At 69.1% G+C, this 50,928-nt stretch carries 83 protein-coding genes and 1 tRNA gene (1 of these 84 cut by a window edge); 54 read left to right on the forward strand and 30 right to left on the reverse strand.

The features are described from left to right. Positions 1-260: 260 nt before the first annotated feature. The 24 genes from ABZK10_RS10250 to ABZK10_RS10365 form a co-directional block, all read right to left on the reverse strand. Entirely contained in the window at positions 261-785 is a 525-nt protein-coding gene (locus ABZK10_RS10250; protein WP_353809090.1) for a hypothetical protein, read from the reverse strand. Position 786: 1 nt separating this feature from the next. Beyond that, complete coding sequence (locus tag ABZK10_RS10255; RefSeq protein WP_353809091.1) at positions 787-1,476, reverse strand: DUF7341 domain-containing protein; 690 nt, start codon at positions 1,474-1,476, stop codon at positions 787-789. Then, entirely contained in the window at positions 1,469-1,792 is a 324-nt protein-coding gene (locus ABZK10_RS10260; RefSeq protein WP_353809092.1) for a hypothetical protein, read from the reverse strand. The genes ABZK10_RS10255 and ABZK10_RS10260 overlap by 8 nt, the downstream gene beginning before the upstream one ends. Then, positions 1,789-2,049 (reverse strand): hypothetical protein, encoded by a 261-nt coding sequence (locus tag ABZK10_RS10265; RefSeq protein ID WP_353809093.1) that lies wholly within the window; start codon positions 2,047-2,049, stop codon positions 1,789-1,791. Before ABZK10_RS10265 ends, ABZK10_RS10260 begins: the two co-directional genes overlap by 4 nt. Continuing rightward, positions 2,046-2,315, reverse strand: coding sequence for a hypothetical protein (locus ABZK10_RS10270; RefSeq protein WP_353809094.1), 270 nt, complete (start codon positions 2,313-2,315; stop codon positions 2,046-2,048). Before ABZK10_RS10270 ends, ABZK10_RS10265 begins: the two co-directional genes overlap by 4 nt. Further along, complete coding sequence (locus ABZK10_RS10275) at positions 2,312-2,638, reverse strand: hypothetical protein (protein ID WP_353809095.1); 327 nt, start codon at positions 2,636-2,638, stop codon at positions 2,312-2,314. The genes ABZK10_RS10270 and ABZK10_RS10275 overlap by 4 nt, the downstream gene beginning before the upstream one ends. 168 nt (positions 2,639-2,806) lie before the next feature. Then, the gene (locus tag ABZK10_RS10280) at positions 2,807-3,091 is read right to left on the reverse strand and encodes a hypothetical protein (protein ID WP_353809096.1); all 285 of its coding nucleotides are present in this window, start codon (positions 3,089-3,091) and stop codon (positions 2,807-2,809) included. 327 nt (positions 3,092-3,418) lie between these two features. Next, entirely contained in the window at positions 3,419-3,571 is a 153-nt protein-coding gene (locus ABZK10_RS10285; RefSeq protein WP_353809097.1) for a hypothetical protein, read from the reverse strand. A gap of 29 nt (positions 3,572-3,600) precedes the next feature. After that, complete coding sequence (locus ABZK10_RS10290; protein ID WP_353809098.1) at positions 3,601-4,317, reverse strand: hypothetical protein; 717 nt, start codon at positions 4,315-4,317, stop codon at positions 3,601-3,603. 13 nt (positions 4,318-4,330) lie between these two features. Further along, positions 4,331-4,555 carry a hypothetical protein gene (locus ABZK10_RS10295; protein ID WP_353809099.1) on the reverse strand — a complete coding sequence of 75 codons (225 nt, stop codon included), beginning with the start codon at positions 4,553-4,555 and terminating at the stop codon, positions 4,331-4,333. Continuing rightward, entirely contained in the window at positions 4,555-4,968 is a 414-nt protein-coding gene (locus ABZK10_RS10300; protein ID WP_353809100.1) for an HNH endonuclease, read from the reverse strand. Before ABZK10_RS10300 ends, ABZK10_RS10295 begins: the two co-directional genes overlap by 1 nt. Beyond that, positions 4,965-5,267 carry a hypothetical protein gene (locus ABZK10_RS10305; RefSeq protein WP_353809102.1) on the reverse strand — a complete coding sequence of 101 codons (303 nt, stop codon included), beginning with the start codon at positions 5,265-5,267 and terminating at the stop codon, positions 4,965-4,967. The genes ABZK10_RS10300 and ABZK10_RS10305 overlap by 4 nt, the downstream gene beginning before the upstream one ends. Beyond that, positions 5,264-6,979 (reverse strand): DNA cytosine methyltransferase, encoded by a 1,716-nt coding sequence (locus ABZK10_RS10310; RefSeq protein WP_353809103.1) that lies wholly within the window; start codon positions 6,977-6,979, stop codon positions 5,264-5,266. Before ABZK10_RS10310 ends, ABZK10_RS10305 begins: the two co-directional genes overlap by 4 nt. Then, the gene (locus ABZK10_RS10315; RefSeq protein WP_353809104.1) at positions 6,979-7,401 is read right to left on the reverse strand and encodes an HNH endonuclease signature motif containing protein; all 423 of its coding nucleotides are present in this window, start codon (positions 7,399-7,401) and stop codon (positions 6,979-6,981) included. The genes ABZK10_RS10310 and ABZK10_RS10315 overlap by 1 nt, the downstream gene beginning before the upstream one ends. Next, the gene (locus ABZK10_RS10320) at positions 7,398-8,192 is read right to left on the reverse strand and encodes a recombinase RecT (RefSeq protein ID WP_353809105.1); all 795 of its coding nucleotides are present in this window, start codon (positions 8,190-8,192) and stop codon (positions 7,398-7,400) included. Before ABZK10_RS10320 ends, ABZK10_RS10315 begins: the two co-directional genes overlap by 4 nt. Next, positions 8,189-9,082, reverse strand: coding sequence for a hypothetical protein (locus ABZK10_RS10325; protein ID WP_353809106.1), 894 nt, complete (start codon positions 9,080-9,082; stop codon positions 8,189-8,191). The genes ABZK10_RS10320 and ABZK10_RS10325 overlap by 4 nt, the downstream gene beginning before the upstream one ends. Continuing rightward, positions 9,079-9,885 (reverse strand): PD-(D/E)XK nuclease-like domain-containing protein, encoded by an 807-nt coding sequence (locus ABZK10_RS10330; protein WP_353809108.1) that lies wholly within the window; start codon positions 9,883-9,885, stop codon positions 9,079-9,081. Before ABZK10_RS10330 ends, ABZK10_RS10325 begins: the two co-directional genes overlap by 4 nt. Next, entirely contained in the window at positions 9,882-10,307 is a 426-nt protein-coding gene (locus tag ABZK10_RS10335) for a hypothetical protein (protein ID WP_353809109.1), read from the reverse strand. The genes ABZK10_RS10330 and ABZK10_RS10335 overlap by 4 nt, the downstream gene beginning before the upstream one ends. Then, positions 10,304-10,528, reverse strand: a complete 225-nt coding sequence (locus tag ABZK10_RS10340) for a hypothetical protein (RefSeq protein ID WP_353809110.1) — start codon at positions 10,526-10,528, stop codon at positions 10,304-10,306. The genes ABZK10_RS10335 and ABZK10_RS10340 overlap by 4 nt, the downstream gene beginning before the upstream one ends. Positions 10,529-10,834: 306 nt before the next feature. Continuing rightward, a complete protein-coding gene (locus ABZK10_RS10345; protein ID WP_353809111.1) occupies positions 10,835-11,254 on the reverse strand; it encodes a hypothetical protein in 420 nt (139 codons plus the stop codon). Further along, positions 11,251-11,463 (reverse strand): hypothetical protein, encoded by a 213-nt coding sequence (locus ABZK10_RS10350; RefSeq protein WP_353809112.1) that lies wholly within the window; start codon positions 11,461-11,463, stop codon positions 11,251-11,253. Before ABZK10_RS10350 ends, ABZK10_RS10345 begins: the two co-directional genes overlap by 4 nt. After that, positions 11,460-11,888, reverse strand: a complete 429-nt coding sequence (locus tag ABZK10_RS10355; protein ID WP_353809113.1) for a hypothetical protein — start codon at positions 11,886-11,888, stop codon at positions 11,460-11,462. The genes ABZK10_RS10350 and ABZK10_RS10355 overlap by 4 nt, the downstream gene beginning before the upstream one ends. Beyond that, positions 11,858-12,064: a helix-turn-helix domain-containing protein gene (locus ABZK10_RS10360; RefSeq protein WP_353809114.1), complete on the reverse strand. Its 207-nt coding sequence runs from the start codon at positions 12,062-12,064 to the stop codon at positions 11,858-11,860. The genes ABZK10_RS10355 and ABZK10_RS10360 overlap by 31 nt, the downstream gene beginning before the upstream one ends. After that, positions 12,061-12,309 (reverse strand): helix-turn-helix domain-containing protein, encoded by a 249-nt coding sequence (locus tag ABZK10_RS10365; protein WP_353809115.1) that lies wholly within the window; start codon positions 12,307-12,309, stop codon positions 12,061-12,063. The genes ABZK10_RS10360 and ABZK10_RS10365 overlap by 4 nt, the downstream gene beginning before the upstream one ends. Before the next feature lie 95 nt (positions 12,310-12,404). On the opposite strand from ABZK10_RS10365, the gene ABZK10_RS10370 reads away from it, so the two are divergent. Both ABZK10_RS10370 and ABZK10_RS10375 read left to right on the forward strand, forming a co-directional pair. After that, on the forward strand, positions 12,405-12,653 hold the full coding sequence (locus ABZK10_RS10370) for a helix-turn-helix domain-containing protein (protein WP_353809116.1): 249 nt from the start codon (positions 12,405-12,407) through the stop codon (positions 12,651-12,653). A 431-nt stretch (positions 12,654-13,084) separates the two neighbouring features. Beyond that, positions 13,085-13,228, forward strand: coding sequence for a hypothetical protein (locus tag ABZK10_RS10375; RefSeq protein WP_353809117.1), 144 nt, complete (start codon positions 13,085-13,087; stop codon positions 13,226-13,228). Here the strand turns inward: ABZK10_RS10375 and ABZK10_RS10380 are convergent. Together ABZK10_RS10380 and ABZK10_RS10385 are read right to left on the reverse strand one after the other, a co-directional pair. Then, complete coding sequence (locus tag ABZK10_RS10380) at positions 13,225-14,481, reverse strand: tyrosine-type recombinase/integrase (RefSeq protein ID WP_353809118.1); 1,257 nt, start codon at positions 14,479-14,481, stop codon at positions 13,225-13,227. The two genes, ABZK10_RS10375 and ABZK10_RS10380, sit on opposite strands and share 4 nt — an antisense overlap. Before the next feature lie 9 nt (positions 14,482-14,490). Further along, entirely contained in the window at positions 14,491-14,691 is a 201-nt protein-coding gene (locus tag ABZK10_RS10385; RefSeq protein WP_353809119.1) for a hypothetical protein, read from the reverse strand. Positions 14,692-14,844: 153 nt separating this feature from the next. Here ABZK10_RS10385 and ABZK10_RS10390 point away from each other — a divergent pair. Then, positions 14,845-14,917 (forward strand) — tRNA-Thr (locus ABZK10_RS10390). On the opposite strand, the gene ABZK10_RS10395 is transcribed toward ABZK10_RS10390, so the two are convergent. Beyond that, positions 14,876-15,190 carry a helix-turn-helix domain-containing protein gene (locus tag ABZK10_RS10395; protein ID WP_353809653.1) on the reverse strand — a complete coding sequence of 105 codons (315 nt, stop codon included), beginning with the start codon at positions 15,188-15,190 and terminating at the stop codon, positions 14,876-14,878. The two genes, ABZK10_RS10390 and ABZK10_RS10395, sit on opposite strands and share 42 nt — an antisense overlap. 144 nt (positions 15,191-15,334) lie before the next feature. Here ABZK10_RS10395 and ABZK10_RS10400 point away from each other — a divergent pair, with 144 nt between their 5' ends. From ABZK10_RS10400 to ABZK10_RS10500, 21 genes are all read left to right on the forward strand, one after another. Further along, the gene (locus tag ABZK10_RS10400) at positions 15,335-15,547 is read left to right on the forward strand and encodes a helix-turn-helix domain-containing protein (RefSeq protein ID WP_353809120.1); all 213 of its coding nucleotides are present in this window, start codon (positions 15,335-15,337) and stop codon (positions 15,545-15,547) included. A 5-nt stretch (positions 15,548-15,552) separates the two neighbouring features. Beyond that, complete coding sequence (locus ABZK10_RS10405; protein WP_353809121.1) at positions 15,553-16,326, forward strand: phage antirepressor KilAC domain-containing protein; 774 nt, start codon at positions 15,553-15,555, stop codon at positions 16,324-16,326. Further along, a complete protein-coding gene (locus tag ABZK10_RS10410) occupies positions 16,323-16,454 on the forward strand; it encodes a hypothetical protein (protein ID WP_353809122.1) in 132 nt (43 codons plus the stop codon). The genes ABZK10_RS10405 and ABZK10_RS10410 overlap by 4 nt, the downstream gene beginning before the upstream one ends. After that, the gene (locus ABZK10_RS10415) at positions 16,454-16,705 is read left to right on the forward strand and encodes a hypothetical protein (RefSeq protein ID WP_353809123.1); all 252 of its coding nucleotides are present in this window, start codon (positions 16,454-16,456) and stop codon (positions 16,703-16,705) included. Before ABZK10_RS10410 ends, ABZK10_RS10415 begins: the two co-directional genes overlap by 1 nt. After that, a complete protein-coding gene (locus tag ABZK10_RS10420; protein WP_353809124.1) occupies positions 16,702-16,923 on the forward strand; it encodes a hypothetical protein in 222 nt (73 codons plus the stop codon). The genes ABZK10_RS10415 and ABZK10_RS10420 overlap by 4 nt, the downstream gene beginning before the upstream one ends. Before the next feature lie 9 nt (positions 16,924-16,932). Further along, complete coding sequence (locus tag ABZK10_RS10425; RefSeq protein WP_353809125.1) at positions 16,933-17,688, forward strand: hypothetical protein; 756 nt, start codon at positions 16,933-16,935, stop codon at positions 17,686-17,688. Beyond that, a complete protein-coding gene (locus ABZK10_RS10430; protein WP_353809126.1) occupies positions 17,685-18,008 on the forward strand; it encodes a hypothetical protein in 324 nt (107 codons plus the stop codon). Before ABZK10_RS10425 ends, ABZK10_RS10430 begins: the two co-directional genes overlap by 4 nt. Next, complete coding sequence (locus ABZK10_RS10435) at positions 18,008-18,382, forward strand: hypothetical protein (RefSeq protein ID WP_353809127.1); 375 nt, start codon at positions 18,008-18,010, stop codon at positions 18,380-18,382. The genes ABZK10_RS10430 and ABZK10_RS10435 overlap by 1 nt, the downstream gene beginning before the upstream one ends. Then, positions 18,382-19,215 carry a hypothetical protein gene (locus tag ABZK10_RS10440; protein WP_353809128.1) on the forward strand — a complete coding sequence of 278 codons (834 nt, stop codon included), beginning with the start codon at positions 18,382-18,384 and terminating at the stop codon, positions 19,213-19,215. Before ABZK10_RS10435 ends, ABZK10_RS10440 begins: the two co-directional genes overlap by 1 nt. Further along, on the forward strand, positions 19,215-19,460 hold the full coding sequence (locus ABZK10_RS10445) for a hypothetical protein (protein ID WP_353809129.1): 246 nt from the start codon (positions 19,215-19,217) through the stop codon (positions 19,458-19,460). Before ABZK10_RS10440 ends, ABZK10_RS10445 begins: the two co-directional genes overlap by 1 nt. Beyond that, positions 19,457-20,041 (forward strand): RusA family crossover junction endodeoxyribonuclease, encoded by a 585-nt coding sequence (locus ABZK10_RS10450; RefSeq protein WP_353809130.1) that lies wholly within the window; start codon positions 19,457-19,459, stop codon positions 20,039-20,041. Before ABZK10_RS10445 ends, ABZK10_RS10450 begins: the two co-directional genes overlap by 4 nt. Beyond that, complete coding sequence (locus ABZK10_RS10455; protein WP_353809131.1) at positions 20,038-20,400, forward strand: hypothetical protein; 363 nt, start codon at positions 20,038-20,040, stop codon at positions 20,398-20,400. Before ABZK10_RS10450 ends, ABZK10_RS10455 begins: the two co-directional genes overlap by 4 nt. Before the next feature lie 2 nt (positions 20,401-20,402). Further along, the gene (locus ABZK10_RS10460) at positions 20,403-20,645 is read left to right on the forward strand and encodes a DUF3263 domain-containing protein (RefSeq protein WP_353809132.1); all 243 of its coding nucleotides are present in this window, start codon (positions 20,403-20,405) and stop codon (positions 20,643-20,645) included. Continuing rightward, positions 20,642-22,084, forward strand: a complete 1,443-nt coding sequence (locus ABZK10_RS10465; RefSeq protein ID WP_353809133.1) for a ParB/RepB/Spo0J family partition protein — start codon at positions 20,642-20,644, stop codon at positions 22,082-22,084. The genes ABZK10_RS10460 and ABZK10_RS10465 overlap by 4 nt, the downstream gene beginning before the upstream one ends. 2 nt (positions 22,085-22,086) lie before the next feature. Further along, positions 22,087-22,743 (forward strand): helix-turn-helix domain-containing protein, encoded by a 657-nt coding sequence (locus ABZK10_RS10470; RefSeq protein WP_353809134.1) that lies wholly within the window; start codon positions 22,087-22,089, stop codon positions 22,741-22,743. Continuing rightward, entirely contained in the window at positions 22,743-23,114 is a 372-nt protein-coding gene (locus ABZK10_RS10475; RefSeq protein ID WP_353809135.1) for a hypothetical protein, read from the forward strand. The genes ABZK10_RS10470 and ABZK10_RS10475 overlap by 1 nt, the downstream gene beginning before the upstream one ends. Beyond that, positions 23,111-23,380, forward strand: a complete 270-nt coding sequence (locus ABZK10_RS10480) for a hypothetical protein (protein WP_353809136.1) — start codon at positions 23,111-23,113, stop codon at positions 23,378-23,380. The genes ABZK10_RS10475 and ABZK10_RS10480 overlap by 4 nt, the downstream gene beginning before the upstream one ends. After that, the gene (locus tag ABZK10_RS10485; protein ID WP_353809137.1) at positions 23,377-24,135 is read left to right on the forward strand and encodes a hypothetical protein; all 759 of its coding nucleotides are present in this window, start codon (positions 23,377-23,379) and stop codon (positions 24,133-24,135) included. The genes ABZK10_RS10480 and ABZK10_RS10485 overlap by 4 nt, the downstream gene beginning before the upstream one ends. Continuing rightward, complete coding sequence (locus ABZK10_RS10490; protein ID WP_353809138.1) at positions 24,132-24,335, forward strand: hypothetical protein; 204 nt, start codon at positions 24,132-24,134, stop codon at positions 24,333-24,335. Before ABZK10_RS10485 ends, ABZK10_RS10490 begins: the two co-directional genes overlap by 4 nt. Beyond that, positions 24,332-24,673 (forward strand): hypothetical protein, encoded by a 342-nt coding sequence (locus ABZK10_RS10495; RefSeq protein WP_353809139.1) that lies wholly within the window; start codon positions 24,332-24,334, stop codon positions 24,671-24,673. Before ABZK10_RS10490 ends, ABZK10_RS10495 begins: the two co-directional genes overlap by 4 nt. A gap of 591 nt (positions 24,674-25,264) precedes the next feature. Further along, a complete protein-coding gene (locus ABZK10_RS10500) occupies positions 25,265-25,726 on the forward strand; it encodes a hypothetical protein (RefSeq protein WP_353809140.1) in 462 nt (153 codons plus the stop codon). Here ABZK10_RS10500 and ABZK10_RS10505 read toward each other — a convergent pair. After that, positions 25,700-26,290 carry a hypothetical protein gene (locus ABZK10_RS10505; RefSeq protein ID WP_353809142.1) on the reverse strand — a complete coding sequence of 197 codons (591 nt, stop codon included), beginning with the start codon at positions 26,288-26,290 and terminating at the stop codon, positions 25,700-25,702. The two genes, ABZK10_RS10500 and ABZK10_RS10505, sit on opposite strands and share 27 nt — an antisense overlap. A gap of 656 nt (positions 26,291-26,946) precedes the next feature. On the opposite strand from ABZK10_RS10505, the gene ABZK10_RS10510 reads away from it, so the two are divergent. From ABZK10_RS10510 to ABZK10_RS10520, 3 genes are read left to right on the forward strand one after another with little or no spacing between them, the layout of a single operon-like run. After that, positions 26,947-27,126: a hypothetical protein gene (locus ABZK10_RS10510; protein WP_353809143.1), complete on the forward strand. Its 180-nt coding sequence runs from the start codon at positions 26,947-26,949 to the stop codon at positions 27,124-27,126. 11 nt (positions 27,127-27,137) lie between these two features. Continuing rightward, positions 27,138-27,536: a hypothetical protein gene (locus ABZK10_RS10515; RefSeq protein WP_353809144.1), complete on the forward strand. Its 399-nt coding sequence runs from the start codon at positions 27,138-27,140 to the stop codon at positions 27,534-27,536. After that, positions 27,533-27,796, forward strand: a complete 264-nt coding sequence (locus ABZK10_RS10520) for a hypothetical protein (protein WP_353809145.1) — start codon at positions 27,533-27,535, stop codon at positions 27,794-27,796. The genes ABZK10_RS10515 and ABZK10_RS10520 overlap by 4 nt, the downstream gene beginning before the upstream one ends. On the opposite strand, the gene ABZK10_RS10525 is transcribed toward ABZK10_RS10520, so the two are convergent. Continuing rightward, positions 27,784-28,023, reverse strand: a complete 240-nt coding sequence (locus ABZK10_RS10525; protein WP_353809146.1) for a hypothetical protein — start codon at positions 28,021-28,023, stop codon at positions 27,784-27,786. The genes ABZK10_RS10520 and ABZK10_RS10525 overlap by 13 nt on opposite strands. A 165-nt stretch (positions 28,024-28,188) precedes the next feature. On the opposite strand from ABZK10_RS10525, the gene ABZK10_RS10530 reads away from it, so the two are divergent. From ABZK10_RS10530 to ABZK10_RS10660, 27 genes are all read left to right on the forward strand, one after another. Further along, positions 28,189-28,689 carry a hypothetical protein gene (locus tag ABZK10_RS10530; RefSeq protein WP_353809147.1) on the forward strand — a complete coding sequence of 167 codons (501 nt, stop codon included), beginning with the start codon at positions 28,189-28,191 and terminating at the stop codon, positions 28,687-28,689. An 85-nt stretch (positions 28,690-28,774) separates the two neighbouring features. Continuing rightward, a complete protein-coding gene (locus ABZK10_RS10535; RefSeq protein WP_353809148.1) occupies positions 28,775-30,148 on the forward strand; it encodes a terminase large subunit domain-containing protein in 1,374 nt (457 codons plus the stop codon). Between the two features lie 9 nt (positions 30,149-30,157). Next, positions 30,158-30,340, forward strand: coding sequence for a hypothetical protein (locus ABZK10_RS10540; protein WP_353809149.1), 183 nt, complete (start codon positions 30,158-30,160; stop codon positions 30,338-30,340). Next, positions 30,337-31,512, forward strand: coding sequence for a phage portal protein (locus ABZK10_RS10545; protein WP_353809150.1), 1,176 nt, complete (start codon positions 30,337-30,339; stop codon positions 31,510-31,512). The genes ABZK10_RS10540 and ABZK10_RS10545 overlap by 4 nt, the downstream gene beginning before the upstream one ends. Continuing rightward, entirely contained in the window at positions 31,509-32,216 is a 708-nt protein-coding gene (locus ABZK10_RS10550; RefSeq protein ID WP_353809151.1) for an HK97 family phage prohead protease, read from the forward strand. The genes ABZK10_RS10545 and ABZK10_RS10550 overlap by 4 nt, the downstream gene beginning before the upstream one ends. Before the next feature lie 136 nt (positions 32,217-32,352). After that, positions 32,353-33,765 (forward strand): hypothetical protein, encoded by a 1,413-nt coding sequence (locus ABZK10_RS10555; protein ID WP_353809152.1) that lies wholly within the window; start codon positions 32,353-32,355, stop codon positions 33,763-33,765. 78 nt (positions 33,766-33,843) lie between these two features. Further along, a complete protein-coding gene (locus ABZK10_RS10560; protein WP_353809153.1) occupies positions 33,844-34,284 on the forward strand; it encodes a hypothetical protein in 441 nt (146 codons plus the stop codon). An 18-nt stretch (positions 34,285-34,302) separates the two neighbouring features. After that, complete coding sequence (locus ABZK10_RS10565) at positions 34,303-34,860, forward strand: head-tail connector protein (RefSeq protein WP_353809154.1); 558 nt, start codon at positions 34,303-34,305, stop codon at positions 34,858-34,860. Next, positions 34,857-35,339: a hypothetical protein gene (locus ABZK10_RS10570; protein ID WP_353809156.1), complete on the forward strand. Its 483-nt coding sequence runs from the start codon at positions 34,857-34,859 to the stop codon at positions 35,337-35,339. Before ABZK10_RS10565 ends, ABZK10_RS10570 begins: the two co-directional genes overlap by 4 nt. Beyond that, positions 35,336-35,701, forward strand: a complete 366-nt coding sequence (locus tag ABZK10_RS10575; RefSeq protein ID WP_353809158.1) for a hypothetical protein — start codon at positions 35,336-35,338, stop codon at positions 35,699-35,701. The genes ABZK10_RS10570 and ABZK10_RS10575 overlap by 4 nt, the downstream gene beginning before the upstream one ends. Next, positions 35,698-36,723 (forward strand): phage tail tube protein, encoded by a 1,026-nt coding sequence (locus tag ABZK10_RS10580; RefSeq protein ID WP_353809159.1) that lies wholly within the window; start codon positions 35,698-35,700, stop codon positions 36,721-36,723. Before ABZK10_RS10575 ends, ABZK10_RS10580 begins: the two co-directional genes overlap by 4 nt. Before the next feature lie 18 nt (positions 36,724-36,741). After that, entirely contained in the window at positions 36,742-37,263 is a 522-nt protein-coding gene (locus ABZK10_RS10585) for a hypothetical protein (protein WP_353809160.1), read from the forward strand. After that, the gene (locus ABZK10_RS10590) at positions 37,260-37,664 is read left to right on the forward strand and encodes a hypothetical protein (protein ID WP_353809161.1); all 405 of its coding nucleotides are present in this window, start codon (positions 37,260-37,262) and stop codon (positions 37,662-37,664) included. Before ABZK10_RS10585 ends, ABZK10_RS10590 begins: the two co-directional genes overlap by 4 nt. An 8-nt stretch (positions 37,665-37,672) precedes the next feature. Then, a complete protein-coding gene (locus tag ABZK10_RS10595) occupies positions 37,673-37,825 on the forward strand; it encodes a hypothetical protein (protein WP_353809162.1) in 153 nt (50 codons plus the stop codon). Between the two features lie 7 nt (positions 37,826-37,832). Continuing rightward, complete coding sequence (locus tag ABZK10_RS10600) at positions 37,833-40,475, forward strand: phage tail tape measure protein (RefSeq protein ID WP_353809163.1); 2,643 nt, start codon at positions 37,833-37,835, stop codon at positions 40,473-40,475. After that, complete coding sequence (locus ABZK10_RS10605; RefSeq protein WP_353809164.1) at positions 40,475-41,299, forward strand: hypothetical protein; 825 nt, start codon at positions 40,475-40,477, stop codon at positions 41,297-41,299. The genes ABZK10_RS10600 and ABZK10_RS10605 overlap by 1 nt, the downstream gene beginning before the upstream one ends. Positions 41,300-41,325: 26 nt before the next feature. Beyond that, a complete protein-coding gene (locus ABZK10_RS10610) occupies positions 41,326-42,561 on the forward strand; it encodes a hypothetical protein (protein ID WP_353809165.1) in 1,236 nt (411 codons plus the stop codon). Continuing rightward, positions 42,561-43,442 (forward strand): hypothetical protein, encoded by an 882-nt coding sequence (locus ABZK10_RS10615; protein WP_353809166.1) that lies wholly within the window; start codon positions 42,561-42,563, stop codon positions 43,440-43,442. Before ABZK10_RS10610 ends, ABZK10_RS10615 begins: the two co-directional genes overlap by 1 nt. A 43-nt stretch (positions 43,443-43,485) precedes the next feature. Next, entirely contained in the window at positions 43,486-44,133 is a 648-nt protein-coding gene (locus tag ABZK10_RS10620) for a hypothetical protein (RefSeq protein WP_353809167.1), read from the forward strand. Positions 44,134-44,146: 13 nt separating this feature from the next. After that, on the forward strand, positions 44,147-45,013 hold the full coding sequence (locus ABZK10_RS10625; protein WP_353809168.1) for a M23 family metallopeptidase: 867 nt from the start codon (positions 44,147-44,149) through the stop codon (positions 45,011-45,013). After that, entirely contained in the window at positions 45,010-45,426 is a 417-nt protein-coding gene (locus tag ABZK10_RS10630) for a hypothetical protein (protein ID WP_353809169.1), read from the forward strand. Before ABZK10_RS10625 ends, ABZK10_RS10630 begins: the two co-directional genes overlap by 4 nt. Positions 45,427-45,431: 5 nt before the next feature. Then, entirely contained in the window at positions 45,432-45,710 is a 279-nt protein-coding gene (locus ABZK10_RS10635; protein ID WP_353809170.1) for a hypothetical protein, read from the forward strand. A 6-nt stretch (positions 45,711-45,716) separates the two neighbouring features. Further along, the gene (locus ABZK10_RS10640) at positions 45,717-46,085 is read left to right on the forward strand and encodes a hypothetical protein (RefSeq protein WP_353809171.1); all 369 of its coding nucleotides are present in this window, start codon (positions 45,717-45,719) and stop codon (positions 46,083-46,085) included. Positions 46,086-46,228: 143 nt separating this feature from the next. Further along, positions 46,229-47,041: a hypothetical protein gene (locus tag ABZK10_RS10645; RefSeq protein WP_353809172.1), complete on the forward strand. Its 813-nt coding sequence runs from the start codon at positions 46,229-46,231 to the stop codon at positions 47,039-47,041. After that, positions 47,038-47,757: a LamG domain-containing protein gene (locus tag ABZK10_RS10650; RefSeq protein ID WP_353809173.1), complete on the forward strand. Its 720-nt coding sequence runs from the start codon at positions 47,038-47,040 to the stop codon at positions 47,755-47,757. Before ABZK10_RS10645 ends, ABZK10_RS10650 begins: the two co-directional genes overlap by 4 nt. Beyond that, positions 47,757-48,434, forward strand: a complete 678-nt coding sequence (locus tag ABZK10_RS10655) for a hypothetical protein (protein ID WP_353809174.1) — start codon at positions 47,757-47,759, stop codon at positions 48,432-48,434. Before ABZK10_RS10650 ends, ABZK10_RS10655 begins: the two co-directional genes overlap by 1 nt. A gap of 207 nt (positions 48,435-48,641) precedes the next feature. Continuing rightward, entirely contained in the window at positions 48,642-50,672 is a 2,031-nt protein-coding gene (locus tag ABZK10_RS10660; RefSeq protein ID WP_353809175.1) for an acyltransferase family protein, read from the forward strand. Between the two features lie 70 nt (positions 50,673-50,742). Here ABZK10_RS10660 and ABZK10_RS10665 read toward each other — a convergent pair whose 3' ends face one another. After that, positions 50,743-50,928: the 3' end of a helix-turn-helix transcriptional regulator gene (locus ABZK10_RS10665; protein WP_353809176.1), read on the reverse strand. 276 nt of this gene lie beyond the right edge of the window; only the last 186 of its 462 coding nucleotides appear in the window; its start codon lies beyond the right edge, outside the window; the stop codon is at positions 50,743-50,745.

A 50,928-nucleotide genomic window follows, 5' to 3' on the forward strand; every position in this document is an offset into this window, starting at 1 on the left:
GTTGCACTCGTGCATCGCCGTGCTCCGTTCGTCCCGGCCGGGGTTCGCAGGTTCCGTCTGGCCCTCGAAAGGTGTTAGGGCGTGATGGGCGGCCTTCGGGCGCACATGAGATTCCCGTTGACGAGCCCCGTGGCCGGGACGTGCCCCGCCTGAACGAGTTGGACGCCCCGCAACCGGTCATGGTCGGGGGCGTCCTGCGGGGGAGTTGCATCGGACCCGGTTCTAGACAGACTCCGGCGCTGCACCCTTATCCTACCCGATCAGAGCCCGGAAAGTGCCGATTGGGTCTCTGAGGGTTCCGTGTGAGCGTCGGCGAACGGGGAGGTCCCCTTCACGTAGAAGGTAACTTCGTCGTCCGGGCTGAGTTCGAGAGACATCTCCGATGGGTGGCTGAACGCGATCTCTGTACCAGTCGCCGAATGCCGGATGGACTCGATGACTCCGACCCATGCGTGCCGACCGATATCGCCCGCGTGCAGGCTGCCGGCAGAGCGCGATGTGAACTTCGGCTGAGGCGGCGGCGGTGTCCATGCGTCCACGGTTGGAGCGCAGACGATGCAGGTTCGATATCGCCCGGTGTCGCCGCGCTCGACTGCCGCGCGCTCGACGCGGCAGTCTTTCCATTCGACCTCCTTCCACTGGTACATTTCCCCGTCGCGTATGTCGGTGTTCCAGTGGACAACTGGCACACGGCCGTCGACGGAATGCCGCATCGTCGGGCACCCGTCGAGATGGATCACGCCTGCCGTCGACTTGAGCAATCTCTCCGGTTCTTCGGTCTTCATTTCACTCGCTCCCCACCGTCTCGGAGACGCGGGATTCGATATCGAACGCGAGAGCCCGGATCTCGGTCACCCCACAGGCACGCCACCCACAGCACCCGCATTCCACGACGGTCCTGTCCAGCCCTCCGTGCCCGTCGGGCCGATACCGGGCCACCAACGCGACCCGGCGGTCCGTCTCCCACCTGCGGCGCCCCCGAGCGTCCGTGTACGCGTACACGGGCACCAGGAACCACCCCGCACCACAGTCAGGGCACGCCTCCGGTTCGTTCGTCCGGGTGTCGATCAGTTCGAGGATGGTGGGGGGTTCGAACTTGTCGAGGATCATCACCCGCCATCCCGCGATCACGGCCTGCACCGTGTCGTCGGGCTCTTCGCGGGCCCACGCATGCGCGTACACCGCCCGCAGGTTCTCCTCCGGCGTCAACCGTGGCACCCCCAACCCGAACCCCACGAACCACGCCGACACGGTCTCCTCGATGCGCGTGTACTTCTCGAGCGCGTCCGCGTCGATCGGGACACCAGCGCGCCCGCCGGCGTCGACCTGTCCGGACACGAGGGATGATGCGACCGCGTCCCGCAGCTGCGCGAACAGGGGCCCGTGGTGCTCGAGGTGCTTCCCCCCGTCGTCCTTCCGGGTCGTGATGACCCTGCCGACGGTCAGGTCGTCGATGATGTCCAAGAGGTCACTCATGGAACGGGCCCTCCTCGGTCGGGTCAGTGGGGAACTCGACGTCGTCGCGTTCGATCTCGATCGAGTAGTCCAGTGGCGGGCGATCGATCTCGAACGTGCCGAACTTGTCCGCCGTGACCTTCACCGAAGTGCACTGCGGCTCGCCCTTGTACGTCCGGTTGAACCAGATCGTGTCGAGCACACCTTCCACCGCGACACCGTCGTTCGTCACGACGACCCGCCGACCGATGTCCCGGCCTGTGAGGTCGGCGACCTGCACTTGCTCCAGTCCCGGCGATCCGACCCGAACCTTCATCGTCTGCGTCTCCCGCTTCATGCGTCCTGCTCCTTCTGCTCGAGTGCCGCCTGCCCGGGCATCGTGCGCTCCTCACCGGGCGCGAAGTGCACATACCCGTTTGTGTGGCCCGACACCTCGAACGTGTAGACCATCTGACGGACACCAACCGGGCGATGCCCCGTGATCGTCGCCTCGACACCCTCCAGGACGACGGCGATTGCCGATCCGTCCGCTTGTTCGATGAGAAGCTTCGCTGTCACGTTGCGCTCTTCCTCGTCGATCTGCCAGTTGCTCATCCGAGTCGCTCCCATTCGTGCCAGTTGAGGAAGTCCGCGCCGAGCACGTTGCGGGCCTCGTACGGCATCCACCCGGTCTCCGACCGGTACTCGCGGAGCAGCGCCCCGAAGTCGGCGCGGGTCATTTCGTGCTCGCCCATGAACGCCTCACACGCCATCGACTCGGGCTTGCCCTCGAACCACTCAGCACCCGGGACTGACACGTCCAAGTTGTGGATGCCGAATCGTGCGACCTCGGCCTTCTCCTCCGGACTCAACTCGGTCATGCTGCCCTCCTCCTCGTTTCCCTCACCCACGACACCTTCGACTCCGGCGGGTTGAACGCGACCACCACACGGTCACGACCCGCACGACGAGCCGCCTGATGCACCGCCGACACCGAACGGCCCAACTGCTGACAGATCATCAACGGGTGCACACCCCCATCGAGGAGCCACTCGACCTCATCGAGCAGCTCGGCCGCGGTCATGCGGGGTTGGGGGGCCCAGTCCACAGCACCGAACGAGTCCACTTCCCGCTTACGGTCGAGCTCGGTGCGCAACCAGGCCGGCCAGTCGCCGTCCTCGAGCAGGGCAGTCCAGTCAGCCACGGTCCGCACCCCCTGAACCATCAGGTTCCGGGTCGCGCCACCACGTCCCGTTGACCGTAGTGTGAGGCAGCCCGTGCGACTCGTGGCCTTCGAGGTAGCGACAGCACGCACCTCCCTCGATCAGCGGATGGGTTGCGGGACACGGGATGCTCGGAGTCGTCTCAGCGCTCATCGTCCTGCCTCCCCTGCATCAGCGGGCCGCGCGGGGCGGTTGCGCGCGGCGAACTCGAACACCTGCTCGATCGCGCGCCGCCGCCCGAGTCCCACGCCGTCGAAGCCGAGAGCTAGCGCCGCCTGGTAGAGCGCCTCCTCGTAGTCCTCCCACTGCCTCGCCTCGGCGCGCATGGCATCCACCCCGGCTTCCCTCGCTGCGGAGTAGAGCCCGAGAGCGCCGTGGAGCGCGACGAATCGCACGAGCTCGTCCTCTGTCGGACGCCAGACCTCGCGGCTCATCGCCCCACCCGCCGATCAGCGGCAGCGCGCATCCGCTCCCACGACGCGCGTTGCTTGCGCCTCTCGGCCTCGGGGATCGAGGCCCAATCGGTCGTACGGTTGCAGTACCGGTAGCTGAACCAGGGCATCACGCGCCTTCCTCTGAATTCGACGGTTCTGGGTTCCCAGCACGCACCCACCATCGAGCGTCCGGAATGGACGTCGACTGCTCGAGCGCGTCTGCCAACTCCCGCAACAGGCCCGACGGGAACGCCGGAGACATGCCCCGCCCACGCAGAGCATCACCCGCCTCAGCCTGCGCACGCGCACGCGACACCAGATCACCGGTCACGACTTCACCTCGTACACCGAGACATCCCACGCGGCCTCGTCCAGCCACGGCTTGGACTTCCGGACCGCCTTCACGACCTCCTCGCGGTCGTCCGTTTCGACCTCGATCTCGCCCTCGATTGCGTATTCCGGATAGTCGGTGTCGGTCACGTGGAGTGCCGACCATTCCCACCGCTTCGTCATGCTGCCAATCCCTTCTCGTCGATGAACTGCTGAACCTCGAACGGCGACCTCGAGATCGCCCCGAACACGTACCGCTGAGGCACCCGCGGATTCTTCGCCTTGTCGAGCAACCACCGCGCCACCGTCACCGCCCGCTCACCCGACACCCGCCGTGCCGTGTGCTTCTCGATCTGCGCCACGATCGCCGCCACGCTCGTCAGGCCCGCCTGCGACGCCAACGCCTGGACCGCCGGAGGAAGCTCGTCGGTCGTTTCTCGCGCGGCTGGTACAGGACTTGACTCGTTAACGTCAGTCACCTCTGGACTCTGACTCTGACTCTGCTTTTCGTTGGGTTCCTTCTGGGTTCCCATCTCGAACCCACTGGAAACCGACTGGGTTTCGTTTGGGTTCTTCGGGGGGCGGCCGCCCTTCCGACCATTCGCCCGGTTCTTCTCCACCAACGCGTCACGATCCGCCCGCGTCTGCTGATGCTCCGCGTAGTTCCAGATCACGAACACATCCCCGTCGACGACCAGCGACGGCCGCTCCGGATGGTTCGAGCACAGCTCGTCGAGGACCTTCGGCGCCCACATTCGGCGTGCCACGCCGGCCGGGACTCTCCCGTCGAGGTCCTGCATGCGGGAGTATCCGTTGAGCTCCACGAACGCACGGAACGCGGCGTCCGACAGGGGCGCGACCTTCGGGTGCTGCCAGAAGTCGTTCGGGAACGTCATGAACAGACGCGTGTCACGAGGCATCCGGCACCTCACACCCGCACGGCTGAACGAGCCAGCACACGTCGCACACGGGCCGTTCAGCGTCCCGGTCGAGGTCGGACAGGCTCGGGCCGGCTTCGTCGCAGATGACGTGCACGAGCACACGCTCGAGCCCCTTGTACTCGACTGTCTGCCCGGGCCTGATCGCCTCTCGGCAGTCGTCGCAGCGGCCCGGATACTTCGCCGTGAACGCCATCAGTTCCCCATCCGTTCGTTCGCTTCGGTGTCGGTGATGCGCACCCACAACCGCCCCTGCACGTCAGGGCCGTTCAGGTACAGCACCCACACCAGCGCGTGCGTACCGCGTTCCGTACGCACCCACCGGGCGGCGGGCCACTCCGCAGGGTCAGCCCACCCAGGGACCGCCCAACCGGCAGCGACCGCCTCCCTCGGATGCTCCGTCTTCCACTGATGACATCCGAGGCCCAACAGCTGCAGGTTCGCCGGCGTCGTCGATCCGCCCTGCGACCGGTTCTTGCGGTGGTCGCGGGCGATGGGTCCGCAGTTGCGGCGGCACCGCTGACAGATGTTGCAGTCGCGGAGCGTGACCCATTCGTACGCGATCGACTCCTCGAGCGCGGTCGTCGGGGCGGCCTTCGGGGTGATCATGCGGTGTCCTTTCTCCGACGACCCGGCTTCCCCACCGGCGGGAGATCCAGACTCTGACGCACCTTCCGAGCCATGCTGCTCGAGATCCCCAACCGGGCACCGATCACACCATCCGACTTCCCCAGCGCGTGCAGGCGCCGCACCTCGCGCTCACGCACGCTCGCAGTCCGACGAACCGACTTGCACACCATCGCCTCAACCAGCGTGTGCGCCTGCACCCCGTGTCGCTCCGCGCTCTCAACGAGCGCCCGGTACACGTCCGCCGGGAGGTAGATGCTCAACTGCACCGGACCGCTCATGCTGCGACCTCCTCGCCCGTGATGCCGTTCAGAAACTCCGCGACGGCGTGCCCGAGATCCCGTGCAGCGGGAGGCGTGACGGCGTTCCCCGCCTGCTTGACCTGCTCACGCTTGTTCCCGAGGAGTACATAATCGGCGGCGAACGCCATGCCGACCTTGATCTCGTCCGGGGTGAGCATCCGGAACAGGACATCGTCGACGTCGAGGGAGATGCCTTCCGCGAGTGCGTACCGGTCGGTCGTGGTGAGTGCCCCGTGCGGCTCCGTGGTCGGCTTGGCCGACTCCGACGCCGAGTAGTACGGGACCAGGAGCGACTGGTGCCCCTTCGTTGTGAGCGCGCGCAGCGGCTCCCGCACCGGGGTCGTCATCTCCGCGCCGCCCTCGTTGTTCCGCATCACGAGCGCGTGATGGTTCCCGTTCGCTGCGACCGTGTCAATCGGATGCGTGACCGGCTTCGTCACCCCGTGATTCCGCAACGGCACCACGAGCGCAGTCTCGTTCCTCGTCGACTGCGTCCGCATCGGCCCATCGACCGGAGCGGCGGACTTCCCGTCACGACCCTCCACCGGGACCAGCAGCGCATGAGTCGTGGCCGTTGTCGTCGTCGGCAGCGGCTCGTCTGTCGGCCGGGCACGGTTCCCGTGGTTGTTGGTCATCACGAGCGGCGGGACCGTGAGCGCCTCGGCGGCGGTCGTGTGCTGCGTCGGCAGGACATCATCCACCGGACGCGCCCGCAGATACCGCGAGCCCGTCGTGATGCCGTCGTACGTGTTCCCCGCCGCCGTCACCACCAACGGCCGCCAATACCGCTCGATACCCTTCTCGATCCGCGCCCGCGTCTTCGGCGCCAACGGACGCGCACGATCACCGATCCGCTCACCAGGAATGCTCCAGTCGATCGCAGAGCTCGCAGGCAACCACGCCGGCTCAATCACCCCGCCACACTTCGGGCACCGGTACAGGTACTGCGCCCGATACCGGCCCCACTCCTCAGCCTTCTTGAACGTCTGCACCGCACGCACCTGACCGTGCTCCGGGCAAACCGCAACCGGGCGAGTCCACTGCTCCAGCCGCGGCCGGGGACGCTTCGCGGAGACGAGATCCTTCCGCCAGAACACCACGTACATGCGGTCCCGAGACTGCGGCGCCGGAAGCCCACCCGCCTGTGCGTGCATCGAGTTCAGCCACACGATGCGGTGCTCGTACCCCAGCAGTTCCATCGCGAGCAGCCACGCCGGGAACTGCACCCACCGGTACGCGTCCACGACGTTCTCGATGATGATCGCCCGGTACTCGTGATGCTCCGCGAACCGGGGAACATCCCACATCGTCGCCCTCGAGCGGTTCGCCGCCTCATCCGGGAGCGGGCGGGTGCCGTTCACCTCGAACAGTGCCTGGTCCTCGACACGCTGCCGCTTGACGCCCTTCGCCACGCTGTGGTTCGTGCACTCCGGCGACGCCCACAGAATGTCCGTGCGGGGGAAGTACCCCGGGTTCACCTGCGAGATGTCAGCGTTCGAGTGATCCGTCTCCGGATGGTTGAGCTGGTGCGACTCGATCGCACGTGCCCAATGGTTCGCCGCGATCAGCACCTTGTACCCCGCTGCGACGAGCCCCGACGACGAACCGCCAGCGCCGCAAAACAGGTCACACACCGTCAGGCCATTCCACGGAACCGACGGGTGCTCGTATCCGATCCGATCGGTCGACATCACCCGACACTCCCCTTCTTCCGGGCATAGCGCTCTCGAAGATTGATGCGGTCACACTCAGCGCAGTAGCGTCGCCCGTTCGAGCGAACGCGGACGTTTCGCGGGTCCGTCCAGTCGTGCCCGACTCTCCGGCAGGCGGTCTGCCGTTCCGCGATCCTGTGCTGGTTCTCTGCGTGCGTCACGGGCTCGAGATGGTCGGGCCGGACACACGCCGGCGTGGTGCAGAGGTGGTCAAGTTCAAGGCCGGGCTCGATGGGCCCGACGAGGATCTCGTACACGACTCGGTAAGCCGGGCGATCGCGTCCGAGCCAGTGGACGTAGGGGTAGCCAGCGTCGTTCTTCCAGCCGGTCCAGAGCCAGTGCCCGTCGCGGGCATCGATCTTCGTTGCGATCCGATCTGGAAGCACAGGGGTTCCGCTCATGCGTTCGCCCTTTCGGCTTCCTCTTCGGGGGTGGCCTGCAACGGGTCCAACTCGTCGAGGTTCACGGGCTGCTCCGGCTCCGCAGTCGGCGGATGCACCACCCTGACCGGGCCACCCTCCACCTGCGTGATGACCGCACCATCGTTCGACGCCGCCAACGCGAGCTCGTCCGTCGACTGCCGGGCAGTCTTCGCCAACTGCCGCATCACCGTCTTGAGGGCCATCTCTTCGTACCAGTCAGCCCACGGGCCAGACGTGGCACGCTTCGGACGTCGTTCGTTGATCTGCGCCTTCGACATGTACTCGAACTGGAACTCGCCCTGTGCGCCCTGGATCTGCGCCACAGCACCCACGAGGGGGCGGTCGGTGTCGGTGTTCAGCGGGGTCCACTGGTAGTCGCGCCCCCCGGACCCCGTCGACCACTGCCGGAACTCGTCACCCTCACGGACGATGAACCACTCCACCTTCCGTGCGCCGGCCCGGTAGAACAGTTCGACGTACCCGCGGTATCCGACGATGAGTTGCGCTTCGCGGCCGTAGGGGACGAGGTAGGCGAGTCCGCGGGGTCCGCCGATCTCCAACGCAAGCTGGGCGGCGACGAACAGGCCTCCGAGGATGGACAGTTCGTCGCACTGTGCGAGCTGCCGGTTCGTGCGGATGGATGTGACGGCGGCGCGTACGAACCGGTCGGCACCGATCCTGTCCGCGAGCGCGGCTGCGAACCCATTCGATGCGGCGTTGACCTTCTGGATCACGGCGTCCTGCTGCGGCAGGGCAATGCTGTTGCTCATGCTGCCTTCTCCGGGTTGATCATCCGGCCGAGGAGTTCGATCGCTTCGGCGTTGTTCAGGTCACGGGCCTGCGCGTACTTCGACCCTTCGAGGCCGGCGCGGTAGTGGTCCCGCATCTTGCGGTAGACGGCGTCACGGATCTCCCAGTACCGGTCGGAGTGCTTGGCGGCAGCGACAGCGGCAGCGACAGCGTCAGCGGCAGCGACAGCGTCAGCGGCAGCGGCAGCGACAGCGGCAGCGTCAGCGGCAGCGACAGCGTCAGCGGCAGCGACAGCGTCAGCGGCAGCGGCAGCGACAGCGGCAGCGTCAGCGTCAGCGTCAGCGTCAGCGACAGCGACAGCGACAGCGACAGCGACAGCGACAGCGGCAGCGACAGCGGTCACACCTCGCTTCTCGAGCTCCTCGGTGATCCGCGCTTTTAGGTTCGCCCTGGCGTTCGTGCGGGCTTCGTACGCGGCGTCACGCACCGACCGCAGCGCGTCGGTCGCGGCGGCGAGTTGTGTGGCGTTCGTAACCTCCTGCAGTGCCCGCAGGCGGTCAGCCTCGGCGGTCAGCCCTGCAGCATCCAGCCAGCGGGGCGTCGCCGTTCGGATCGCCCAATCCGCCGCGAGGTACCGGCGTGCGTCGTCCTGCCCGTCGCCTGCGGTGCCGATCATGCCGGGGATGAACGGCTTCAGCTTCTGCCGGTCCTCATCCGAGAGACGGTCGTTCAGGCTGATGCCGAACAACGTGAGCACCGGGGACACACACTTGGGGTGGTCGGTCCACGCCTCCCCGGCGATGTACGCCACCGTTTCGAGGAGGCACGCGCCACCCTCGATGCCGTCGCCGCCGTAGTGCGAACCGTGGCCGAGGGTGAACGTGTTCAGGTCGAGAGTTCTGGTGTTCATGCGAGTTCCTTGTCGATTGCGTCGTTGACGAGCCACACGGGCGGGACGACGAGTTGGATGGGTTCCGGGTATCCGGGCCACTGGTTGGATTCGATGCAGTCGGCGTAGACGGCGCGGGCGCGGCGGGTCTTCGCCCGCCCCAGGTCGACGAAGTCACGGTCGAGCTGGTGCACACCGATCAGGTTCGGTGCGTCCTTCTCCACGACGACGAACACGAACTCGCCCCGCTCACCCGTGACCGCTTCCCGCACGTCCCGGTACCAGGCGTCCTGCACCTCGTACCCGTACTTCGCGGCGGCCTGTGCGAACCCGTGACGGTCGGCGCGTCCAGCGGTGGTTTTCAGGTCGACCGCGACGGGTGCGTAGTAGTCGAACCGGGCACGGCACGCCACCCCGTCAATCTCGGCGAACAGGGACGTTTCCGGGGTGCCGTCCTGCTCGAACAGGCGCCGTGCGGTCGGGTGTGCGAGGACCGCCTCAGCAGTCGCACGGATCGGTGCCATGTCCTTGACCAGCATCGGCACACCACCGGCGGCGTACACGGCGTCACGTTCCTCCTGTGCGGCCTTTGTCCGGTAGTTATCGAACTCGAGCTCGACGATGTTCGACCCGGTGCCGAGGACGAGGGTGTGGATCGCGTGCCCCTCATCGAACGCCTGCCGTGGTGCCTGCGGGTTGTCCTGCTCGTATCGGAACCGTGCGGGGGAGTCGAGGAGGCGCCGTGCACCGGTCGACGACAACGAGTCGTGCCCGAAGTACACGTCGTCGGGGAGGTCGTGAACGATGCCCTGCAGTTCGGTCACGCTGCACCCCCGACGTTCGTGATGCGCACCTCGAAGTGCGCGCGGCCGGCGGGGAGGAGTTCGATCGTCGCGGACGGCTTCACCATGAACTCGGGTGCGTCGTCCGGGACGACGTGCGCCGAGACGCCCTTGTCGGCGCCGATGCCGTCGTAGATCGCTTTCAGCAGCGGGCTGAGGTTGTCCACGTCTCGGCGGCGACGGTCGGTCACCCACCACACCACGTCCACACGGACACGCTCGAGCTTCGGAACCCTCAGCGCTTGCACCTTCACGGCGACTTCCTGACGGATCGCCTGGGTGGCCCGGTACTTCGCGAGGTGGTGTACGCGGTCGTTCGCGGAGAGGCCCTTCGGGGGTCGCGGGTAGTTGAGGGTGATGGTCCACGTGCCGGGGGTCCACCCGTTCCCGTCCCACCCGCTCATGCTGCGGCCTCCTGGGTGGGTTCGGGTTCCACCGGGAACCACGAGTACCGGCCACGGGGCGTCACCCCGGAACAGAGGAACGTGGCACTGGCGACGAGGTTCGGCCACTGCCGTTCTGCCGTGACCGCGTACGGTGCGAACTCGTCCGTGAGGGTGTCGAGGAATCCCCACAACACCGCGCCGAGCACCCGCCGGCGGGCCACCATGTAGCGTCCAGGCATCAGCCCTGCTCCTCTTCCGTGTAGGCCGCGTTGATGATCGCTGCGGCGTCTGCGATTGCTTCGTCCATGTCGTCGTGCCCGGACAGGTCGACGATGATCGGGTCACGCTCACCACTCACGACGACACCTCCCGGTTCGTGAAGTCGACCGGCGGAGACGGCGGCACGACCGGGCGGAGCGGGGATCGGTCAGCGAGCCAAGCCGCCCGAACGGCGTGGTACTCGCGCCAGATGACTTCCTTGTGCGGGGCCTCGACCTGGCGGTACTTCCGGGTTCCGTCGCGCTTCTGCGCTCGTCGCGAGGGCATCACGACACCTCCCCTGAGTTCGACGGTTCTGGGTCCGGGTGAACCCACCGGAGCAGGAACAGCACGAACACGAACGCCCACACCCCCACCACGAGCAGCTGCCACGACCGGCCCAACACCCCGACCGCGAACACCGCGGCAGCGGCAGCGAACAGCACGACGAACACGTCCGACGCGCCACGCTCACCGACCGGTGTCACGAGCACCCGGTCACGGTTGAACCGGGCCTGGAAGTAGTCGTCACCCTCGACGAGGTCCGCGAAGTCCGGGGTGTTCGCGATGATGATGATCTTCGCGTCGCAGTACGTCACCCACCCGTCGAGGTCGGCTTCGGTCTTCTCGTCCCCGTTGCGGATGAACTCCGTCACGATCACGTGCGTGCCCGTCTCGTACAGGACAGGGGTTCGCGTCTCGGTCATGCGAGGGTCACCGCCCACCAGAGCACCCCGCCGGAGATCAGCGATGCTGCGACGATCGTCGCCATGCCGATGCCCTCGAGCGCGGTCATCCGCGAACGGCGCCCGCGGGGGAGCACGGTTGGCAGTTCGAGGCCGACAGCGTCGGACGCCTCCGCCGGCTCGAACGGGACCTCGTCGAGATGCTCCAGGGGGATACCGCGGGTGCTCATTCGGCCACCGCCATGACCGCTTCGCCGTTGCGACGCTCCCCGGTGTCCACCACACGGCCCGTGTCGAGCTTCAACTCGGTCAGGCGCCGGCGGATGTCGTACAGGTCCGAGAACGGCCACGCCCGGTCGTACCGGTTCACGACGTACTGGTCGTAGATCTCTCGTGCGGTCGCGGGACCGTCGGCGAGGATCGCGACGATCGCGTTCTGGATGGTGCGCTTCTTGTCGCCGCGCTTCGCAGCGCGCGCCGCTGCGGCGGACGTGTCCGGGTCGAACCGGTGCGACATGCGCACCAGATCGGCGTCGGTGCTATCGTTGGAACCCAGCATGGTTTGGAACCTCGTTTCCTTCTCGGGCCCCCCGTCGGTAGCGGGGGGTTCGGCCATTTCAGGGGTCAGGTGCGTTCCGGCATCCGTTCGATCCACGCGTCCAGGTCCGTCTTGCGGAACTTGACGCGCTTCGACGTCCCGACCGGGGTGATCTCGCCCCGGCCGCGGAGCTCGTCGACGTCGCGCAGCGAACCGTCGATGTACGCGGCTGCGGTCTCGCGGGTCATCAGCGCCGGCCACGCCTCCATGCGGATCACTCCTGCGGCGCTCATGCGGCGACCTGCTCGGGGTCGTGCGGGTATAGCGTCGAGGGCATCACGCCGAGGGCACGAGCGATCGCGGCGAGCTCGGCGGTCGTGAAGCAGTTCGGCTTGCCCCGGTTCAGCTTCCGGTAGAACGACGTGCGGGGGATGCCGGCACGGTCAGCGGTCCAGGACTTCGAGCGCTCTGCGTGGGCGATTGCCTCTTCGACGAGCGCAGCGGTCTCTGCGGCGACGTTGCGGGGGGAGAACTCCATACGGAGACTCTATAGGCCCCATATGGAACTGGTCAAGACTGACTCAGTGCCAATCCTGACCTTTTTAGCTCCGGTGTGGAACTACACTGTGCCGTATGGACACGTTTGGGGAGCGGTACAACGCTGCCGTCGCAGCGGAACTTCGCGCTGCACGCGCCCGCAAGAAGGTCACCATCGACGAACTCGTCGAGGCGACCGGCCTGTCACTGGCATCCGTGAAGCGCTACCTCTCCGCGGAACGAGACATCCCAGTCCCGGCGTTCGCGAACATCGCCCGCGTCCTCGGCGTGGACCCCGGCGAGGTCGCCGACCTTGCCTTCAAGCACCTCACCGAGGACGACTGACGGGGCGACACCACGCGCTCGAGCGACCAGGCCGAGTTCGGTAACGGTCCAGTTCGTCATGCGCGTGTCTCCCTAGTGCTCCGATGCTTCTCCGGTACCGGCGACCCTAACCAACCGGGGCGACAGGCCCGGCCCGGTGGTCGACTCAGCGTGCCACCCGCTTGTCCCCCCTTGTGAGGACCGGCGTTCAGGGTTTCCGCATGATCCCGCTGGTAGCGTGCGGACACCCCCCCCCCGAACTGGGGAACCCGTTGGAACCCCCGATGTTCCGCCCCTGCCGAACCCTACATATGCCCCACCGAAAACGTCGGCTGGACTGGCTCACATCCACAACCCGCCAGACCAGCATCCGAGGCGTCGCCCGCGCCACCGGCCGCTCCCACACGACCATCGCCAGGTGGATCGAACACGGCATCCCTTTCGACGCCGTCGTGACGATCGCCACCCAGCACGGCGTGCCCGTCTCCAAAGCGCTGACCGCGACCGGCCATGAACGGTACATGGACCTCGAGCACGTCCCCACCGTCCGCCTGATCGCCGAGTTGCACGACCGGGCCATGACCGGGCGGCTCTAGAACCGGTCGAGCGCCCCGGCGAAGTGCGACCCGACGAGCTCGGCCGCGGCGCGCGCAGCTTCGGACGACACATGCTGGTAGTGCTTCCGGGTCGTCTCGATGTTCACGTGCCCGACGATCTCCGCGACGACCTTCGCGTCGACACCGAGCTCCATGAGCACCGTCGCGGTCGTGTGGCGGGCAGTGTGCGACGTCACGTCGTCGACGATGCCCGCTTCCCGCACCACGTCACGCCATGCCTGCTCGTCCTGTTTCGGGGTGAACGGTGCACCGTCCGGGTGCCGCCATATCAGCCCGTGCGGGTTCGGCAGATGCGAGGTGGCTTCGACGTGCCGGCGTAACGCCACCACGACCGCATCGACGAGCGGAACGGCGCGAGGCTTCCCCGACTTCGGGCGGACCAGGCACAGGCGGCCCTGCAGTCGGTGGTACTCGAGGTCGGCCGCGACCCGGAGGCGTGCTTGGGGGCAGGATGCGCCGCGCTTGTACCCGCACGGCCACACACCCCCGTCGGGTTCGCCGCACCCGTGATCGGACGTGACCTCGTCGAGTGACCATTCGACGTTGAAGATCCCGTTGTCGAGGTCGAGGGCGTCGAGTGTCGCGCCGAGCCGTTCCCCCTGGCGGATGCCGGACAGGATCGACATCCACCAGCGGGTGCCGTCCGGCGCCGACGCGGCCGTGTGCAGCACCGCGAACGCCTCCTCCGTGGACAGGGCCCGACGTTCCCGGATCGGTCGCACCTTCGGCGGCTCCACGTCCGCGGCGACGTTCCGGCCCGTGAGCCCTTCGAGGCGTGCCGCGTCGAGCATGACCGACAGGACCGCGTGCGCCTTCCGGGCGGTCGCCGTCCCCCTGCCCGAGTCGAGCACGCGTTGCAGCATGCCCCGCACATCCGACGGGAGCAGCTGCGCGACGGGCCTGTGACCGATCGCCGGGACGATCCAGTTCTTCGCGGTCGACTCGTACGCGGTCAACGTGTTCGGCTTCAACGTCTGCCGACCGACCGTGGCCAGCCACCGGTCGGCCCAGTCGGCGAGCTTCGTGCGCCGATCCAGTGGGGCGCCGTGGTCGCGGATCTCGGCCTTGATCTGCTCGAGCTTCTGCCGGGCCTTCGCCTGGGAGCGTGACGTGACTTCCTTCTGCCGGCGGCGGCCGTCGGGCCAGAATCCGACGTCGACGACGCCACGCCAGAGCCGTTTGTTCTGGTCGTAGTAGAGGCCGCCGTCGCCGGGAGATCGCTTCTTCGGCACGGCCATACGTTACGCGACCTGGCTGGTTGTGGTCACGCTCTCTCGGCCGAGGGCCACGTCGTTCATCTGCTCGGTCAGCTTCCGGTACTCGGCGGCGTGCGTGCGCGCGCCCGACATGTCGCCGTTGAGCAGCGCCTGCGTCGCGGCGCGCGCCTGGGCGTCGGCCTTCTCGGAGAGCCGCTCGATCGTGGCGTCGATGTCCTTCGTCATGGTGTTCCCCCTTCGCGGTGGGTACCCACATGAGTACCCACATACAGAATGACACACATGCTTGCGGTTAGCACTCAGTGGAACCCCTCAGATCGGCGCGGTTCTGCCGGAATCCGGGCTGCGAGAGGCGGGTTCGTGCGGGTGACCGGGCGGAGACTAGCGGTTTCCGTTCGGAGCTATCGTTTCACTCGTAATGAATAGGTCGTGGGTTCGATTCCCACAGGCGGCTCTCTTCTAGCCCCCCGTCCGGATCCTCCGGGCGGGGGGCTTCGCCGTTCTCGAGCCACTCGAGCGGCATCCCTGTCCGCATCGCAATGACCCGCAGATCACGCCGGCGCGGGGCGTTGCGCCCGTTGATCCAGTTGCTCACGGTGTTCCGGGACACCTCGAGCTCGTCCGCCATCTCGCCGACGCCGACGCCAGACACGCGCAGCGCTCGCCGGATGCGATCCGCGAGGTCGAACTCGAACCTCGGGTCCGTTGCCAGGTGCATGCTCATGGCCTCATTATCGCCCCGATGCGCAAACTTATGCAATAACTCCGGGGCCCCGATGGCGAGGTTCAGGGAAGGCACTGAACACGACCTACTCCCAAAGTTGTGAAATGCTTGATCTAGTCCCTAACTTGTGCCAATGTGTGGGTTGTGAAAAGCACAATCCCCCAGCAGATCGGCAGCAAGCGCGCCGCCGAGATCCTCAAGGTGGACCGCAGCAACATCGGCCGCCTCGTGAGGACCGGCACGCTCAAGCCCTCCACCAAGCTCGAGGGCTCGACCGGCGCGTACCTCTTCGATGAGGACCACGTGCAGAAGGTCGCCGCCGACCGCCGTGCGAAGCGAGCCGAGGCAGCGGGGTGAGCACGATGGCGACTCTCGACGGCCCGCGACCCATCCCGGTCGCCGGCGACCGCCCCACCGAGATCCGCCCCGCAGTGTTCCCCCCGCTGCCCCGCTTCACCTGGACCGACCCCGCAACCCCCCGCGACCCGCAGACCTTCGAGATCTGCGTCGTCATCACCGCCGGCCACGCCGAGTTCGTCGCCCGCGACGTGCTCGCCGCACTCGACCACGACCTCGGCGTCTACGCGGCCGACCCCTCGCACGAAGCCGACCAGCCCTACCAGGCGCACGGCCGCGCCGCGACCTGGTCGCTCGAGCTGACCCGCGACATCCTCAAGCCCATCGACACCGCCCCGCGCGTCGCGAAGCTCCTCACGTGGCTCGCCGACCGCATGGCCGACCTCGACGAACTCGGCGCCGCGCGCATCGAGGACACCAACTCGCCCATCGCACGCAAACAGCCCGCCTCGTACTCCGTCGCCGCGGCCGCGCGACTCCTCAGCCGCGACCCCGCGATCGACATCGGCCAGCAGCGCCTCTTCGAGCACCTCCACACCGCCGGATGGATCACCCGCGAGGGCCGCGCATGGCAGCCCGCACCCGCGTCGATCGAGCTCGGCCTCCTCGACCTGCAGCTCGTCAACGAGCGCCACTACTCCCGCTCCGAGCCCTACCCGCAGGTACTCATCACCGTCCACGGCCTCCGCACCCTCCACGAGCGCCTCGGCGGCATCGCCGACCTCGCGCTCGCCGCACCGAACCACCTCACCCTCGTCGACGAAGGGACCCACCAGTGACCCGCTCCACGCGTCGCGCGCACCCCGTCGTGCGCCAGCTCGTCCTCTGCCTGTTCGTGCTCGTCGCGTTCCTCGCGATCTACGGCGCACCGCAGGCCATCCACCTCGCACTCACCGGGAGGCACTGATGCCCACCATCGAGACCGACACCATCGAGCTGCCCGACGAGGTCCTCCCGCCGCGCATGATCGCCGAGGCCACCGTCGGGTACGGCGTCGTCGGCACGAAGGTCGGCGGCGTGCTCCGCCACCGCGCGCGCATCCGCCGCGGCGTGAAGCGCGCGAACCTCGTGTCCAAGGGCGTCGTGGCCGTGACTCTGTTCACCGAGCTCACGCTCGGGTACTACGTCGGCTCGTTCCTCGCCGGGGTCTGGCTGTGACCGGCGACGGGCCTGGGGCCTGGGAGCAGGTCGTCGCGAACGAGATCGGCGTCGGCGCGCCCGTCGAGGTCACCGCGACCTCGGGGCGCACGACGCCGATCCGCGGCACGGTCGACGCGATCTGGACCCGCTCGGCCGACAAGGAGCGGATCGCCCGCGTCCGCCTCGCCAGCGGCAGCACCGTGACCGAGCCCGTCGCCGGCCTCCGCCGCATCTGAGGGGCGAGCATGCGCACCATCGACACGCTGGACGGCACGTTCCCCCACGCGACCCCGGAGGGCTACGAGCGCGGATGCCGCGGCTCATGCTGCCCCGGCATCGAAGACGTCGGCTGGTCGTGCTCGTACGCCATCCAGCAGTACCGCGGCGACTTCCAGTGGCGCCGCTGGGTCGACGACGGCATGACGCCCGAGCAGATCCGCGACGCCCGCCAGCGCCAGGAAGCAGCGGCCGCCGCGAAGGCGGCCAAGCGCGGGCCGGCCCCGGTGGCATCCCAGCCCACCATCACGGTCGCCGACTCGCACGAACCAGTGCGGGAGCGGCCGAAGCCGCGCCCCGTACGCAACCCGGCCGCGACCGTGCGGCCCGTCACTCCACCCCGATCGGAGACCCACATGACCAGCCAGGATGCGCCCACAGGGTTCGAGAAGTTCGTCCGAGGAAGCCGAGGCTCCAGGACCCTCACGATGCTCTCCGCACGTGCTGGCAAGGGTGGCAAGATCGCCGTCTCCACCGGTCTGCACCGAAAGCTCGGTGACCACGTACAGCTCATGTTCAACCCGTCCTCCCGCCGCATCGCCCTCCGATCGGTCGACGGAGCGGACCCCGACGCGTACCCGATCAGCAGCAAGTCCCACACGATCTCCGCATCGGCGTTCATGCGGCACTACGAGATCTCGCCCGGCACCCGCTGGGCGCTCGCCGAGGAGACCGACGCAGCCGGTGTGTACTTCGCCAGCACCGTCGTCGAGGACGAGTCATGACCACCCGCCGCCGCCGGTGCACCACGAACGGCGACCACGCCGGCCTGCCCGAGGCGACGCTGCGGATGCACTACACGACCTTCGGCTGCCGCGACGAGCTCACCGAGTCCGCGAGACGCGAGTACGACGCCGAGCACCGCAGCGGCCCCGACATCCGCTCGTGCTGGCGCTGCGGCGTCACCTGGAACGGCCACCACAAGTACTTCGACGGTGCCCCCTGCCGCGACTGCCGCGAGTTCCTCCGCAACGTCGACGGCGACCACACCCTCTGGCGGCCTGACCAGCGCCCCGCAGCGCGCCGTCTGGCGGTGGCAGCCTGATGCCCAGACCCCGCCTCCTCCACGTCCCGTTCGAGGACCTCCACGGCCGCAACGCCGTCGCCGGCGACCGGTGGGAAGTCACCAAGGCCCACGAGAACCCGCCCAACTTCCTCCTGGCCAAGCCGTGGCTCGCCGGCCCTCGCGAGCTCGGCGTCTACGCCCGCTACCAGCGCACCGCCGGCCGCACCACCACCGCCGACAAGTACATCCCCTTCGAGACCCAGCAGCAGGCCTTCACCTACGCCCACGCCCGCGCCCGCGGATTCCTCCACGAAGCCGCCCTCATCGCCGTCCAGCTCATCGGCACCCTCGACCAGCTCCGCGCTGCCCTCGACCCGCTCGACATCCACGGCGCTCGCCGAGGGGGTGCCTGATGGCCATCCAGCACCTCGAGGACGCCGCCCAGGTGCAGCTGCCCGCTGCGACGAAGCTCGTGCTCATGGCGATCGCCGACGACGCCAACCGTGAGACCCGGATCGCGTACCCCGGCGCGGCGAAGATGATGCTCTGGGCTGGGATCGGGGAGTCCCGCGTCTCGTCCGTCCTGCAGGAGCTCATCTGCCGGCAGCTCATCGCCCGCCGCGCGAAGGCGTACCGCGGCCGCCGCAGCGAGTACATCATCTTCCCCACGCCCGAGGAGATCGCCCTCCTCGACGACCTCGACGAGACGCTCAACCACGTCTCGCAGACGACGATCGACCGCGTCAAGCGCCAGGACGAGGCGGCCGCGCAGACGAAAACCGCCTCTGACCAGCCTGTGGATAACGCAGATGAATGGGTCGCACCGGTACGACCCATTTCTGGAGAAAGGGTCGTACGGGAGCACGGAATGGGTCGTACGGGTACGACCCCTCCCGTTAGAAACTCCCGTGTTAACCACCAGTCCTCTAGTCAGAGTCACCACACAGGGGCTGTGGATAACCAGCAGGACGGACGATCGAATCTCATCCACCCCACTCCGGGCGACGTCCGTCACAAGGAGCTCGACCTCGAAGCCGTCGAGCTCGCCAACGCCATGGACCTCGCCGCGATCGGCATCGACGAGGACGGCATCCGGGACCTCTGCACGATGATCCTCGGCCGGGCCAAGTCGCACGTCGTCGACCCGACGTCGTACGTCATCCACGCCCTCACGCGGAACCGCAGCGAGTGGATGCACCACGCCATGGAGATCGCCGCGAACCGACGAGCCGGACGGAGCTTCTGATGGCCATGATCACCGCCGAGTACGCCCACACCCTCATCGGCCAGCTCATCGCGATCCGCACCATCGGCGCCTGGGGAACCCCGTTCATCCTCGACGCGGTCCGCCACGACCCCGACCGCGCCCCCGAGTCGATCGTGCTCGTCGCCGGTGACGCCGGGGACCGCACCGCACCTGTCGTCGAGCTGCCGGTCCACCCGGCCCGCCTGCTCATCATCGAGCCCACCCTGCAGGAGGCCGGCGCGTGAACTCCTGGACCCTCCGATTCGACATGGAGAAGAACCCGCTGCCCCTCAACGGCAGCCGCGGCCAGACCGCCGCCGCGCGGCGCTGGCGCTCCCGGTGGACCGCCGCGATCCGCAACCGCACCATCACCGCCGCGACCGACGCCGGCATCCCGCTGCTCGGCACCTGCCAGGCGCGCCTGACCTGGTACGTCCGCACCGCGCACCGCCGCGACGTCGACAACCTCGCCCTGCTCGAGAAGGCCATGTTCGACGGCCTCGTCCGCGCCGGCGTCGTACCCGACGACACCCCCGACCTGATGACCAAGCACCGCGCCGAGATCGTGCAGGTCGACCCGAAGGAGCACGCCGAAGCGTGGTTCGAGTTGTGGGTCGCACCCCGCCCAACCATCGACGACATCCGCGCGCTCGCCGCCGACCTCGGCCTCGAGCTGCAGCCGTGGCAGCAGCGCATCGCCGAGCAGCTGCTCGCCGGCGGCACCCTCACCATCCCGAGCCCCGCCGCGCAGCACGCGAAGTCCAAGCGCGACTTCGAGCGGATGCTCCGCACCATCGCCTCCATCACCGAAGGGACCCACCCATGAACATCCTCCGCAACGGCCCGCGCATGTTCTTCGCCGACCCCGGCCTGAACGCCCGCGAGGGCTTCACGCCGATCGTCTCCGACACCCCCGTGACCGCGGCCGATCTCCCGAAGCTCCGGCCGGGGGAGTACTTCGACCTGCACGTGAAGACGAACGTCCGCGGCGAGACCGTCACCGTCGCGATGATCATCGTCCCGCCGGCGCGCACTTGGTGGCGCCCGTCGACGTGGACCCGGCCCGTGCAGATCGCGGCCGTCGGCCTCGCGCACGGCGTCGGCCGGGCCGCGGCGATCGCCGCGGCGAAGGACGCCGCCGATCGCCGCTTCGCCGGCCAGCTCCTCACCGCCGCCGGTCGCTGATCATGCTCGACGTCGCCACGCTCATCGACTTCGAGGCCGCGCACCCGCGCCCCACGGAGACGAAGAACGCCGCGATCCTCGAGCAGCTCGACCTCCAGCCCACCCGCTACTACCAGCAGCTCACCCGCATCCTCGCCACCCCGCACCTGCGCGAGGCCGCAACCCTGCACGACCCCATCACCACCAACCGGCTCGTCCGCCTCCAGGAGCAGCGAGCCAAGACCCGGAAGGCCCGATCACTGTGACCCCGCGCAAGCCCACGCTCAAGCACCTCGACCCGAACCTCCTCACCACCGAGCACAACGTCCGCACCGACCTCGACCTCGGCAAGGACTTCCTCAAGTCGATCCGCGAGCACGGCGTCCTCGAACCCATCACCGCGTACCCCGACCCCGTCCTCGACGACCACTACCGCGTCCACATCGGCCATCGCCGCACCGCGGCCGCCGTCAAGGCCGGCCTCGACACCGTCCCCGTCTACGTCATCACCGAACGACAGGCCGCCGACCGCGTCGCCGAGCAGCTCACCGAGAACCAGCACCGCGCCGCACTCACCACCCGCGACACCGCGGCCGCGTTCGAGCAGCTCTCGCTCTTCGGGCTGCCCGCCACGCAGATCGCCCGCCGCACAGCCACACCCATCAAGACCGTCGGCGCCGCGCTCGCCGTGGCGAAGTCCGAGAGCGCGGCCGCGATCCAGGAGCAGGCACCCGACCTCACCCTCGACGTCCTCGCGCAGATCGCCGAGTTCGACGGCGACACCGCCGCGGTGAAGGAGCTCACGAGCACCGCCACGAGCAACCCGGGCCTGCTCCCGCACGTCATCGAGCGCCTCCGCGGCGACCGCACACGGAAGGTCGAGCTCGAAGCCCTCAAGGCCCAGCTCACCGCCGCCGGCATCGAACAGATCACATCCACCACGAGCAGCTATGCCCACCCCGCCGGCCTCCTGCGCCTCGAAGGGCTCGTCCGCGCCGACCAGCCCGACGTCGACATCGACACCAGCGACATCCACGCCATGGCAGCCATCCCCGGCATCCGTGCCGCAGCCGTCATCGACCACACCATGATCGACAGCAACTGGACCAAGGCCGCGTTCATCCGCTGGTACGTCGACGAGACCGCCGACCACGGCCTCGTCGACCGCTGGTCCGCGAACGTCACCGACGAACAGCGCGCCGAGAGGGAAGCCGCCGAGGCCGCCCGGCAGGAGCTGCAGCAGGCACAGGCCGAACGTGACGCCCAGCTCACCGCCGCAGCCAAGGTCCGCCACGCCTGGCTCAAAGAGCTCCTCGATCGCAAGACGCTGCCCGACACCACCGACGACCTCATCGCCCACGCGCTCGCCAGCGGGCTCGCGCTCCCGCACCCCAACAGCGACTTCGCCGCGCTCCCGCTCGAGCTGCTCGACATCCCGGTCCCCGACGCCTGGACCTGGAACGCCGACCAGCCGGCCGAAGCCGACCGCTTCCCCCGACGAACCGCACTCGCCGACTACCTGCACAAGCACCCCGCACGCGTCCGCCGTGTCACCTTCGCGATCATCGCCTCCGCCATCGAGACCGACCGAACCGACCACCACGACGCCCGCTACCTCAACGCCCTCGCCAACTGGGGGTACGGCCTCTCCGACATCGAGCGCGAGCTCGCCAACCCCGGACAGCCCCAGCCCGAGGAGGACTGACAATGCGCCACGCATCCAAGACCCTCCGCCTCACACTCGGCTGGGCACTCGCCGCGCTCGCCGCGGCCGCCGTGTACCTGTCGTGGGGCGCGCTCTACGACCTCGCAGTGCACGTCGGAGGCATGACGGCCGACCGCGCCATCCTGTTCCCCGTCGTGGTCGACCTGGTCACCGTTGTCGCGATGCTCATCGCGCTGCTCGTCCCGGCGCCGCGGTGGGGCATCCGTCTCCTGCCCTGGGCGACGCTCACCGTGTTTGGTGCCGTGACCATCGCCGGCAACGCCGCGCACGTCGCCGTCGTCGACGCGCGCACGCTCGCACTCGGCGAGGCGATCGCCGTGGGCGTGAACGCCGTCCCGGCGATCGCGCTGCTCATGGTGACCCACCTCGCGGCCGCTACCGTGTACCGCCGAGACGACACCCCAAGCCGTGCCAGAGCGCCCCGCGCGTCCCGCCCGCCCGTCTCGGAGGACACCACCGGCACACCGGCGAAGCGTCCCGCCAACCGTGCGACCCGGGACGCGATGCGTGGCGAGGTGCTCCGCCTGCGCACCGAGGAGCGTCTCTCGATCCGCGACATCGCGGCGCGCGTCGACGTCTCACCGTCGACGGTGGGCCGCTGGGTCAACGACCCCGCGAACCAGGAGGAGGCCGCCTGATGCCGGTCCGTATGAGTCTCCCGGGCAGCATGCGCTACGAGCTCGCCGCGACCGCACTGAACCCGGCCGCAGAGATCCCGGTGCACGAGAACGAGTGGGCGCCGATCGGCACACCGTTCGCAGACCGGGGCCGCGTGTACGCGCACCCGCTCGACGTCATCGCGGTGCGATTCCACCGCGACCCGATCGGCCGCCTCGACGCCGCGCGGGACTGGATCGTCAAGCGCGCGCACGAGCGGCTCGACATGGTCGCGAACCGTCTCGACCTCGAGCAGGCCGCCGAGAACCTCGGGACCGCGACGGCGACGCTCCGCGAGCGTGTCGCGGCGCGCCGGCGCCACCTGGAGCAGCTGATCGAGGAGACCCGATGACACGCACCACCGCGGAGCTGCGTGAGCTCGCCGAGACGATCGTCTCGATCCGCACGGCCGTGCTCGCCGCAGCCGATCACCCGAGCGTCGAGGCGTCCATGGAGTCGACCGCGTTCGACCTGTTCGACGTCGCCGTGCGCCGGCTGCCGTTCCCGTGGGGGTGGTGGTTCCGGCGCAAGATCCGCCCGCAGGTGGGTCGCATCGCGGACCGCCGCGTCATCGAGCAGCTCAGCCAGCTGCGCGACACGTGGGGGAGGGGCGAATGACCCTGCCGACGTACCCCGAGTGGATCGTCCCGACCCTCGCCGAGGAGTGCACCGGGTTCCCGTCCGAAGGTCCGCGCCTGCGGCACCCGGCGCACCCGCGCGTCACGATCCCCGGGACGGACCTCTGCGGGCCGTGTCACAAGCGGTTCCCCGGCGTGCTCGGCGACCTCGCCCGGTTCTGGAAGCCGCTGCAGGAAGCCCACATCCGCATGCCCACGAAGAACTACGCCGCGGACCGTGTCTCCGGGGGCGGGCGGGTCGACGTCGGCGCACTGTGGAACCCGCACGCCCGCACCGCGCTCGTCGCGATCGAGGAGTGGACCCGGTACCTGATCCGCACCGTGCTCCGTGAACGCCGGTTCTTCGACGACGAACCGCTCGGGTTCACCGTCGACGAGCACCTCGAGGACACCCGCACCCCCGTCCCGCTCGCACTCGCGATGCTCGCCACCCACCACGCCCGCTGGCTGAGCTCGTACCCGCGCCTCGGCCCGGCATGGCTCGACGACGCGACCCACCTCCGCACCCTCGCGATGCGAGCCCTGGACCGCCCGTCGGTGCGCCGCGTGAACATGACCGGCATGTTCTGCGAGGAGGTCGTGCAGGACCTCGAGTACGGGCAGGAGATCTGCGGCGCGCAGATGGCCGGCATCATCCACGACGACCCCACCGACGGACCCGCCGTCATCATCTGCTCCCACAACCCCGCACACCAGACCAGCCGCCTCGAGCGGAAGGACTGGCTCACCCGATGACCCACCAGCACGACGACGACAATGGCCGGTTCAACTACTGGGTCGCCATCGACGTCGCCGCGGCCGCCCTCGACGTCGGCATCAAGCGCGCCTACCAGCTCGCCCGCACCGACCGCTGGCGCCACACCCCCACCAAGCCCCGCGGCTACCTCATGACCGACATCCGCCGCACCGCCCAACACCGGAAGGACGCCCCATGACCATCACCGTGAGCAGAGGATGCATCGTCTGTGGCTGGGAGAGCGAACCCCAGCACTACGAGGAGGGCGAGGAGACCGTGCTCGACGCCTCCGACCACCAGTGCCCGGTCGAGCCCGTCGCGCGCGCGCTCTGCGACGCGAAGCTCGGCGAAGGCGTCTGGGACTCCTGGTCGACCAGGCGCGAACACGCCAAGTACGGCCGTCGCGCACGTAAGGTGCTCGAAGCCCTCGACCGCGCCGGCCTGACCGTGGTCCCGCTGTCACCCACGCCTGACCGCGAGCTCGACCAGCCCGCCACCTGCAGCTGCACCTGCCACAGCGAGGGGAGCGAAGCATGATCGGCTGGTTCCGCCGGCGGAAGCACACGCCGACCCCACCCCCGACCCCGCCCATCCGGCACCGCAGCCGCCAGGCCGGGAAGGTGTACGACCTGTCCCTCTCGGTGTCCGAACGATGCGGCCTCCCACGCGAGACCGTCGGCGAGCTGATCCTCGCCGGCTGGACCTACACCGAGTACGAAACCCAACCCGCCCGATGGACCGCACCCGGCAAGACACGATCCCGCGCCGGCACACCACGCATCCACGTCAACGTCCCGCACGACCGCGGCTGCACACGACCCCCCACCGGCTGGTGGTGCTCACGCGAAGCCGGCCACCCCGGACCCTGCACCGCCCGCCGAGGCGAGAAGAGACCACAATGAGCGACGGCCCCATCAAGCGCGAACGCGCAGCCTGGATGCCCCCACCCGTCAGCACCCGCGACGCAACCCGAATCTGTGGCGCGAAGACCATCACCACCACAACATGCGGGCGCTCGCCGAAGCGCGGCGCCATCACGACGAATTGGGACGACGTGACGTGCGCCGACTGCCACGCCGCACGGCGAGCAGACGCGATCGATAGATCACACGACTCAGAGGAGACACGATGAACCACGATGAGCTGGTCGCCAAGACCGACTGGCCGAAGCGCGATGAGGACGCGACCGCCGACGCTATGATCCTGCACGGCGCCCGCCTGACGATCGCGTGGCAGGCGGAGACTCACCAACTGATGACGCGCGCGTTCGCGGTCGATCGTGAGTCTGCGGAGTACAAGCCTGCGATGCGCCGCTACGTCGATGCCGTGCAGGCCATGCTCGCTGAGGCTCAGGTCGTCGTGGCGCTCGTGCAGGTGCAGAGGCGGTCGCCCGAGCTTGCCGACGAGATCGCCCGCGAGCTCTACAGCATGACCGAGGACGGTGGTGTCGTTGGCGAACTGATGTGGGAGTACCTCGACGCGCGCGGGGTCGACGCTGATGCGGCGTTCTCGATCATCGAGGAACTCACGACGGCAGAGCACGGCGAGCCGGAACCTGATGGTTCAGGCGTCAGCGGCCCCGGCGGCTGACTCGTCGGGCATCCCGACGACCTCACCCGCGACAGCCGCCGACATCGCACGCAACTCATCAGTCGTCGGCCAACGCCCGATCGACGTCGTCCCAGCCTGCCGCCCGTCCGCGCTGTACACCAGGTGGAACGGTCGCAACTCACCAGCCTTGACCTCGCCCCGGTTCCACGCCAGAAGCATCCGCCCTGCCGAGCCATACGCCCGCCGCCGCAACCCCGCCGACGCCGCGGCCGACGAATATGCGCCCGTCCCGTGAACCCACGTCTCGACCGGCCGATCACCCGGAACCAGACGCGACGAGATCTCCGTCAACGCACGGTTCATACGACCCGCCGCCTCACCGGGCGACTCGCCCTTGTCCATCCGGTTCGCCATATCGATGTGAGCGTTGACCCACTCCACCACAGCCAACCGAAGCGCCTCACGACGCTCCCGCTCCAGGTCCCGATCATGCTGCGCACGCGAAAGCCACCACGGCCCGAACACCGCACCAGCCGCACCCAACAACGCACCCAGCACACCGGCCGACGCCGCGATCAAGGACAACGCCACCGCATCGCTCATGCCGCAGATACTCCTGAACACCGGCGCTCGCCGGATGCCGACACGCCGAGTTCGTAGCGGATGCCACCGACACGTCGGCGTGATGTGTTAGAAAGTGAATCACTAGGGTTGCGCATCGCGTGACCCCGCAGACACTGAGAGGCCCTGCCACGGCGGGGCCTCTGTCATGCACGGCGCAACGCGTGAATCGGGTCCCGCACGCGCCGTCCGGTGTTGTCCCGGCCGAGGCTCCGATGGGGCGGAGCAAGCGGGGCGAGCGGGGCGGGCAGGGGTTCGCAGTGGGCCTACCTGCCCGCCCGCACCTCAGACCAGGAGGCGATCGCCATGGTCAGCACCAACCGAGGCGGCCGCCGGTACCAGGAAGCGGTCCGAGCACTTCGCGCCCGCGGCGACGCCTACTGCTGGCGAGGCTGCGGCCGGTTCCTCCGAGCCGACATCAGCAACCTCAAGACCCCCGGATGCATGACCCTCGGCCACATCGTCGCCCGCGAGGAAGCACCCGATCTGTTCTGGGACCCCGAGAACCACGCGCCCGAGTGCGTCCCGTGCAACATGGGCGACGGTGCCCGACGCACCAACGCGAAGCGACGAGCTGCTCGAGGCGAACGGCCGGCCGAGCGCGTCATCCGCAGCTCGCCACACTGGGAGTGATCACGATGGCCCGCAAGTCCGACGCCGAACGCGACCCCGACAAGCGCTGCCGCGGGGCGTACCGCCAGCGCCCCGGCCGCACCCACCTCTGTCGGCTCACCGCTGACCACCCGACCGACAAGCACGCCTGCATCTGCTCGGCAACGTGGCCGACCGCGAAGCCGCGCGAGACCCGAACCCCATGAACGGAGCCACGATGACCGACCGCACCCCAGCGGACATCATCGGCGACGAGAACGCAACGCCGACCGAACGCGTCGTCGCCCGCTGCTACATCCGCCGCCTGATCATCACGCCCGAGCACGTCGACGAGGGGCTCGCGACCACCGCCGACGCCGGCGTCGACGACGACGACCGGGAGGCTGTGCTCTTGGCGTTCCTCATGATGATCAGTCCGTACGGACTCTGGATGCGCGACAAGTCGCAGCCCTACCCGGTGCCCGAAGCGACGTTCAACGGCTGGGACCAGGCACGCACCGTGTGCCGCGACGAGCTCGGCGGGCTGCCGCCGCAGGTGAAGCGCGAGCGCTTGGCCGCGATGTTCGGCCCGGGCGCACCGCTCGCGAAGCACCTCGCACGGAAGGGTCATCGATGAGCGCCACCGCGACGGATGAGGTCGCCCCGCGCCCCTGGGCGGAGCTGCTCGACAGCGGGCTGCTCTGGCTCATCAACCGGCAGGTGTTCCACCCGCACGGGTTCTCGTTGTCGGTGCACACCAACGAGCACGGCGAGCCGACGGGCTGGGCTCTCAGAGGTGATGGCACGGAGATCCACGCCTTCCCGTACGAACTCGAGCAGGAGTACTTCGAGCGCGCGATGGCGGAGATCGAGGCAGCTCGCAGTCAGCCGAAGTAGACCGCGACCCCGACGATCCCGATGATCCCGCCGAGCACGGACAGGAACCGGGACGCGGCGTCCTTCGACCTGACCACGCCGCCGAGTCCGAGCACCGCGGCCGCGACGCCGACGAGCACGCCGGGCGCGAACCCGTACGCCCCGCACATGAACGCACCGACCACCCCCGTCGCCAGCGCGGCGATGGCTAGCGGTGTGGCTCGGACCTTCGTCTGCTCCTCGGCCATGCCCGACAGCGTAGCGCGCGCGAGAACCGCACGACGGAATCATGCGTCTGAGGGGTGGCGGACGACGGAATCCGTCGAATCGGCCCCCAGATTTTTAGGATTCGTGAGCGCGGACGACCGCGCCCTCTTCCTCCTTCTCTCCCCCCAGCAGGAAGGGGGCCCGGTGTGGGTTCGTCGAAGAAGCCTCTTCCGCGACACGGAACCATCCAGCGGTACCGCCTCGAGCTGCGTGCGAAGAAGGGCACCTGCGAACGTTGCCGGGCCGCAAATAGGCAGACCAGGGCGGGAGAACGGTCGAACAAGCGCGCCGCCGACCAGCGGCGAACGCTGCACATCGTCGATGAACCACAGAACGAACCCACAGATCTGCACGCAGCGCCACCCACACCACCGTCTCCGCCCGCCGGCGACGGCGACGAGGAGGCCAACCCCGCTGACCTGATCACCGCGGTCCGCTCGCTCATGCGATCGCGGCCGAGCGACATGGTGCTCAAGGTCTACGGCGAGACGGTGATCCTCCTCGCTCGAGCGATCGAGCACGCCGATCCGAAGGACATCCCGAAGCTCGCCGAGGAGATCACGGACACGGTCAAGCTCATGGCGCCGCCCGAGAAGCCGGGAGGTGGCGACAATGACCCGTTCGCTAGCCTCGGCAACGCCATCTGAGCTTGGCGCAGGCGCGCGCTTCTGGACCCCGCGGACCCCCGGGCGGAAGTCGTATGGGCCCGAGGTTGCGAAGATCGCCACGGCGATGGGCACGCCGCTCATGCCGTGGCAGGAGCTCGTCGCGAACGTCGCGCTCGAGGTCGACCCCGAGACCGGGCAGCTCGCCTACCGGTCGGTCATCATCAAGGTTCCCCGGCAGGCCGGCAAGACGACGCTCGCGATGGCGGTCACCGTGCACCGCGCGCTCGCGTTCCGGAACATCATCGGCGTGCCGCAGAAGATCATCTACACGGCGCAGACCGGCCAGGACGCGTTCAAGAAGTGGTCCGATCAGGCCGACGACCTCGAGGTGATCCTCGGCAAGCGCGTCCACAAGCGCGGCGGCAACAACGTCCCGACGCTCCGGTTCTCCAACCTGAGCGAGTACCGGCCGATCTCGGTGACAAAGAAGTCGGGCCCCTCGCAGTCGAACGACCTCGTGCACTACGACGAGGCATGGGGGCACGAGAACGGGTCCATCGAGTCGGGACTGAACCCGACGATGATCGCGCGCGAGCAGCCCCAGGCGTGGATCTACTCCAACGCCGGCGTCCGCACCTCGAAGTGGTGGAAGGGCAAGTGGGAGCTCGGCCGCCGCCTCGTCGAGGATCAGGACACCACCTCCGGGATCTGCTACTTCGAGTGGTCGGCATCACGCGAGGACGACGACTACGACCCGTCGAACCCCGAGTACGTCGCCCGCCACCACCCCGCGGCCGGCATCACGATCGACATCGCCGGGTTCCGCACCGAGTACCTCACGATGCTCGCCGACCCCGACGAGGGCCTCGAAGGCTACGAGCGGGCGTACTGCAACGTCGAACCCGAGGACCTCCTCGCACAGTGGACCGTCGTCACACGCGAGCAGTGGAACAAGACCGGCGTGGAGCAGTTCATCAACGGCCGTCGCTCGTTCGCGTTCGACGTGACGAACGACCGCAGCTGGGCATCGGTCTCGTGGGCGGGGCTCACAGCCGACGGCAGGTCTCTCTCCGAGCTCGTCACGCACCGCCGCAGCCCCAACTGGGTCGTCCCGTACTTCGAGGAGACGTTCGACAAGTACCCGCGGTACGAGCGCAAGGTGTACTGCGTCGCCGGTGGCGCGGCCGCCACGCTCGAGGCGGACTTCAAGGAAGCCGGCATCGAGCTCATCATGTTCAGCCGCGGCGAGTACGCCGCCGCGTGCGGCGACTACAGCGACGGCCTGGAGGACGGCACGACCGTGCACCTGGCCGATGGGCAAGACGACCTCAAGGACGCGATCGCTGGGGCGACCTGGTCGACCACCGGGGACGCGCGCGTCTGGGACCGGAAGAAGTCGACCACTGTCCTCTCCCCGCTCGTCGCGTGCACGGTCGCGCAGCGCGGGTTCCGCATCTCGGCAGAAGCCGACTACGACGTCAGCGACTCCGTCGCCTAGGAGGTACCCGTGTCCAAGCGAACCCAGCCCCGCTGGCTCAAGGCGGTCACCACCGTCTTCGAGCTCGTCGGCGCCGCGGCGATCGCCTACGGCGTGGCTCTGATCTTCCTCCCCGCAGGGATCATCGTGGGCGGTGCAGCCCTCATCGGGCTCTCGTACGTCCTCGAGCGTGGGGGAGTGCCGGCCCGATGAGTCTCCTCTTCCGCAGCACCACGCTGACCGATGTCGGCGTCCAGTCGCGCAGCCGCTCGATCGGGAAGGTCCGAGTCACCGCCGACAAGGCGCTCACCCATTCCGCCGTCTGGGCAGGTCTCCGCCTCCGCGCCGACCTGGTCTCCTCGATGCCCCTCGACGCGTTCCGCAAGGTGGCCGGGTTCGACCTCGAGGTCCCGAAGACCCCGGTGCTCCTCAGCCCGGGGGGCTCCGACGACTGGTCGATGGACACGTGGCTCTGGGCCACCCAGTACGATCTCGACCGCGTCGGCAACACCTTCGGCATCATCCGTGAGCTCGACCAGGCGAAGCGCCCCAAGGTGATCGAGCTGCTCGACCACCGCGACGTCACCGTGCGATCGCTCCCGAAGGCTCCTGCCGGCGAGCCCAACTTCGGCTACTGGGTCAACGGATCGCAGGTGCCGAACGACCAGATCTGGCACGAGCGGCAGTACCGGCTCCCGGGCCTGGTCATGGGTCTCTCCCCGATCTCGTACGCCGCGGCATCCATCGGGTTCTACCTCACCGCGCAGCAGTTCGGCATCGAGTGGTTCACCAACGGCGGCACGGTGCCGTCGGGCGTGCTCCGCAACAAGGAGAAGACCCTCAAGGGCTCCGAGCCCGACGAGGTCAAGGAGAAGTTCAAGCTCGCCGTCGAGAACCGCGACGTGTTCGTCACGGGCAACGACTGGGAGTACTCCACCCTCAACGCTCTCGCGAACGAAGCGCAGTTCCTCGACACGCAGAAGCTGAGCGCGCTCGAGGCGAGCCGCTTCATCGGCGTCCCGGCGGACCTGCTCGACCTCGCGATCTCCGGACAGTCGGTCACGTACGCGAACATCACGCAGCGCAACCTGCAGTTCCTCATCATGAACCTCTGGCCGGCCGTCCGCCGGCGCGAGGCGACCCTCTCCCGCCACCTGATGAGCGAAGACCGGTTCGTGCGGTTCAACACCGACGCGATCCTCCAGCTCGACCCCGAGACGAAGTCCAAGGTCTTCGGCCAGCAGATCCGCGACCGCATCCGCACGCCCTCCGAGGTGCGCGAGAAGTACAACCTCCAGCCCTTCACGGAAGAGCAGCTCGACGAGTTCGACCGGCTCTTCCCCAACCGCACGCAGAAGCCGATCTCGAACGGAGACCAGCCATGAACACCCTCGTCGCAGACCTCGACGGCCGCCGCGCCGCGTGCGAGGCCGACCCGTCGCAGGCACCGTTCACGGAGCAGCGCGACCACGCATTCCCCGCGCAGCTGCGCGCCAGCACCGTCGAACGCGACGGCAAGGAGTTCCACCGTGTCGAGGGCGTCGCGAGCGTCGTGGACACCTGGTACGAGATGTACGACTTCTGGGGGCCGTTCGACGAGCGTGTCGCGTCCGGGGCGTTCGACAAGACCCTCGCCGCGAACCCCGACGTCGCGTTCCTGCTCAACCACCGCGGGATGACCATGGCGCGCACCCGGTCGGGAACCCTCGACCTCGGGCTCAACGAGCACGGCGACCTCGCACCGGTCGCGTTCCTCAACCCGAAGCGGCAGGACGTCCGCGACCTGGTCACCGCGATCGAGGACGAAGACGTCGACCAGATGAGCTTCGCGTTCCGGATCATCGGCGGGGAGTGGTCGCCGGACTACTCGGCCTACACGATCACCGAGGTCGACCTCGACCGCGGCGACGTGTCCGCCGTGAACTTCGGCGCCAACCCGTACACCTCGATCAGCGCGCGTGCCAAGCTCCAGTTCCTCGAACGCGCGCTCCCCGGCCAGAGCCGCCGCGACGCACTCGGGGAGCAGCCGACCGCCCGTACGGGCACCTCGCTGACCGTCGCGAAGCTCCGCCACTCGCTGGCCGAGTAGACCTCCTGCGTCCGACCGGGCGCAGGGCCACCGCGCACGCCTCTCGGCGACCGCAGATGCCGGCCGTCGACGCCAGATGAGCGCCGCGCACGCGCAATCCAATGCCCGGGACCACCCGGGAGAGAGGAGTCCCACCGTGGACTTCAAGAAGCTCCTCGCGGAGCGCGCGGCACGCCGCGCAGCACTCGTCGCCAAGCGCAAGGCGCTCAGCGACGAGGCAACGTCCATCATCGCGGCCGCCGAGGCCGACGACGCCCGCGCCCTCACCGAGACCGAGGACGCCCGCTCGCTCGAGATCATCGCCCAGCGTGCCTCCCTCCAGGAGGAGATCGACCAGCTGGACTCGGAGGTCGAGACCATCCGCGCCGCCGAGCGCGCCGACGAGGCCGAGCGCGCCGAAGCCGAGCGCGGCACCGCGACCGGTGCCGTCGTGCCCGCCGCCCGCATCGGCTCCGAGCCGCGCACGTACATGCGCGAGAAGGACCCGAAGGGCAAGCAGTTCGCCAACGACGTCCTGATGCAGTTCATGCGCAACGACGCCGGCGCGAACGAGCGGCTCGCACGCCACATGTCGGAGGAGATCGTCGAGCGCGAGGCCGCCGGCCAGCCGCTCGTCTCGCGCGCCGCCGGCACCGGTGCGTTCTCCGGCCTGGTCGTCCCGCAGTACCTGACCGACCTGTACGCGCCGGCCGCGCGCGCGGGCCGGCCGTTCGCGGACGCCTGCCGTCACCACGACCTCCCCGAGACCGGCATGACCGCGTACATCGGCAAGGTCACCACCGGCACGACCGTCGACGACCAGTCGGCCGAGCACGCGACCGTGGACGAGACCGACATCGACGACACGCTCCTGTCGGTGCCGATCGCGACCGCGGCCGGCTCGCAGACCCTGTCGCGGCAGGCCGTCGAGCGCGGCATCGGCGTCGAGGACACGACCGTGGAGGACCTGTTCTCCGCGTACGCGACCAACCTCGACGGCAAGCTGCTGAACAAGGCGGCGATCGGTCTCACGAACGTGGCGACGGCGATCACCTACACGTCGGGCTCCCCGACCGGCCTCGAGATCTACCCGAAGCTGGTCGGCGCCGGCGCCGCGGTCGAGGCCGCGCTGCTCACGGCGATGCTCGGCGACACGATCGTCGTCATGCACTCGCGCCGGTGGTACTGGCTGCAGTCGCAGCTCACCTCGACCTGGCCGCTGTTCGGCCAGCCGGGTGTGCAGTCGCAGCACGTCGGCGAGAACTTCGCCGAGAAGTACGGCGCGGGCTTCCGCGGCGTGCTGCCGAACGGCACCCCGGTGATCGTCGACAACAACATCGTCACGAACCTCGGCGCCGGCACCAACCAGGACGAGATCTACGCCGGCGCGCAGTCGGAGCTGCACCTGTGGGAGGACCCGTCCGCCCCGATGCTGATCCGCGCGGAGCAGACGCAGTCGAAGAAGCTCGACATCGATCTCGTCGTGTACGGGTACTACGCCTTCACGGCGGAGCGTCGCCCGCACGCGCAGAAGATCGGCGGCACCGGCCTGGTCGCCCCGACGTTCTGACCCGCCTGACCGAGGGGCTCGCCGGCATCCGCTGTCGGGCCCCTCGGTCGTCACCCCACCAGATCGAAGGAGCAGACCATGGCCGAATCCAAGGCCGATCGCGTCGCGCGGCAGCGCGACGAGTACATCGCAGGGCTGGAGGCCGAGCTCGTCGGCTACGAGCGCTACGGAAACAAGGCCCGGGCCAAGGACGTCCGCGCCGAGCTCAAGCGCGTTCGCGAGCAGGGCGAGCAGGAAGTCGCCGCGGCCGCCGAGCGCGCCGCGGCCGCCGAGTCCGGCGAGACCATCACCCCGACGGACGCATCCCCGTTCGGCGAGATGAGCCTCCGCGACCTCAAGGAGGCCGCGGCCGCTCGCGGACTCACGGTCAACAGCCGGACCCGCCAGGACTTCATCGACGCCCTCGACAAGGCCGAAGCGGAACCCGCCACCACCGACGACACGGACGACGGCGGCGCGAGCGACGACGAGTCCGACGGCAAGTCCGAGGACGGCGCCGGCGACGGCGCATCCGAGTAGGCGAGGGGAGGAGCCGGAATGGCACTGATCACCCTCGCCGACGCGAAGAAGTCGATCTACAACGGCTACGCCGGCTCCTCCACCGCCGACGACACCGACATCCAGGAGTACATCGACGCCGCTACGCCGGTGATCGAGGACATCGTCGGACCGCTCGAGGCGGACACCATCGTGTACGAGCGCGACGGCGGGAAGACGGGCATCCAACTGCCCACCGCGATCGCGTCCGTCGACGAGGTCCTCGAGGACGACGTCGAGATCGCCGACTACTTCGCGTCGAAATCCGCCGGCATCATCTACGCCGGCACCCGCACGAACCGCCGCCAGTTCTCGCCCGGCACCCGCAACATCCAGGCGACCGTCACCGTCGGCCGTACGGTACCGCCGAACGTGAAGCTCGCCACGCGTGAGCTCGTGCGGTTCTGGTGGCAGCAGGGACGGCAGGGCAACAACCGGCCCAGCCTCGGTGTCGAGTCGCCGGGCGAGCCCATGGTGAACACGCCTTCCGGGTTCGCCGTCCCGCGCCGCGTCTGGGAGCTCTGCCGCCCCGACCGCGTGATCGGACAGTTCGGATGAACGCCACCGGCACCCAGTGGCTGGCACTCAAGAACGCGTTCGTCGCGGCCGCCCACACGCTCTGGGACTCAGACCAGGCCGTGCAGATCGTCTTCGGTCAGCCGGGCTACCCGGTCCCCGACGACATCGTCGCCATCACGGACGGCACCACCGAGCAGCAGCCCGGACCGATGGGCGGCCGCCGCCTCCGCGACGAGGACCTCACGCAGGACGTCGTGATCTCGATCTGGCGCCCCGGCGGGCAAGAGATGGAGAAGGTCGCCGCCGAACGCGCCGACGAGCTCCTCCGCCAGCTCGAGCACCAGGTCCGCCACACCGACACCACCCTCGGCGGCGTCGTCGAGTGGTGCTTCCTCACCTCGGTCCGCCACGAAGGCACACCGCAGGAGCTCACCGGCGACGGCCGGCTCTGCCAGCTCACCGTCACGTTCACCGCCCGCGCACGAATCAGCAGCACGACACCAGTGGAGTTCTCATGACCAAGACGCTCATCCACCACTCGCCCGCCGGCGCCCTCGAGATCGTCGGCGTCCTCGGCGCCGTCCCGCCCGGACAGCCGTTCGACGTCGACGACAAGCTCGCCGACTCGCTCCTCGCATCCGCGCTCTACGAGGAGGTGACCGTCATCGACGGCGTCGCCCTCGACACCCTCAAGCCCGCCGAGCTCCGCGCGCTCGCCACCGAGCACGGCGTCGACGTTCCCAAGCGCGCCAGCAAGGCGGAGCTCCTCGAGCTCATCCACGCCGCGGACCTCCCCGTCCTCGGCGAGCCCGACGACCACCCGGCCGCGCAGGCCGCCGACGCGGCGCCCGCCGCTGACCAGCAGGGAGAGAACCAGTGACCACCCTCTTCGATTCCGCCGTCGGCCTCGCCAAGGAGCCGTCGTTCGGGACGTACACCGCCCCGACCAAGTTCGTCGAGTTCACCGAGGCGGGCCTCAAGAAGATGCCCACCGTCGTCACCGGCAGTGGCCGCCGCTACGGTGAGCGCGTCCGCCGCGCCGACCGCCGCGTCGTGACCGCGTGGGACGTGGCCGGCCCGATCGCGACCGAGCTGCTCACCAAGGGCATGGGCGCGCTGTTCGAGGCCGTCCTCGGCACCGGCACGTCGACCTCGGTCCCGACGACCTCGGCGTTCCAGCAGCTGTTCACGCCGTCCGCCGGCGACCCGGTCGACTCGTACACGATCCAGGCGTCCGTGCCGTTCGTCGGAGGGGCCACCCAGCCGCACAGCTTCGTCGGCATGTATGCCACCGGGCTCACCATGGCGATCGCCGAGGGCGGCGTCCCCACCCTCCAGGTCCAGTGGTCCGGCAAGGACCTCGACACCGGGCAGTCGTTCGTCACGCCGAGCTACCCGGCCGACACGAGCCTGTTCTCGTTCGTGCACGGCGCGATCGTCGTCGGCGGCAGCCTCACCGTCCCGACCACCACCGAGGTCGGCAGCATCTCGGGGGGCACGACCGCGGACGTGACGGACTTCAACCTGCAGGTCGACAACGGCATGAGCCCCGGCCGCCGCTACCTCGGCGGCAGCGGACTCATCGGCAACCCCGGGTTCCTCGGTGAGCTCGGCATCAGCGGCTCGATCACGGTCGACTACACGTCCAACGCCCTCCGCGACGCGTTCATCGCGCAGGACGACCTCGCGCTGATGCTGACCTTCCAGCACCCCGTCGAGATCGACACCGGCGTGTACCCGACCGTGCAGGTCGTCGTGCCGAACATCCGTCTCGACGGCGACATCCCGACCGACAACAACGGCGCCCCGATCAGCCTGCAGCTGCCGTTCACCGGACTCGGAGTGACCGGCAGCCAGCCGATCTACTTCGTCGTCCGCACCGCCGAGACCGCGATCTTCTAGCCCGGGAGGAGGGGGTCGATGCAGCCCACGAGCGGTGGATACCGCATCTACATCGACCCCCAGCAGTGGTACCGCTTCGGGCAGGAGCTCGCGAAGTTCGACCCCGCCCTCAAGCGCGCGCTCACTAAGCGCATCCGCAACGCCGGCGAGGTCGCACGCAGGGCCGTCATCAAGCGCCTCGAGGAGAACTCGCCAGCCGGCGGACCCGACCTCCACCAGCGACGCCTCGAGCTGATCGCCGCGACCAAGCTCACTGTCTCGTTCCGCAAGGGCAACAGCACCGGCGTCCGGCTCGTCACCTCCGGACGCAACCTCCCCGAGGACCACAAGGGCCTGCTCAAGGTCTACAACCTCCCCACCTTCCGCCACCCCGTCTACGCCCGCGGCGACGCCCGCGGCGACTGGACCTGGGTGCAGCAGAAGGGCCGACCCTACTTCGGCTCAGCCATCCGCGAAGCACTCGACAAGGCGCTCGCGGAAGAGGTCGCCGCAGCCGTTCAGGAAGCCGTCGAAGCGATCGGCGCGAAAGGACGCATATGAGCGCCCCCAAGATCACCGTCACCGTCAAGGGCCTCGTGACGGTCGACATCCTCCACGTCATCCCCGATGCGCCGCTCGAGGACCTCGACATGGTCGAGACCCTGTCGGCGACGGGCAACGGCGGCGCGGTCACGGTCGAGTCGCTGCGGGCGTGGGTCGTCGAGGCCATCCGATCGAACGACCCGAACCAGCTCGTACTGACGAAGTCGGACCGCGAGCACTTCCGCGCCTTCGCGTGGCTCGCGCTGCGCGGTGCGCGGCCGCAGCCGGACGTGGGGGAGTTCGCCGCATTCCGCGACGTCCGCCAGTCGGATGTCGTGTTCGACCTCGACCTCGGCAACGAGGAGGCCGACCCAAAAGCGCCGGAGCTCGAGCACGAGGGGGCGCCCCCGGCGTCGTAGTCCGTCACGTGCGGGAGTCGATCGAGGAGTGGCTCCCGCTCGTCTCGCACCTCTTCGGCGTCGGCTACCACGACGCGATGCGCCTACCCCTGCGGGTCTGGTCCATCTACATCAACCAGGCGGCGGACATGAAGCGTCGCGCCGAGGAAACGCGGGGGTGAGTGACACGTGCCTGCCAGCAAGTCTCTGATCTTCGACATCGTCGGCCGCGACCGCGGCGCGGCATCCGCGCTCAACGACGTCTCGAACAAGCTCCTCGGAGTCGGCGCCGCGACCGTGACCGGCGTCGGCATCGCCGTGAAGAAGTTCGCCGACTTCGACCAGCAGATGTCGCTCGTGCAGGACGGCACCCGCGCGACCACGTCCGAGATGGACGACCTCCGCGAGGCTGCGCTGCAGGCCGGCGCCGACACGAAGTACTCGGCGACCGAAGCCGCGGCCGCGATCGACGCGCTCGGCCGCGCCGGCGTCGCAACCGACGACATCCTCTCTGGTGGACTCACCGGTGCCCTCGACCTCGCGGCCGCCGGCAACCTCGACGTTGCCCAGGCCGCCGAGATCGCCTCCGTGGCGATGGTCCAGTTCAAGAAGACCGGCGAGGAAGTGCCGCACATCGCGGACCTCCTCGCCGCCGGCGCCGGCAAGGCGATGGGCTCCGTCGAGGACCTCTCCATGGCCCTCAACCAGTCGGGCCTCGTCGCGTCGCAGGCGGGCCTGTCGATCGAGGAGACCACCGGCACCCTCGCAGCGTTCGCGTCCGCTGGCCTCGCAGGCTCCGACGGCGGCACGTCGTTCAAGACGATGCTCCAGCGCCTCAACCCGGTCTCCGCCGCCGCTCGCGCGAAGATGGACGAGCTCGGCATCAGCGCGTACGACGCGCAGGGCAACTTCATCGGCATGGAGCAGTACGCCGGCGTGCTCCGCAACGCGCTCGCCGACCTCTCGCCCGAGGCGCGGAACGCCGCCCTCAACGTGATGTTCGGCTCGGACGCCGTTCGCGCCGCTTCCGTCCTGTACGAGCAGGGCGCCGACGGCATCGGCGAGTGGATCACCGCGACCGACGACGCTGGGTACGCGGCCGAGTCTGCCGCGATCCAGATGGACAACCTGTCCGGCGACGTCGAGCTGCTCGGCGGGTCGATCGAGACCGCGCTGATCAAGCAGGGCTCCGGCGCGAATGGCGTCCTTCGCGAGCTCACGCAGACCGCGACGGGGCTCGTGAACGGGTTCGCCGAACTGCCGCCCGGTCTTCAGCAGAACCTCACCATGCTGACCCTCCTCGGTGGCAGCGCGGCCGTCGTCACTGGCGGCGCACTCAAGCTGATCCCAGCGATCGACCGAACGCGGGTCTCGCTCCGCCGCCTGAACGCCACCGGGTCCCGCTCGATCAAGGTCCTCGGGAAGGGCGCCGGTCTGGCCGGCGTCCTGACCGGACTCGTCGTTGGTGTGTCGATCCTCGACCAGATCGCGCACGCCGGTGACGCCGCAGCGATGGGGCTCGAGGAGCTCGGCCGCGCCGCCCGCAGGGGCGACCTCGACGCAGGATTCGCGGACATCTCCTCGAGCGTCGGCGATCTCGACCAAGCGCTCGAGCTCATGCTCGGGCACTCTGTCGACTCCGAGATAGAGCGGTGGGCCGACGCCGTCTTCGGCTGGTCCGGAGTCCACGGCGTCGTCGACGAGACCCGCACCTCGTTCCAGAATCTCGGCCAGGTACTGGCCGAGATGGTCTCGTCGGGCAATGTCGAGCAGGCTGAGCGGATCTTCAACCAGGTCGCCGCGGCCGCCGCGGAGCAGGGCTTCGAGGTCGAGCAGGTCAAGGACCTTATGCCCGCCTACGGCGAAGCCCTCGCGGGCGCCGCCAACGAGCAAGACGACATGGCCCGATCCACCGACGAAGCGACGGTCAACCTCGCCGGCCTCGGCGACGAAGCGACTGACACCGAGCAGAAGGTCTCCGACCTGGAGGACCAACTCCGCAACTTCGGGTCCGTGACGCTCGACACACGGCAAGCGCAGCGGGACTTCCAGCAGGCGCTCGCCGACGCGGCCGACGCGCTCGAGGAGAACGGCAAGACCCTCGACATCACCACCGAGGCGGGTCGCGAGAACCAGGACGCGCTCGACGACATCGCAAAATCGGCCGCCGATCAGGCCGCGTCGATCTGGGCGTCGACCGAGTCTGAGGAGGCGCTGCAGGAGGCGCTCGCCGATTCCCGCGCGGACCTGATCGAGGCCGCGACGCAGTTCGGCATGTCGGCCGACGAGGCCGAGGCGTATGCCGACAAGGTGCTCGCGACGCCGTCCGAAGTGATGACGACCGTCAAGGTCGCTGGGATCACCGAGGCGCGGCTTGCGTTCGACAACCTGATCGCCGGCTATCAGAACCGCTCGGTCACCCTGCGTGCAGTGATGGAGGCGGCCGACAAGCTGCCGGGAAACGCTGCGGGTGGTGCGATCTACGGTCCGGGCCCGAAGGGCGTCGATTCGGTGCTGCGGATGCTCGCCCCTGGCGAGCACGTCCTCACCGCCAACGAGGTCGACCTGATGGGCGGCCAGTCTGCGGTGTACGCGTTCCGCCGACAGCTTGCGACGGGTGCCCAGATGATGGGCGCGCCGTCTGTGCGTGCGGCCGGCGTGCCTGTCGGCATGTCCGGCGCCGGCCAGGCGCAGGCGCTGTCGCTCGAGGGGCTCGCGATCTCCGGCACCCTCCAGATCGGCGGTGACGGGCTGGCCCGCATCATCGACGGGCGCATCGTCCGCGCGAACCGCGACACCCGCGTGAGTCTCGAGAACGGAAGGCGCAGCTGATGACCGCACCGACGCTCACGCAGTTCACGAGCGGCTTCCCGTGGGTCGAGGTCTTCCTCGGCTCGGGCGACGTCGACGCGTCCACCGTCACCCTCCGGTACTACCGGTACTCCGAGGGGCGCATCTGGTTGCTGCGCGGTGGGGTCGACGTCGCCCCTGACGTCGCCGTGCTCGACTTCGGATGCCCGCCCGGAGTCCAGGCGACCTACCGCGCCGAGCAGTTCGACGTCGCCGGCGTCTCGCTCGGGTTCACCGACTCCGCGTCGACGACACTGAACGTCAGCGGCACGTGGGTGCACAACCCGCTCGACCCGTCGAACGGCGTCGCCGTCGAGCTCGATATGGACACCAGCTACGAGCACGTGCGGCCCACGCCCGGCGACCTCGTGCATCCGGAGGGCGCCGGGCTGCCCCGCCGGATCGGTGTTCCCCGCCACGGGGTCGAGGACCTCCCGATCGTGCTGAACCTCGACGATCAGGCGACGTACGAGGCGTTCGACGCGCTGCTCGGATCGTACGCGACCCAGCAGATCGGCATCCTCTGCCTCCGCACGTCCGAACCAGTGCTCTGGCCGCGCACGTTCTACATCTCGTCGCCGCAGTTCCGGGCGCGCGACAACACCTACCGCTACGGCGGGCAGTGGATGCAGTTCGTCGCGTCGGTGACCGAGGTCGAACCGCCCTACCCGGGCCTGTCGACGCCGCTGCTCACGACCGACGACCTCGACGCGGCGTACGACGACACCGACCTCCGGGACGCCGCCTACTCGACGACCACCGAGATGGACCGGGACTACTCGCTGGCGGGCCTCGCCAGCCAGTAGCACCCGCGGCCGAGGACGGAGCCACGATGGCACGCGAAGCATCCACCACCCTCGCCGGCGTCCTGACCGGGTCGTTCGACCACCACTGGGTCGCCGACCTCATCTACAACGGGGAGCGGCGCCTCGCGTCGGTCCCGCTGACGGACGTGGCCTTCGCGGAGAACGGCGACGCGAAGGTCCAGCAGTCCGGTGCGTGCACCATCGTGTGGACCGACGAGTTCGGCCGCTCCATGAGCCCGCTCGAGATCTCCGACGCGTTCGCACCGTTCGGTGCGCAACTCAACGTCTACTCCGTGATCAGCGCGGGCCCGTTCCTCGAGCGCGTGGCGTACGGCATCTTCGAGATCACCAAGGTCCCGTCGGCCCAGGACGTGCACATGCCCTTCCGGGGCGATTGGATCACGACCGGGTCGACCATCCAGCTCGAGCTCAAGGAGCTGCTCGCCGGCGTCGACGAGGAGACGTTCGACGTCCCGTCGGCGCCGTCGCAGCTCTCATCGGCGTGGGACGAGATCGCCGTACTGTCCGGCCTGCAGCTGACCCGCGCCGTCGACGACGCCGCGATCCCGCGATCGATCCTCTACCCCGAGGGGAAGCTCGACGCGATCGAGCTGCTCATGCGCGACGTCCTCGAGGCGTACCCGCACATGACCGCCGACGGGACGCTCTCCGCGCGGCCGATCGAGGCGCCGGCATCCATCGACTCGATCGAGCGCGACAAGACCCTCGTCTCGGTGAAGTCGAACATGGCGTCGACCGGGCTCTACAACCGCGTCGTGATCCGCTCCCACGGCAGCGGCGATGAGGTCGCCGTCCTGGCGGTCGCCGAGATCACCGAGGGGCCGCTGCGGGTACGGAACTCTGACGGGTCGGTCTCGCCATTCCGCTCGCGAACCAAGCACTTCTCGTCCGAGTTCGTGACGACGTCGGGGCAGGCGCAGCCGTGGGCCGACCGCGAGCTCGAGAAGGCATCGCAGCTGCGCGGCCGCATGGTCGACGTCGTCGAGATCTTCAACCCGCTCCGTGAGAGGGGCGACGTCGTGCTCGTCGAGCGGCCGAAGATCTGGCTGGTCTGCCGCGTGGCGACGATCGACCGGAGCGCGCACGCAACCCAGCGACTCACGTGCGAGCTGCTCGCCACGCTCCCGAACACGTCGGGCGTTCCGTCCGCCTGGGAACCGCCGGCCGAGCCGACCGTCGACGGAGCGTTCTTCGCCGACGATCTGTTCTTCGCCGACGACCTGTTCTTCGTGGAGGCGTGATGAGCAACGACGTCGATCCGGTCTTCCGACTCCTCGAATCCAAGTCCAGCGCGCGCACCCTCGTGGGCTGGTACCGGGGCCTCGACGACGACCGCATGACCGTCGACGTCGGCGGCGGCCGCTTCCCCGCGTACCCGCTCACCGGGTACCGGCCCGCGATCAACGAGCGCGTCACCGTCTGGATCATCGACGACGTCCCCTTCCTCGTCGGCCCGATCGTCTCCCACCCCGTCGACGGCACCATCGTGTCGACGGCATCCGGCATCGCGACCGTGTCCACCGACCAGGGCAACGTCTCAGCGACGTACCCGCTCGGCGCGAGCTACTCCGGCGGCGAGGCCGTCCGACTCCAGTGGGGCGGCGATCGCCCCCACGTCATCGGCGTGAAGTCGACCAGCCCGACCGCGCCGGACCCCGGCGAGGACCCGGGCGGCGGCGGCGTGAAGACCTACTCGCCAACGTTCCGCGCCCGCTACGACTCCGGCTCGTACGGGTCGTCCTGGTTCACCAACCGCATCTACTCGTCGATCTCGAACCTCGGCGCCTGGTTCTACGGCAACAAGATCCGCGACACCATCCCCTCCGACGCCGAGATCCTCAAGGTCGAGATCTACCTCGCCCCCGCGAAGCTCTTCGGCGACCCGGCGAACATCGGCGTCCACAACCACGCCAGCCGGCCAGCCGGCTCCCCGACGATCTCGTCGACGTCGGCCGTCGCCCCGCACGCCGGATGGAACACGCTGCCCAACTCGGTCGGCGACGCGCTCAAGTCCGGCGGCAGCGCTCGCGGTATCGGCATCGTCCACGGCGGGTACCACATCTTCCTCTCGCCGACCGAGGACGGCGAGTCCGGGAAGCTCCGCATCACCTACAAGGCATGACCACCGAGCCCCGGCGGGGCGTCGAGCACACAGGAGGACCGGCATGGGCTGGACTGACGGCGGCGGCAGCGACCCGAAGGGGCTCGGCGAGTTCAACACCGACCCCACGACGAAGGCCGACAAGAACAAGCTCCGCGACATGATCGCGGAGCGCGGCAACCGCCGCGAGGGCACCAACGCCGAGCGTGACGCCCTGTCGGGGAACGATCTCTACGACGGCCTCGAGTTCTACGAGACCGACACCGAGGAGACGTGGCTCTACACCGACGACTGGGCGCTCGTGCGCAAGCCGCGCACGGCATTCACCCCAACCTGGACGAACCTGTCTCCCGGCTCCGGGGCATCCACCTTCGCCGAGTACTCGGTCCACAACGGCTGGGTCAAGGGCGTCGTGGTCGTCACCCTCGGGACCTCACCGACCGTCGGCGACGTGCAACTCGCGGCGCCGTACGGCACGGTCGACGAGTCGGACCTCCGGTACCCGATCGGCCAAGCGCTCTTCGTCGACGACTCCGGCGGCGTCGCAGGCCGCTACATGGGCATGCTGCACACGCTCAGCTCGTCCATCTTCCGCGTCGCACGCATGAACACGGGCGACGTCGGCGCGGTCGCCGTGCTGACCTCCTCCACCCCGTTCAGCTGGACCTCCGGAGACCAGCTCTCGATCACATTCGAGTACCCGCTCGCCTAGGGAAGGTCCGACCATGCACAACCCTTGGGCGTCGTACCCGGTGACGGGCGACTGGGAGAACCATGCGTCGTATTCCGAGGGCGGCACCGACTGGCCTCTCGCGTACGGCACGGCGCTGTACGCGCCGGCAGCGGGCCGGCTCGAGAACAACGGTTGGAAGGGCACCGCTGGGCGTCGCGCGACGCTCTGGCTCGACACCCCGGTGAAGCGCGTCCGCGCGCGATCCACCACCCGGATGCTCGGCGGCTACGTCGAGCACGACTGCGACATGGTCGCCGTCGTGCTCCAGCACGCGAAGGGCTACCTCGGCTCCGGGCACTACGACGAGGGCGCGCTGATCGGGTTCTCTGGGGCATCCGCGTCAGGGCTCGACTGGGGCGGCGACGTTCACCTCCACGCACACGGGCTGTGCAAGCACGGCCGCCGCGTGGACTTCATGAAGTTCGTCGGCGCATCGACCGCCGGCGGCAGCAGCACCCCCATCGACAACACCACAGACGAGGAGGAGATCGACGTGACGTTCGACAGCGTGACCGTGCTGAAGTTCCCGGCGGAGACCGGCGACGCGCTCTACATGTGCGCGGACAACGGCAACATGGTGAAGCTCGACGTGCCGCTGGTCGCGAACATCCTGCGCGACATCAAGGCGGGCGTGTTCAACGGGAAGTACAACCGGGCGCAGTACACCGAGTTCCGCAAGGTGATGCGCCAGCTCTTCCCGCGCCCGACCGCGACGGCCGACGTCGACGAGATCGCGCTCGCCGAGGCGCTCGCGGGGAAGATCCCGGGCGCCTCGCGTGAGGATCTGATCGACGCCATCCAGGAGTCGATCCCGGCGATCTCGGAGGGAGTCGTCGACGAGTTCAAGGACCGGCTGTGATCGCGCGGCTCGGTCGGCTCTGGGAGTCGATCACGGAGCCGCGGCACCTCAAGGCGGCGTACTTCGTGATCTACGCGGTCGCGTTCGTCACGGGGTCGGTGACGTTGCTCGTCCCGCCGGTGACGATCGCGGGCCAACTCGGGCCCGCGATCACGGTGCTCTGGTCGATCCTGTTCATCGCAGGGTCGACCGGGGGACTCCTGGCGGTGTTCCCCGGCTGGTGGTGGGCGGAGCGTCTCAGCGCGGTCCTCATCGTGACCGGCATCCTGATCTACGCGATCGTGATCGGCTCCCTGCACTTCACACACACCGGGTCGCGGCTGACGCAGCTCGGCGTGCTCGCGCTCGCCGCGTCCCCGTTCGTCGTCCGCTGGCTACTCATCCGCAAGTACTCGCACGAACCTGAGGGGTGAGCGGCATGGAGCCCGTGCAGTTCTGGGCGATGCTCCTCGGTTCCACCGTGGTCGGCGGCGTCATCACGAAGCTCATCGACAAGCTGTCCGATTGGCGCACCGGCGCCGCGGCGGAGCGGCGCGCGGAGGTCGCGCGTGCGTTCCGGGAGCGGAACCGCCTCGAGGCGCGCACGCGCGTGCTCGCGGAGTCGCTCGCGATCCACCGTCGGAAGATGATCGACGCTCCGTGCATCGACACCGACGACCCCGACCAGTTCCCCCCGTACCCCGACCTGAAGGACTGAATCCCCATGGAGATCATCTACTCGTTCGACCCCGCGCTCATCCTGCAGCTGGTCATCGCGACCGTGCTGCCGCTGCTCGTGGGCCTGGTCACGAAGACCGTCACGCATCCCGGCATCAAGGCCGCGCTGCTCGCCCTCTTCGCGATGGCCACGAGCCTGCTCACCGAGCTGCTCGTGGCCGTGCAGGCGGGCGTCGCGTACGACCTCGGCACGGGGCTCCTGGGGGCGCTGCCGACGTTCCTGGTCGGTGTGGGCCTGCACTACGGGTTCTGGAAGCCGACGGGTGCGTCGGCGGCCGCGCAGCGCACGTTCGTGAAGGACGCCGGCACGGTCGGCGACGGGCCGGCCGACATCACTTCGCTCCCGGAGGGGTAGCCGTGCCGGCCGCGACGGAGCTCACCTGGTGGCAGGTGCGGGTCGCGTTCGGTGTCATCCGGTGGGCGCTGCGGATTCTGTCCGTGGCGCCCGCCGTCGTTCTCGCGTTCCTGGTGGGGCGCGCCTGGCGGAAGGGGTAGGCCATGCCGATCAGCTATGTGCAGCCGACGGTCGTTGCCGGTACGGACCACAAGACCGATGCGGGCGGGTCGACCAAGCTTTCGAAGGCGTTCGTCGACGCGTTCCTGACCGCGATCAAGGCGGCGTGCGACGGCGTCGACACGAACGAGGCGGCGATCGCGCTGCTCGCGCCGCTGGCGTCGCCGGCGTTCACGGGGAACCCGACTGCGCCGACCCCGTCGGCGAGCGACAACGACACGTCGATCGCGACGACCGCGTTCGTGCAGGCGGCGCTCGCGGCGCTGGTGGACTCGTCGCCGGCGGCGCTCGACACGCTGAACGAGCTCGCGGCCGCGCTGGGCGATGACCCGGCGTTCGCGACGACGGTCACGAACGCGCTCGCGCTGAAGGCTCCGCTCGCGTCTCCGGCGCTGACGGGGACTCCGACGGCGCCGACGCAGTCGTCCGGGACGGACTCGACGGCGATCGCGAGCACGGCGTTCGTGCAGGCGACTCGAGGCGAGTACGTCGGGGTGAACGCGCAGACGGGCACGACGTACACGCCGGTGCTGTCGGATCGGGGGAAGCTCGTCACGCTGTCGAACGCGGGGGCGATCACGGTCACGTTGCCGCAGGACTCGTCGCTGGCGTTCCCGGTGGGTGGGCGGATCGACTTCGCGGTGCTCGACACGGGCATGGCGACGTTCTCGGCCGGGACGGGGGCGACGGTGAACGGCACCCCGTCGGCAGTGACGCGCGCGCAGTACTCGGCGGTGACGGCGATCAAGATCGCGGCGAACACCTGGCTGATCGTCGGCGATCTGGAGACGCCGTGATCCCCGCGGGCATCGTCGCGTCGGGGTTCGTGCTGCCGGCGACGGGCGGCGGGAGTGACTACTACAACGAGGTGATGGCGGACTCGCCGTTCGCGTACTTCCCGCTCGACGACTCCGGTTCTCCGGCGGTTGACGCGACCGGCGACAACACCGCCGTGAGTGGTGGGAGCTGGCCGACGTTCGGGCAGGCCGATCTCGGCGACAGCGGCGCGTCGGCGGACTTCGACGGCTCCACCGACGGGTTCTACTTCAACGCCGGCGAGGACATCGGCGGCACGTCGGGCGAGATCACCGTCGAGGCGCTCATCTACCCGCATTCGATCTCGGGCACGCACTGCTTCGTCTCGCACGACCTCGATACGGGCCGGTTCTGGCAGTTCCGCACGAACGGCAACGACGCGCAGGTCGTGCAGATCGGCGGGTCGAACTACGGGGGTGGGACGCTCGCGACGAACACGGTCGCACACGTCGCGTTCACCGCGGTGGAGAGCGGAACGGTGCGCGTGTACGTCAACGGCTCGGAGGTCACGAACGGCGCCGAGAACGGCGACATCTTCCTCGCGGGCAACGAGTCGGACGACTACCGGTACTTCATCGGCCGGTCGAACTACTCGTCGTCGTTCTTCGACGGGCTCATGGCCGGCGTCGCGCTCTACGACTCGGCGCTGTCCGTCTCGCGGATCCTTGCCCATGCCGAAGCTGCGGGGGTTGCCTGATGTCGTACGTTCATCTGACCGATGGTGTGCCGGACGAGTTCGGGTCGCCGCCGCGGCTGTCGCTCGTCGACGGTGGATGGCTCGACCTCCGCACCCTGGACCCGGCGAAGCTCGCGGCCGCGGGCTGGTATCCGCTCGTGCGGACGCCGCGTCCGGACGACACGGCGACGACGACCTGGGATCGCGGGCACGAGTTCGACGGTTCGCAGGTCACCGTGACGTGGACCGAGGTGCCGAAGACGCAGGAGCAGCTCGACGACGAGGCGAACCGTGCCACGCTCGACGCGGCACGCCTCGAGTTGGACCGGGCGCTCGCGCTCACCGCTCCGGACGAGCTCGCCGCGCTGCAGGCGGCGCAGTTCGCCACCGAGGGCATCACGGACGGTTCTCCCTGGCGTCAGCCGGCTGGGGTGCACGACGCGTACCCGCTCGATGCGATCGTGACGCACGCGGGCACCGAGTGGATGTCGCTCGTCGCGGCAAACACCTGGGAGCCTGGCGTGTCGGGGTGGCGTGAGAGCGTCGAGGCCCCGGAATGGGTTCAGCCCACCGGTGAGCACGACGCGTACAACACGGGAGACCGGGTGACGTTCAACGGTGCTGTGTACGAATCGACCAGGGACGGCAACGTGTGGTCGCCGGACGTGCTTCCGTCAGGTTGGACGCTGATCCCCTGAGCTGGCCGCTGATGTGCCCCCTCTCACCTTCGGGTGGGAGGGGGCACGTTCGTCGTTTCAGGGCATCCCCGCATGCACCGGACGCCGAGGGCCGCTATCGTAGGACGACCCTCGGAAGGTGCGCCAACACCAGCCGAGGGCCTAACCCACCGTCAAGGTCTAGTTGATCGGAGGGCTGCCATGCAGTCTAGGACCGCCGTTCCCCTCATGAATTCACTTCGCCCGCGCCGACGCCTGCGAGCAGACATTCAGGCGCTGCGCGCACTGGCGGTCCTCGCCGTGCTCGCCTACCACCTGTGGCCGCACGCGCTGACGGGCGGGTACGTCGGCGTGGACGTGTTCTTCGTGATCTCCGGGTTCCTGATCACGTCGCACCTGGTACGCGAGCTCGAGCAGACCGGCACGATCCGCGTCGGCCAGTTCTGGGCCCGCCGGGCGAAGCGCCTTCTACCGGCGGCACTCATCGTGCTGCTCGCGATCGCCGCCGCGACGATCATCCTCGTCCCCGCCACGCGGTGGGTGCAGTACCTCACCGAGGTCGGCGCCGCATCGGTATACGTCCAGAACTGGCTCCTCGCCGCGCAGTCCGTCGACTACCTTGCGGGCGCCGCCGACCCGTCACCCGTCCAGCACTTCTGGACGCTGTCGGTCGAGGAGCAGTTCTACCTCGTCGTCCCCCTGCTCCTCCTCGCGGCCGCCGCGCTCAGCCGGCGCCGCGGCGCGCTCGTCGCGCTCGCCGCGCTGACGGTCGCATCGTTCGCGTACGGCGTCTGGTTCACCGACTGGTCGACGGCGGCGTACTTCTCGACGCTCACGAGGGCGTGGGAGTTCGGCATCGGCGCGCTCGTCGCGTTCCTGCCCGCCGTCACCCGCGGCCGTAACGCGATCGCGCTCGCCGGCGTCGCGGCGATCGCGCTCGCCGCGGTGCTCTACACCGGCCAGACGCCGTTCCCGGGCACCGCGGCGCTGCTGCCCGTGGTGGGCACGGCCGTGGCGATCTGGGCCGGCCAGCGTTCGATCCTGACCGGTGTCGGCGAGCTGCGCCCGGTCGCGATGGTCGGCCGGATCTCCTACTCGCTGTACCTATGGCACTGGCCGCTCATCGTGCTCGTCCCGTTCGTCTCGGGGGCACCGCTGACGCTCCCGCAGAAGCTCGGTATCATCGTGGCATCCCTCGGTCTCGCGTGGCTGTCGACGACGCTCGTGGAGGACCCGATACGGAACCACCGGCGCCTCCTCGGCCAGCGGCGGCCGCGCACGGTCGCGGCGTGGGCCGCCGGCGGCATGGCGCTCGTGCTGTCGGTGAGTGTCTCGGCGTGCACCGTGCAGGCGCAGGAGATCGAGGAGACGATCGCGGCCGCGCCGGCAACGATGCCACCGGTCGACCTCGACTCGGCGGAGTGCGTCGGCGCGCAGACCATGGACGCCGACCTCGACTGCACGCTCCCGGAGCGCGACGGGTTCGTGACGTCGCTCGCCGCCGTCGCGGAGGACGACCCGAACCGCGACGAGTGCTGGTCGGGCCGCGGCGTCGCGGACTTCGATCTCTGCACCCTCGGCGCCGCCGAGGAGTACTCGAAGCACCTGCTGGTGATCGGCGACTCGCACTCGTCGGTGTTCCTCGACGTGTGGGACGACCTCGGCACGCTGAACGGATGGCGGGTCGACCTCGCAGGGCATGCCGGCTGCTACCTCACCACCGCGACCCTGAACGCTCCGGACGCGGAGGCGCGGCAGGGGTGCGACGGCTGGCGCGCGGCCGCGCTCGAGCACGTCGCGGCCGCCGACGTCGACGCGATCATCGTCACCCGGTCGATCCCCGCGACGCTCGCGATCCCCGTCGGCGGGGAGTCGGGGTCGGACGCACAGATCCGTGGGCTCGTCGAGGCGTGGGCGGTGCGGGATCCGTCGATCCCGCTGCTCGCGATCGTCGACAACCCGGTGATGCCGGCGGCGACGTTCGCGTGCCTCGAGACGCACGGTCCCGACGACGCCGCGGCGTGCGACCAGCCACGCGACGACGTGCTGCGGCACGACCTCCAGCGCGACGCCGTCGAGCAGACCGAGAACGCCCACTTGGTCGATCTGACGGGGTTCTACTGCACCGAGATCACGTGCCCCGCGGTGATCGGCGACGTCGTCGTCTACAGGCCCGACGGCAACCACGTCACCGGGACCTACGCGGCCACGCTCGCGCCCTACCTCGAGCGGAGCGTCGTCGAGCTCACCGGCGACTGACCGGCACGCGACGAGCGCCCTCCCGCCCTTGAGTGGGCGGGAGGGCGCTCTTGGCGTTGCAGGAGGGGGGCTAGGTGTCGCTGTCGTCGGCCGGTGCGGCTTCCAGGGTGGCGATCTCGTGCTCGGCGATCGCCCATGCCTTCTCGCCGACGCGCTGCGCGGTCGAGAACCCGCCGGCGGCGATCCGCTTGAGGACCGCCTGCCGGGAGAGCCCGAGCCGCTCCGCGACCTCCGAGACGGAGAGCAGCGCGGGGAC

This window comes from Agromyces sp. SYSU T00194 (genome assembly GCF_040496035.1).
In the GTDB taxonomy this organism is placed as follows: domain Bacteria; phylum Actinomycetota; class Actinomycetes; order Actinomycetales; family Microbacteriaceae; genus Agromyces; species Agromyces chitinivorans.

Coding starts and splice junctions, on each gene's coding strand:
- ABZK10_RS10480 (WP_353809136.1), top strand. CDS start 23,111: ATGACACGCACCACCGCGGAGCTGCGTGAGCTCGCCGAGACGATCGTC.
- ABZK10_RS10640 (WP_353809171.1), top strand. CDS start 45,717: ATGGAGATCATCTACTCGTTCGACCCCGCGCTCATCCTGCAGCTGGTC.
- ABZK10_RS10360 (WP_353809114.1), bottom strand. CDS start 12,064: ATGAGCGCCGCAGGAGTGATCCGCATGGAGGCGTGGCCGGCGCTGATG.
- ABZK10_RS10660 (WP_353809175.1), top strand. CDS start 48,642: ATGAATTCACTTCGCCCGCGCCGACGCCTGCGAGCAGACATTCAGGCG.
- ABZK10_RS10565 (WP_353809154.1), top strand. CDS start 34,303: ATGGCACTGATCACCCTCGCCGACGCGAAGAAGTCGATCTACAACGGC.
- ABZK10_RS10250 (WP_353809090.1), bottom strand. CDS start 785: ATGAAGACCGAAGAACCGGAGAGATTGCTCAAGTCGACGGCAGGCGTG.
- ABZK10_RS10455 (WP_353809131.1), top strand. CDS start 20,038: ATGAACATCCTCCGCAACGGCCCGCGCATGTTCTTCGCCGACCCCGGC.
- ABZK10_RS10570 (WP_353809156.1), top strand. CDS start 34,857: ATGAACGCCACCGGCACCCAGTGGCTGGCACTCAAGAACGCGTTCGTC.
- ABZK10_RS10560 (WP_353809153.1), top strand. CDS start 33,844: ATGGCCGAATCCAAGGCCGATCGCGTCGCGCGGCAGCGCGACGAGTAC.
- ABZK10_RS10255 (WP_353809091.1), bottom strand. CDS start 1,476: ATGAGTGACCTCTTGGACATCATCGACGACCTGACCGTCGGCAGGGTC.
- ABZK10_RS10350 (WP_353809112.1), bottom strand. CDS start 11,463: ATGAGCACCCGCGGTATCCCCCTGGAGCATCTCGACGAGGTCCCGTTC.
- ABZK10_RS10525 (WP_353809146.1), bottom strand. CDS start 28,023: ATGGCCGAGGAGCAGACGAAGGTCCGAGCCACACCGCTAGCCATCGCC.
- ABZK10_RS10295 (WP_353809099.1), bottom strand. CDS start 4,555: ATGGCGTTCACGGCGAAGTATCCGGGCCGCTGCGACGACTGCCGAGAG.
- ABZK10_RS10550 (WP_353809151.1), top strand. CDS start 31,509: ATGAACACCCTCGTCGCAGACCTCGACGGCCGCCGCGCCGCGTGCGAG.
- ABZK10_RS10655 (WP_353809174.1), top strand. CDS start 47,757: ATGTCGTACGTTCATCTGACCGATGGTGTGCCGGACGAGTTCGGGTCG.
- ABZK10_RS10615 (WP_353809166.1), top strand. CDS start 42,561: ATGAGCAACGACGTCGATCCGGTCTTCCGACTCCTCGAATCCAAGTCC.
- ABZK10_RS10310 (WP_353809103.1), bottom strand. CDS start 6,979: ATGTCGACCGATCGGATCGGATACGAGCACCCGTCGGTTCCGTGGAAT.
- ABZK10_RS10445 (WP_353809129.1), top strand. CDS start 19,215: ATGGCCATGATCACCGCCGAGTACGCCCACACCCTCATCGGCCAGCTC.
- ABZK10_RS10645 (WP_353809172.1), top strand. CDS start 46,229: ATGCCGATCAGCTATGTGCAGCCGACGGTCGTTGCCGGTACGGACCAC.
- ABZK10_RS10490 (WP_353809138.1), top strand. CDS start 24,132: ATGACCCACCAGCACGACGACGACAATGGCCGGTTCAACTACTGGGTC.
- ABZK10_RS10270 (WP_353809094.1), bottom strand. CDS start 2,315: ATGACCGAGTTGAGTCCGGAGGAGAAGGCCGAGGTCGCACGATTCGGC.
- ABZK10_RS10280 (WP_353809096.1), bottom strand. CDS start 3,091: ATGAGCCGCGAGGTCTGGCGTCCGACAGAGGACGAGCTCGTGCGATTC.
- ABZK10_RS10370 (WP_353809116.1), top strand. CDS start 12,405: ATGGACACGTTTGGGGAGCGGTACAACGCTGCCGTCGCAGCGGAACTT.
- ABZK10_RS10440 (WP_353809128.1), top strand. CDS start 18,382: ATGGCCATCCAGCACCTCGAGGACGCCGCCCAGGTGCAGCTGCCCGCT.
- ABZK10_RS10510 (WP_353809143.1), top strand. CDS start 26,947: ATGGCCCGCAAGTCCGACGCCGAACGCGACCCCGACAAGCGCTGCCGC.
- ABZK10_RS10325 (WP_353809106.1), bottom strand. CDS start 9,082: ATGAACACCAGAACTCTCGACCTGAACACGTTCACCCTCGGCCACGGT.
- ABZK10_RS10415 (WP_353809123.1), top strand. CDS start 16,454: ATGCCCACCATCGAGACCGACACCATCGAGCTGCCCGACGAGGTCCTC.
- ABZK10_RS10475 (WP_353809135.1), top strand. CDS start 22,743: ATGCCGGTCCGTATGAGTCTCCCGGGCAGCATGCGCTACGAGCTCGCC.
- ABZK10_RS10265 (WP_353809093.1), bottom strand. CDS start 2,049: ATGAGCAACTGGCAGATCGACGAGGAAGAGCGCAACGTGACAGCGAAG.
- ABZK10_RS10610 (WP_353809165.1), top strand. CDS start 41,326: ATGGCACGCGAAGCATCCACCACCCTCGCCGGCGTCCTGACCGGGTCG.
- ABZK10_RS10500 (WP_353809140.1), top strand. CDS start 25,265: ATGAACCACGATGAGCTGGTCGCCAAGACCGACTGGCCGAAGCGCGAT.
- ABZK10_RS10395 (WP_353809653.1), bottom strand. CDS start 15,190: ATGAGCATGCACCTGGCAACGGACCCGAGGTTCGAGTTCGACCTCGCG.
- ABZK10_RS10625 (WP_353809168.1), top strand. CDS start 44,147: ATGCACAACCCTTGGGCGTCGTACCCGGTGACGGGCGACTGGGAGAAC.
- ABZK10_RS10305 (WP_353809102.1), bottom strand. CDS start 5,267: ATGAGCGGTCCGGTGCAGTTGAGCATCTACCTCCCGGCGGACGTGTAC.
- ABZK10_RS10320 (WP_353809105.1), bottom strand. CDS start 8,192: ATGAGCAACAGCATTGCCCTGCCGCAGCAGGACGCCGTGATCCAGAAG.
- ABZK10_RS10300 (WP_353809100.1), bottom strand. CDS start 4,968: ATGATCACCCCGAAGGCCGCCCCGACGACCGCGCTCGAGGAGTCGATC.
- ABZK10_RS10635 (WP_353809170.1), top strand. CDS start 45,432: ATGGAGCCCGTGCAGTTCTGGGCGATGCTCCTCGGTTCCACCGTGGTC.
- ABZK10_RS10495 (WP_353809139.1), top strand. CDS start 24,332: ATGACCATCACCGTGAGCAGAGGATGCATCGTCTGTGGCTGGGAGAGC.
- ABZK10_RS10315 (WP_353809104.1), bottom strand. CDS start 7,401: ATGAGCGGAACCCCTGTGCTTCCAGATCGGATCGCAACGAAGATCGAT.
- ABZK10_RS10435 (WP_353809127.1), top strand. CDS start 18,008: ATGCCCAGACCCCGCCTCCTCCACGTCCCGTTCGAGGACCTCCACGGC.
- ABZK10_RS10605 (WP_353809164.1), top strand. CDS start 40,475: ATGACCGCACCGACGCTCACGCAGTTCACGAGCGGCTTCCCGTGGGTC.
- ABZK10_RS10385 (WP_353809119.1), bottom strand. CDS start 14,691: ATGACGAAGGACATCGACGCCACGATCGAGCGGCTCTCCGAGAAGGCC.
- ABZK10_RS10460 (WP_353809132.1), top strand. CDS start 20,403: ATGCTCGACGTCGCCACGCTCATCGACTTCGAGGCCGCGCACCCGCGC.
- ABZK10_RS10585 (WP_353809160.1), top strand. CDS start 36,742: ATGCAGCCCACGAGCGGTGGATACCGCATCTACATCGACCCCCAGCAG.
- ABZK10_RS10290 (WP_353809098.1), bottom strand. CDS start 4,317: ATGACGTTCCCGAACGACTTCTGGCAGCACCCGAAGGTCGCGCCCCTG.
- ABZK10_RS10590 (WP_353809161.1), top strand. CDS start 37,260: ATGAGCGCCCCCAAGATCACCGTCACCGTCAAGGGCCTCGTGACGGTC.
- ABZK10_RS10345 (WP_353809111.1), bottom strand. CDS start 11,254: ATGACCGAGACGCGAACCCCTGTCCTGTACGAGACGGGCACGCACGTG.
- ABZK10_RS10520 (WP_353809145.1), top strand. CDS start 27,533: ATGAGCGCCACCGCGACGGATGAGGTCGCCCCGCGCCCCTGGGCGGAG.
- ABZK10_RS10425 (WP_353809125.1), top strand. CDS start 16,933: ATGCGCACCATCGACACGCTGGACGGCACGTTCCCCCACGCGACCCCG.
- ABZK10_RS10340 (WP_353809110.1), bottom strand. CDS start 10,528: ATGCCTGGACGCTACATGGTGGCCCGCCGGCGGGTGCTCGGCGCGGTG.
- ABZK10_RS10575 (WP_353809158.1), top strand. CDS start 35,336: ATGACCAAGACGCTCATCCACCACTCGCCCGCCGGCGCCCTCGAGATC.
- ABZK10_RS10515 (WP_353809144.1), top strand. CDS start 27,138: ATGACCGACCGCACCCCAGCGGACATCATCGGCGACGAGAACGCAACG.
- ABZK10_RS10535 (WP_353809148.1), top strand. CDS start 28,775: ATGGGCACGCCGCTCATGCCGTGGCAGGAGCTCGTCGCGAACGTCGCG.
- ABZK10_RS10405 (WP_353809121.1), top strand. CDS start 15,553: ATGGCGACTCTCGACGGCCCGCGACCCATCCCGGTCGCCGGCGACCGC.
- ABZK10_RS10335 (WP_353809109.1), bottom strand. CDS start 10,307: ATGAGCGGGTGGGACGGGAACGGGTGGACCCCCGGCACGTGGACCATC.
- ABZK10_RS10470 (WP_353809134.1), top strand. CDS start 22,087: ATGCGCCACGCATCCAAGACCCTCCGCCTCACACTCGGCTGGGCACTC.
- ABZK10_RS10505 (WP_353809142.1), bottom strand. CDS start 26,290: ATGAGCGATGCGGTGGCGTTGTCCTTGATCGCGGCGTCGGCCGGTGTG.
- ABZK10_RS10545 (WP_353809150.1), top strand. CDS start 30,337: ATGAGTCTCCTCTTCCGCAGCACCACGCTGACCGATGTCGGCGTCCAG.
- ABZK10_RS10430 (WP_353809126.1), top strand. CDS start 17,685: ATGACCACCCGCCGCCGCCGGTGCACCACGAACGGCGACCACGCCGGC.
- ABZK10_RS10260 (WP_353809092.1), bottom strand. CDS start 1,792: ATGAAGCGGGAGACGCAGACGATGAAGGTTCGGGTCGGATCGCCGGGA.
- ABZK10_RS10365 (WP_353809115.1), bottom strand. CDS start 12,309: ATGGAGTTCTCCCCCCGCAACGTCGCCGCAGAGACCGCTGCGCTCGTC.
- ABZK10_RS10485 (WP_353809137.1), top strand. CDS start 23,377: ATGACCCTGCCGACGTACCCCGAGTGGATCGTCCCGACCCTCGCCGAG.
- ABZK10_RS10620 (WP_353809167.1), top strand. CDS start 43,486: ATGGGCTGGACTGACGGCGGCGGCAGCGACCCGAAGGGGCTCGGCGAG.